Below are 56,617 nucleotides of genomic sequence, written 5' to 3' on the forward strand. Positions count from 1 at the left end.
CTTCATCGAACGTAAACCCATACTGGAAACCCGAGCACCCTCCGCCCTGCACGAAAACCCGCAATTTGAGCTCGGGGTTACCTTCTTCAGCCAACAGATCTTTTACCTTGGCCGCAGCGGCGTCGGTAAACACCAAAGGAGGAGGTGGGGTTTGCAAATCGACGGATTCAGTCACATTGCTCATTTGATACTCCAGTGCGGCGCATGCCGCGTTAATCATTCATGAACACATCATGAAGTTTCATCGGTTTCGGTTGAGGCGTCGGGGCCGGGAAAGTTAACAGACCGGGAAACCCGAACCGCCCCTTCTTCAATAATATTCAGCGTAACAGAGGTAAGACTTAAACCTTCCGGCATACTTAGCAAGCCTTCCAAACGCTGGAACTGGTCGAAGCTTACGGGAAGAGGCTGCGCAGTACTTGCCGCGACCGACGCTTCACCAGCCTGACCGGTTGCTGGGTTTAACGCTATTTTAACGCTTTCACCATTTTTTTCTCCATTAGCCACAAACTCAACATGGCCATTAAACTCACTGCCAGGCTGCGCGTTGCGCGTTAACAGTACACGATACGCCAGAAATGCACCGTTCGGTTGAATACTAAGCGCTCGAATACTCACCGAACCAGACGGCCCAGGCGGCAAGAGCTGATCATAAAAAGCCAACCGTTCGTTCGCTTTGGCCAAGTCGCCCTGAGCACGCTGAATCGATTCTTCCAGGCTACGACGTGTACTCTGCTCTACCGACAACCGGCTTTGCAATGCCTCTTTCTCGGCGGCCAACTTGGACATGTCGTAACGCAGTTGGGCAACTGTGATATCGAAATCGGTTTGAAGGTTAGCGTACTGCTTGGCAGCCTGGCCCAACTGAGTATGCTGACCCGCAGCAAAACCCAACCCCATGGCAACCACCCAAACCAGCACCCATGTGACACGCTGCCAGAACGTCGAACGTTTGGCGGACCGACGTTTCCCCGCAGCGTTTGATTGTTTGCTACCCATGCAGATTTTGACCGCCAAAAGAATAAAGAGTTCCGGCCCAACCCTGCTTAAACACGCTCTGTGCCGGCCACATTACTAAGGCAAAACAGCTACCAGGTCCAAACCGGTAGTTTCAGGCAAACCAAACATCAGGTTCATATTCTGAACCGCCTGCCCGGATGCCCCTTTCACAAGGTTATCCTGCACGACCAAAATAATAAGCTGACCCGGGTTAGGACGCTGCAGCGCAATTCGAAGCTGGTTTGAAGCGCGCACCGAACGCGTTTCCGGCGCGCTACCGGCCGGCATGACATCAACAAAGGGCTCACCGGCATAATGTTGCTCGTACAAAGCCTGGAAGTCTGTGCTCTGGGCGTCGGGCTGCACACGCACGTAAATTGTTGAAAACATGCCCCGAATCATGGGCACCAGATGCGGCTGAAAAGTAAGCTGCACTGCGCCCCCGGCAATCCCTTCAAGCTGCTCGGTGATTTCAGGGTGATGACGATGCCCGCCTACGCCGTATGCCTTGAAATTATCACTGGCTTCGGAAAACAGGGTAGGCACAGACGCCTTGCGCCCCGCACCAGACACCCCCGATTTGCAATCGGCAATAATGTAGGAAGGGTCGATTAAACCCTGCCGGCGCAACAATGGCAACAGCCCGAGCACTACGGTGGTAGGATAGCAACCAGGGTTACCAACGACCCGCGCATTGGCAATTTTTTCGCGGTTTAACTCTACCAAACCATACACCGATTCGGCCAGAATATCAGGGCATGTGTGGGGCATGTTGTACCACTGCTCGAATGCAACCGTGTCTTGCAAACGAAAATCGGCGGCAAGGTCGATGATGCGGACACCATGATCCAACAAGCTTTTGGCCTGCTCCATGGCGACACCGTGCGGCGTGGCAAAAAACACAACATCACACTGCTCAAGCGGTGATGTTTCAGGCGTGGTAAAGCACAGGTCAACATGGCCACGCAAGTTAGGATACATCTGCGCGACCGGCATTCCTTCCTCTTTGCGCGACGTAATTGCAGTGAGCTCAACATTGGGGTGGCAAGATAACAAACGCAGCAACTCAACGCCGGTGTAACCCGTACCACCAACAATACCCACTTTGATTTTTTTGCCGTTAACTGCTGCCATGCTGAACCCCAAAAAAAGAAACTAACGCCATTATGCAACGACGCGAACGCAATCTAAAAACCACCGCGACATTCTCAGCCTACCCCTGCCAACCCGCGCGAGCCAAAATGCCAAAAGCCCCGGCGGCGCCAGGGCTTTTGTGTGGGGAGGCCGGAAGGCCGCCCTGAAGGCACCACGAAAATTAACGCTTGCTGAACTGCTTACGACGGCGGGCTTTGTGGAAGCCCACTTTCTTACGTTCAACTTCACGCGCATCGCGTGTTACCAACCCGGCCTGCTTAAGCACCGACTTCAGCGTTTCATCGTAATCGATGAGCGCACGTGTAATACCATGACGCACCGCGCCCGCCTGACCGCTCTCACCGCCACCATGCACATTGATGTGAAAATCGAACGATTCGAGATGGTTGGTAAGCTCGAGCGGCTGACGCACGACCATGCGGCCGGTTTCACGAGCGAAGTATTCATCAACAGGCTTACCGTTGACAACGATGTTGCCTGAACCTTTTTTCAAGAACACACGAGCGACTGACGTTTTGCGGCGCCCGGTTCCATAATTCCAATTACCGATCATGACCTGTCCTTAGATTTCGAGCGGTTTAGGCTGCTGAGCAGAATGGGGGTGCTCGGCGCCGGCGTAAATCTTGAGTTTCTTGGCCATGGCGTAACCCAGAGGGCCTTTAGGCAACATGCCTTTCACGGCTTTCTGGAGAGCACGACCGGGGAAACGTTGCTGCATTTTCTCGAAATTGGTTTCGGTAATACCGCCGGGATAACCCGAGTGACGATAGTAGCGCTTGTCGAGCGCCTTATTACCGGTAACGACAATATCGGCTGCGTTAATAATGACGATGTAATCGCCGGTGTCAACGTGTGGTGTGAATTCTGGTTTGTGCTTGCCGCGCAGGCGACGTGCAACTTCGCTGGCTACACGCCCAAGGACTTTACCCTTGGCATCAATCACGTACCAGTCACGTTTGACTTCATGCGGCTTGGCCACGAAGGTCTTCATGATGGTTCCTAAAAAAATAAAAAAACTGGGTCAAAGCGTTGTTCCTCGCCCGTACCCTTACCTAGAAAAGCCCACAATCATAGCATAAATTATTGTTTTTGCGTAGCTATTGCTGCTTTGCCCGGTTCAGCGCGCGGTTCAGGTAACTGTCGTAACTGCCCTCAGCCAGCCTGAACCAGGGAATGGTTTGATCTCGGAAGCCCATGTAGTTGTCGTACACCTTTTTGAACTGCGGATACTTGGCATTAAATTCGGCATACACTTCCTGTGCTGCGTCGTAACACGCATCGAGCACCTCAACAGGGAAAGCCCGCAATTCGGCCCCACTCGCCACCAGGCGCCGCAAAGCATTCGCGTTGTGTGCATCGTAATCGGTTAATAATTGCTGACCGGCATAACGCGAAGCCAGTGCAATCAACGATTGGTATTGCTTAGGTAATTCAGCATACGCTTTCTCGTTCACATATAACGACACCTGGGCGGAGCCTTCCCACCAGCCGGGGTAATAGTAGTACTTGGCCACGCGTTGCAAACTCAACTTTTCATCATCCAGTGGACCCACAAACTCGACGGCATCAAGCGCCCCTTTTTCAAGCGAGGGGTAAATGTCGCCCGGCGAGATTTGCTGCGGAATAACGCCCACACGTGACAACACTTCGCCGGCAAAACCTGCCGTACGCATTTTCAAACCTTTCAGGTCGGCCACCGACTTGATTTCCTTTCGGTACCATCCGCCCATTTGGGTGCCGGTATTTCCCATGGGGAAATTCACGATATGCCGTGGCGCAAAAACCTCACGCATAAGCTTCAGGCCATCACCCTGATCCATCCAGGCGTTCATTTGGCGAGCATTCAAGCCAAATGGAACAGCCGTATCAAAACAAAGCGTAGGGTCTTTCCCGTAATAGTAATAAGAGGCGGATTGACCACAATCGACGGTACGGTTGCCAACGGCATCGAGCACGCCAAAACCCGGCACGACCTCGCCGCCGGGATACAAGCGAATAGTGAACTGCCCCCCGGAGGCCTCTTCAATCATTTTGCAAAAAACTTCAGCCGACCCGAACAAAGGCGGCAAATTCGGCCCATAGGTTGACGCCATTTTCCAACTGATTTTAGGGTTCTGTTGCGCCATCGCCGGCGCTGCAATGGCGGCTGTGCCTGCCACTGCACCCAACCCTGCCTTACCCAGAAAAGCACGACGTTTCATTTTGATTATTCTCCGAAAAATAAACGACGATGAATGGCAACCGTTTTACTGACCCGCCACGGACATACGCTCAATAAGGATAGACCCCGTTGTTTTGGATCCACGTGTGATTGTGTCGGCGCCGACCGCTGCAATTTGACGCAACATATCAGCCAGATTCCCGGCGATGGTGAACTCTTGCACCGCATGGGAAATTTCCCCATTTTCCACCCAGTAACCAAACGCGCCGCGCGAATAATCACCCGTCACATAATTTACGCCTTGGCCGATCAGTTCGGTGACCAGCAGGCCGGTTCCCAATTTGCGCAACATGGCACGAAAGTCGTCATTCGGGTCGGTAAGACGCGAAGACAAAACCAGATTGTGCGACCCGCCTGCATTACCGGTTGTTTCCATCCCCAATTTACGTGCTGTGTAGGTGGACAAGAAATAGCCATTCAACACGCCGCCGGTAACCACATCGCGCGCTGTGGTGCGCACACCCTCATCGTCGAACGGTGAGCTGCCCATACCACCGGGAACATGTGGGTTTTCTTTTACGTCGAGATGGTCGGCCATAACCGGCTTGCCTAATGCATCAAGCAGGAAACTGGCGCGGCGATATAGCGCCCCGCCACTGGCGGCCTGCACCAAAGACCCTAACAAACCAACGGCCAGGGGCGCTTCAAACAGAACCGGATATTTTCCGGTTTTGATACGACGCGCCGACAAACGCGCCAAACTGCGGTGAGCAGCATAACGCCCCACCTTCGACGCTTTGGCCAATTGTTTTGGATCACGCGACGCTGAATACCAATAATCGCGCTGCATATTTTCGCCTTGCCCGGCTATGGGCGCCACCGAGATGCCATGACGGGTGTAAGGAAAACCGCCCATGAAACCCCGCGTATTACCCAAGACAAAATGACCTTCGAAAGTGCTTACCGACGCGCCGTCGGTATTGGTAATCAGCGGACTGACTTCGCGTGACGCTTTCTCGGCCTTCAAAGCTTTTCGAACCGCTTTTTCGGTTGATAAATCCCAGGGTTTGTAAAGACCCAGATCAGGATACTCAAACGCCAGGAAATCCGCCTCGGGCAACCCGGCCGCCGGGTCGGTCGCCGTGTACTTGGCAATATGCCATGCCGCATCAACGGTTTCCCTTAGTGCTTTTCTGGAAAAATCGGATGTTGAAGCCGAACCCCGCTGTGTGCCGGCAAATACCGTTACATCAAGCGAGCGATCTCGGGTTTGCTCAACCGTTTCAATATCCTGATTACGAACAGAAACAGACAAGCCCCGCGTTTCGGAGACCTCGGCGGCGGCATCGCTGGCACCCAGGGAACGGGCATAGTCGAGCGTTTCGGCCACCAGCTCCTGAAAGCGAGCCTGATTCTTTTTAACCGGTAAATGAAAATTGGATTTTTTGCTCATTACATCCCTTCTTGTTTAACGCAGTTATCATATCGCTAATTCCACGATCTTATCTTTTACCAGGCATGACAAACGACCCCGAAACATCTGAAAGCGAATACGACGGCCCCAGCAAATCACAGGTCAAGCGCGAAATGCATGCATTGTTAGACCTGGGCAAACAATTGGTCGACCTTTCCGCGGACCGCCTGAAGCAGTTACCGTTATCGGAAAAGCTGCTTGATTCGATTCGGCTGGCGCAGCGTATCAATAGTCGCGAAGGCCGACGACGACAAATTCACTATGTCGGCAAGCTCATGCGCGAGGCCGACGCCGACGCCATTCGACATCAACTTGATGTTTGGGAAAATGGCTCGCGCGAAGAAGCGGCGGCCATGCATCAATTGGAAGCCCAACGTGATCTGCTTCTACAAGATGATCACGCACTTACGGAACTGCTTGCTGAATATCCTCAAGCAGATGTACAACACCTGCGAGCACTGATTCGGGCAGGACGAAAAGAACAGGAAGCCAACAAAAACCTGCAACCAGGCCAAGCCCCTAAACGCAAGCATTATCGGGCTTTGTACCAAGAGTTAAAAACACTGCAGCAAACCAACCCTTAACGCGCTATAAAGCTACCAAAATATATTTGAACTACAAAAACCTGTACTCATGAACGAATTCACAACACAATTAGATTCAATTGAGCTTGAAACCGGCAAGAGTCCGACACACGCGGTAATTTGGCTACACGGCCTGGGCGCCGACGGTAACGATTTCGCCCCCATCGTGCCAGAACTGGGTTTGGCGCCCAGCCCACAAATCCGATTTGTCTTCCCGCATGCACCCGTTATACCCGTTACCATTAACCAAGGCATGCAAATGCGCGCCTGGTACGACATTAAAGACAGCAGTATCGGCCGTCGGGAAGACGAAACCGGCATTCGGCAATCAGAGCAAATCATCCGCGCGTTGATTGCGCGCGAAAATGCGCGCGGCATCCCAACCCGAAATATTATGCTGGCCGGGTTCTCGCAGGGCTGTGCCATGACACTGCAAACGGGCTTGCGGCTGGAAGAACAACTGGCGGGCTTACTATGTCTCTCCGGTTACCTGCCTTTGGCCGAAACGGTCGAGACGGAACGCCATCAGGCCAACCAAACCACGCCCATTTTTATGGCGCACGGCACACAAGACGCAGTGATTGATCTTGAGCGCGCGAAAGCATCATGCACGCAATTACAACAACTGGGCTACAACGTTGAATGGAAAACCTATGGCATGCCTCATTCAGTATGCCTGGAAGAAATTCGCGATATCGCCCAATTCTTCGCGCGCCATTTTGCCCAAACCTAAGCGCTTCAAACCCGACCGTGCACTATAACGACAGCCAAACACGACGCAAGGTGGGGTCGTCCTCATCAACATCGTTCTGAAAGCCCATGCGTGTCATTAACCCAAGCATGGGCCGGTTCGCCGCCAGTACAAACCCTTCAATGTAGTCAAGACGCTGATCGCGAGCCACTTGCAACAAACCTTGCAGCAGCTCTTTACCCAACCCATGTCGCTGCCAATTGTCGGCAACCACCAAAGCATATTCCGCACCTCGGCCGTCGGCGTTCCGCAAATAATGCGCAAAGCCGATAATCTCCTCCTGCGGATGCCCCCGATGCTCAGGATTGGGCAACTGTACCGTCGCCACTAACGCCAACTCCCGATCGTAATCAATCCGGGAATAGCGCGCCAGCATGCTGGGCGTCAGTTCGCGCAACATGGAAACAAAGCGCATGTAACGTGACTCATCGGAAAGTGCACGCACAAAACGTTGCAATGGCTCTGCATCTTCCGGCCGAATGGGGCGCATCAACCAGGGCCGGCCATCGACAAATTGCTTTTCCTGCACCAACTGACGCGGGTAAGGATGAATAGCCATATGGCCATACCCCGACTGCTCCGGCAAAGCCGTCAAACACGAAGGCGCTACGTCAATGTGCACTGACTGCGCAAACAGGCGCGTATTTCCGGCCCACAGGGGATCAATAAGAATATGTTGAATCTCGGGCAGCATGCACACCATGTCGGACAAGCGCTCAAGCGCGTCCTCCAGGCTTGCCTGGGCTGCCGGACTGATCTGATGTCGTAATGCGCGCCGCCAAACCACACTGCGCTCGATAATTTGCCGGGCCAAAAAACTATTAAGCGGAGGTAAATCAACCGCTCTGTCGCGCGACGATATAACCGTGCGACCACCGGAGCCAAAGTTAATGAACGGGCCGTACTGGGCGTCATGCCCAACACGAATCGCCATGGGCACATCGTCAACATGACTTAACCCGGGGAAATCGTCGTGAGTCGAAAGCAATTCAACCGGCACGTCGAAACAGCCCAACAGCTGAACACATTCCTCAAACTCAAGCGTGGTTCTTTGCGCTTGCAACACGGCCTTGATCAATCGGCGAGCCTGATCGACCTGGGGCGGTTGATTCAAAGGCTCAGGAGGGAGCGTTTGTTGCGACAACACCTGGTTGTAATGATAGGTGGCCAGCACACCAAAGGCATTTATCGCAGCCTCCGGCGTACGAAACGAAGGAATACCGGCTTCATCGAGACGGTGCCGCAAAGGGCGCATGGTGGCCTCGCCCATTAAGCATGCCATAACGGGTTTCGCCGCACTGGCGGCAGTATGGGCCAGTTGTGCAACAACGGCTGCCATATCCACCCGTTGGTCGGGTGCCAGCAAAACCAGAATACCGTCGACACCCACATCGGTTGTTAAGGACGTTAAAACCTTTCTCATGGTTTCCGGTGTAAGTGCCACACGCGTTACCACTGGATTGGCAACCTGTGCTGCATCTTCCAGCGATTCTGCCAACGCCTTTTGAGTTTGCAACGACAACTCAGCCCGTTGTACCGCCGCGGCAACGCCCATAATATCGAGTGCAAGCTGCGGTGGCCCACTGCCATTGGATACAACCGCAATGCGCCGGCCTTTGGGGCGTACAGGGCTTCTTAATACCTTAATGGCTGAAAACAACTGTACAAAATAAGGGATGCGCACCGCGCCGGCGCGCCGCAACAACGCATTGAATACGGCATCGCTTTCCGAGTTGGGGTTGCGTGATCCGCCGCCGGCTTTCAACACCACCACCGGCTTAACCGCTGCCGCCGCACGCAACGCACTGAACAACGCCCGCGGCGAAGGCACCTGTTCAAGATAAACTGCAATACTGTCGGTTCGGGAGTCAGTGGCCAGATAATCGAGCAGGCGGGCCAGTGTCAGATCGGTTTCATCTCCCATGGATGCCACTGTGGAAAACCCCAGATTTGCATCGCGCGCCCAATCGAGCACAGCACTGACAATGGCCTCCGATTGCGACACCAAAGCCACTTTCCCCGGCAACGCCAAGTCGGAAGAGAGGCTGGCATTCAACCCAAGATGGGGCCGCTGGATGCCCAGTGTGCGGGGCCCCAACATGACACAATCATGTTCACGTGCCCACTGAACACAAACCGCACAATCTTGCCCCGGCGTGGCGGAAGGCGATGGTGGAGAAAGCACGATAAGTGCACGAGGGCGATATCGCTCCAAAGCATTCAATGTTTTCGGTAACGCATGATATGGCAGGGCCAGAACGGCCAGGTCAAGACGCCGCCCCGACGGCACGCCGGCCAGATCTTGCGGCCACTGCGCAGGAGCCGAGTCTGACCAAACAACATGCGTTTGATGCCGCGCCAAACGCCCCAGCGAGGCAATTGTTTTCATGGGAAGCGCGGCAGGCCCCACAACCAGCACTGAAGCGGGATCAAACAAGGCGGCAAGGCGATGACGAAGCATGACGACGGAAGCTTACTTTAAAATAGACCCATTATTCCTGAATACACGTGCGCACAGTGTGCACCAAGCAAAGCCTAAACATAATCTATGAGCTCGTCTACCTCCCAAACCATCCGTACCCGTTTCGCCCCCTCTCCCACCGGCTATCTGCATCTGGGCGGGGCTCGCACAGCGCTTTTTTCATGGGCTTTCGCACGTCATCACAATGGTGTGTTCGTCTTACGTATTGAAGACACCGACATTGAACGCTCAACACCCGAAGCGGTTCAAGCCATTCTGAATGGGATGGACTGGCTCGGAATGCAACCCGATGAAGGCCCCTTCTACCAAATGGAGCGGGTGGAGCTGTATCGAGACGTGATTGAACGCATGCTGAACGAAGGCCATGCGTATTATTGTTACAGCAGCCCCGAAGAAGTGAACGCCATGCGTGAAAAGGCACGTCTGGCCGGCTTAAAACCCCGTTACGACGGAACCTGGCGACCTGAACCCGGTAAAACATTGCCCCCTGTGCCGCAAGACCGCAAACCGGTCGTGCGTTTCAAAACCCCCCAGGACGGAGCAACAAGCTGGAACGACCTCGTTAAAGGCCCCATCAGTATTGACAATAGCGAACTGGACGACTTGGTTATTGCACGCGCCGATGGCACGCCCACATACAATTTTTGTGTCGTTGTCGACGACTGGGATATGCAAATCACCCACGTTATTCGCGGCGATGACCACATTAACAACACCCCGCGTCAGATTAATATTTTGCGGGCGCTGGGCGGCACACTGCCTCAGTACGGCCACGTGCCCATGATTCTCGGTCCCGACGGGGAAAAACTCTCCAAACGCCATGGGGCGGTTAGCGTCATGCAATACGATGACGACGGCTATTTACCCGAAGCGATGGTGAATTATCTGGCGCGCCTGGGCTGGAGCCACGGTAACGATGAGGTTTTCTCGCGCGAGCAATTCATTGAGTGGTTTGATACGCGCAACCTCAGTAAATCAGCAGCGCAATGGGATCCAAAGAAACTCAATTGGGTCAATGCACACTATATTCGTGAAAGCAGCAACCAAAGGCTGGCAGAGAAAGTGGCGCCCCGCATCGTAAAGCTCGACGGCAACCCCGAAGCAGTTGATCTGGAAGCTGTCATGGGATTACTTAAAGAGCGCGCGGAAACTTTGAACCAATTAGCCGAAGAGGCCATGTTGTTTTGTGGCCCCTATATTCCCGCCGACGCAGAATTAAAGCAGGAACACCTGACTCCGGAAGCGTTAACCGTGTTAGCCGATTTCGCCGGCCAGGCGGCAACACTGCCGGAATGGACAACACCGGCGTTATCAGACCTGATTAAAACGGTGTTGAAACAACACAACCTGAAAATGCCGAAACTGGGTATTCCGCTGCGGGTAGCCGTAACGGGTCGCAAACAAACCCCGGCAGTTGACGCTGTATTAAGCCTGCTGGGGCGAGAAACCGTTTTAAAACGGCTGGCCGCGACGCTGGAAAACCGTTAAAAGGGTAAACGGTAATCATTGGGCATGCGCTTTAACAAGAAAGCGCTTTGCCCTTCCCTCAGCTTAAGTTGGCCCGACCCTTGCAAGGCGTAAGGATAACGATTCACATAGATAGGGTCATTGGCTTCGACCCACGCGCCATTCGACTTCAAGGTTCGCAGAACCAATTCGCCGGTAGAGGCGTCGCGTTGCCAACAGCCGGTTTCCCGCAACGACTGCGCCGGCTTACCCTTGCGTTGCAGGCGCTCGGCGTACGACATGGTCCCATCGGGGTGTAAATTCATCCAAACCTGAAATGAGCCGGCTACCCCTGCCTGATTGCGCTGACCCAACCAATTGCCTGCCAGATCGATATTACCGGACGGCTCACACTTTATTTCAGACGTATGCACCGGCTGCTTGGGCATCGGGGCACAACCCACTACCAACAGCGCCGCAATCGGGCTTAAGAGCAGCGAACGAATTTTCATTCCAGACATGGCCGAATTAATCCAATACAAATAAGTAATAAAGCACTGTCAGACTATTATGACGCCCGGCAACCCAAGCGCATAAAAAACACCGTCATGACAATACATTGAGGCATTTGCAACGGAATTGCAACAGCCCCCACGCGCTTGCCCTAAGACTTTTTTGAAATAAACCTTATATAGTTGTTTACCCTGCTTGCTTCGCCCTTCCCATAACACTACAATTAGTGCTTGAAACATCTCAAACCACTACATATAGTGGTTGATGACAAAAACCTGAAAGCAAAAAAACTCTATCTTTTCAACGCGTTTTTTCCGCGTTTTCACGATCCACCGTTATCTGACACACGTTTTCGCCGGCCACCTTCGTCGGCGGTTACAGGAGCCATCCATGCAAACAACCCTATCAGAACACCACCCTGAGACTCCGCCCAGCGCGCCCGCCGCCGAACGGAAAACCAGTGGCCAGCAAAACAGCCCATGGCAGAATTTCAGTGTTATTCGACGCAATGGTGCAGTCGTTTCCTTCGAGCCCAATAAAATCAGCGTAGCCGTCACCAAGGCTTTTCTGGCTGTTAATGGCGGGCAAAGCGCAGCTTCGGCGCGCGTTCGTGAATTGGTGGAACAACTCACTTCACAGGTTGTTAATGCGCTTATACGCAACCGGCCCGGTGGCGGTACTTTCCACATTGAAGACATCCAGGACCAGGTTGAACTGGCACTGATGCGCTCTGGGGAACACGATGTCGCCCGCGCCTACGTACTGTACCGTGAAAAGCGGGCCCAGGAACGCGCCCGAAATGCACCCGAGCAGGCCGCTCCCAACACACCGGCCCTGAACGTTACCGACAACGGCGTCGTACGCCCTCTTGATATCGAACGCCTGAAAGAGACCATTGAAGCGGCCGGTGTCAACCTGCCCATTCAAATCGACAACGACGCCATCCTGAACGAAACCATTAAAAACCTTTACGACGGCATCCCCGCCGAAGAGGTTTATAAGTCGGCTATTTTGTCGGCTCGCTCCATGGTTGAAAACGACCCGGCGTACAGCCAGGTTACCGCACGCCTGCTCTTGCATACGATCCGTATTGAAGTCCTGGGCGAAGAGGTTTCTCAAGCAGAAATGGAAACCCGCTATGCCGAGTATCTGCCCAAATTCATTAAAACCGGTATTGAAAATGGTTTGCTCGACGACAAACTGGGCCAGTTCGACCTGCCCAAGCTTGCCGCCGCCCTGAAAGCCGAACGCGACAACCAGTTCACCTATCTGGGCCTTCAAACACTTTACGACCGTTACTTCCTGCACGTTCGCGGCCGTCGCATCGAACTGCCCCAGATCTTCTTCATGCGTGTGGCAATGGGCCTGGCACTGAACGAAATCGACCGCGAAGCACGCGCCATCGAGTTCTACAACGTGTTGTCTTCTTTCGACTTCATGAGCTCCACACCCACCCTGTTCAATTCAGGCACACTGCACTCACAACTGTCTTCGTGCTACCTCACCACCGTGTCCGACGATCTGGTGGGCATCTACGACGCCATCAAGGAAAACGCACTGTTGGCCAAATATGCCGGCGGCCTGGGCAACGACTGGACACCGGTACGTGCTTTGCGCAGCCATATTAAAGGCACCAACGGCGAAAGCCAGGGGGTTGTACCGTTCCTGAAAGTAGTGAACGACACCGCCGTTGCCGTGAATCAAGGCGGCAAACGAAAAGGCGCGGTGTGTGCCTACCTGGAAACGTGGCACCTGGACATCGAAGAGTTTCTGGAATTGCGCAAGAACACCGGCGACGAGCGCCGCCGTACACACGACATGAACACGGCGAACTGGATTCCCGACCTGTTCATGAAACGCGTTATGGAAAACGGCGACTGGACACTCTTCTCGCCCTCCGACGTTCCCGACCTGCACGACAAATACGGCCAGGAGTTCGAGGCTGCTTATATTGGCTACGAAGAAAAAGCTGCCCGTGGCGAGCTGCCGCTACACAAAACCATTCCGGCGACAACCCTGTGGCGCAAAATGTTGTCGATGCTGTTTGAAACCGGCCACCCATGGCTCACTTTCAAAGACCCTTGCAACATCCGTTCGCCTCAGCAACACGTGGGTGTCGTTCACAGCTCCAACCTGTGCACTGAAATCACATTGAACACCAACGAATCGGAAATTGCAGTCTGCAACCTGGGGTCGGTTAACCTGGCCGCCCACTTGAAGCCAGGTGCTGACGGCGCTTACGAGCTCGACCACGACAAACTCCAGCGCACCATTAACGTGGCCATGCGCATGCTCGACAACGTCATCGACATCAACTACTACGCAGTACCCAAAGCCCGTAACTCCAACGTACGCCATCGCCCGGTCGGCATGGGCATTATGGGCTTCCAGGACTGCCTGCACGTTATGCGCGTGCCCTTTGCATCGAACGACGCCATCGAGTTTTCCGATCGCTCAATGGAAGCCGTGTGCTATTACGCTTACCAGGCATCCAGCAAGCTCGCTGCCGAGCGTGGTCCATACGCCAGCTTCCGCGGCTCGTTGTGGGATCGCGGCATCCTGCCCCAAGACACACTGAAAATGTTGCGTGAACAGCGTGGCGGCTATGTGGAAGTCGATGAAAGCAGCACGCTCGATTGGGATTCCTTGCGCGCTCATATCCAACAGCACGGCATGCGCAACTCCAACTGCGTTGCCGTTGCCCCCACCGCTACCATCTCCAACATTATTGGTGTGTCGCCCTGCATCGAACCCAACTATCGCAACCTGTATGTGAAGTCGAACCTGTCAGGCGAATTTATCGTCGTGAACGACGCTTTGGTACGCGACTTGAAAACACGCGGCCTGTGGGACGAAGTCATGGTGTCCGATCTGAAATATTTCGACGGCAGCCTGGCCCGCATCGACCGTATCCCTGAAGACCTGCGCGAACTTTATGCAACGGCTTTTGAAATTGACCCAAGCTGGGTGGTTGAGTGCGCTGCACGACGTCAGAAATGGATCGACCAGGCACAGTCTTTAAATATTTTCATGGCCGGTGTATCGGGTAAAAAACTCGACGCCACCTACAAGCTGGCCTGGATTCGTGGTCTTAAAACCACTTACTACCTGCGCTCCAGCGGTGCCACCAATGCCGAAAAATCAACCGGTCGTGGTGGTGAACTGAACGCGGTTTCCAGCCATTCGTCAGGGGCATCCTCTTCCGCTTCTGCGGCGGCATCGGCGGCAACTGAACCGGCCGCCCTTGCACCCACGGCAAACTTGCCGGAAGCCGAGGTCGTTGGTACGGTATGCACATTACGACCGGGTGACGATGGTTTCGAAGAGTGCGAGGCATGCCAATAAGGCTTTAGCCTTGAATCCAACAAACCAACCGGTTAATACACGAACAGATAAAAGGTAAAAGACAATGCTTTCATGGGATGACGACACACCTCAAGCAACGCCCACGCCGGCAAGCCCGGCGGCGCGTCAACCTGCGGCACCCGCACAAGGCACAACCGCTGCGCCTGCACCGCATTACGACAACGCGGCCATGGCACCCGCGGCAGCCAGTGAGCCAACAGCGCATGCCAAACCCGCAGCAACGGTTGCCGCACCGGTATCAACCAGTCGCGTCAGTGCCGCCGACAAACGCATTATCAACGGCCAAACCGACGTTAACCAATTGGTGCCTTTCAAATACAAATGGGCTTGGGAAAAATATCTGGCCACCTGCGCCAACCACTGGATGCCGCAGGAAGTAAACATGTCGCGCGACATTGCCTTGTGGAAGAACCCAAACGGGCTAACCGAAGACGAGCGCCGCATCGTTAAGCGCAACCTGGGCTTTTTCGTTACGGCCGACTCGCTTGCCGCCAACAATATCGTACTGGGCACTTACCGCCATATCACGGCACCTGAATGTCGTCAGTTCCTATTGCGCCAGGCATTTGAAGAAGCCATTCACACCCACGCTTATCAATATATTGTTGAAAGCCTTGATCTCGATGAATCGGAAATCTTCAACGCCTATAACGAAGTACCCTCCATTCGCGCCAAAGATGAATTCCTGATTCCTTTCATCGACGCCATAGCCGACCCCAACTTCGAAACCGGCACACCGGAAGCCGATCAAACGCTTCTGAAATCACTTATTGTTTTTGCGTGCCTTATGGAAGGCTTGTTCTTCTATGTTGGCTTTACGCAAATACTGGCCTTGGGGCGCCAAAACAAAATGACAGGTGCTGCCGAACAATACATGTACATTCTTCGCGATGAATCGATGCATTGCAATTTCGGCATCGATCTCATCAACACCATCAAGCTCGAGAACCCGCATCTTTGGACATCCGAGTTCCGCGAAGAAATTCGAGGTCTGTTTCGTCAAGCCGTCGAACTTGAATACGCTTACGCAGAAGACACCATGCCGCGCGGCGTACTGGGCTTGAACGCCGGCATGTTCAAATCGTATTTGCGTTTTATTGCCAATCGTCGTTGCCAACAAATTGGCATCGAACCTTTATTCGCACAAGAAGAAAACCCCTTCCCCTGGATGGCCGAAATGATCGATCTCAAGAAAGAACGCAACTTTTTTGAGACACGTGTGATCGAATATCAAACAGGTGGAGCACTAAACTGGGAATAATGCTTGGATACTGCTGTTCCTTAAGTTAGACTCATAGCGTGCCGGGTGCTGTGCACTTTGCACGCTTGTACCATTTGAAATGGGTCGCACCCTTTTAGTGGGGGCCATATCAAATGGGTGGACGTTTCTACGATTCATTCTCAAGGAGCACACTATGGCTACAGCCAAGAAGGCAGCAACCAAGAAAGCAAAAACCGCCAAGAAAGCAACAGCGGCAAAGAAAGTAGCAGCATCGAAAAAAGCGGCACCCGCAAAAAAAGTAGTCGCGGCAAAGAAAGTGTCGCCGGCTAAAAAAGCGGTAAAGAAAACTGCAGCAAAGAAAGCCGTTGCTAAAAAAGCAACCGTAAAAAAAGCAACCGCCAAAAAAGTGGCAGCGAAGAAAGTCGCAGCAAAAAAAGCGCCCGCGAAAAAAGCAGTAGCGAAAAAAGCACCTGCAAAGAAAACAGCGGCTAAGAAAGCGCCTGCAAAGAAAGCAACCGCGGCTAAAAAAGCAGTAAAGAAAACTGCAGCTAAAAAAGCCCCGGCGAAGAAAGCAGTAGCGAAAAAAACACCCGCAAAAAAAACAGCGGCTAAGAAAGCGCCTGCAAAAAAAGCAACCGCAGTTAAAAAAGCGCCCGCGAAGAAAGTCGCCGGTAAAGCTGCTCCTGCCAAGAAGGCGGTAGCAAAAAAAGCCCCGGCAAAAAAAAACGCTAAAAAAGTAAAAACCAGCAAAACAGCAGCAAACGCTTCACAAACGGCAGAGACTCAGGAAGCCACCAAAACCGTGAACCCCGCTGCAAGCTGGCCGTTTCCCACCGGAGATCGGCCGTAACGTTTTTTACTAAACATCATTCACTTTCAAGCAGCCGTAACCAAAACGGCTGCTTTTTTTATTTCTTGAAATCGTCTTTTTAGTTTCTACTTCAGTCTGCCAGACTCTCATGCGACAATGTGACATCTTTAACTTCGATGGTGACTGATACCCATGTTTGGCAACATACTGCATTTCATCATCAACATCCTGTTCACCCTTTTCGGTATTGCACTGTTAATCAGGGCCTGGATGTTTGCAATCCGTCTGCATCCGTTCAACCCCTACTCGCAAGCTTTGCTGCGAATGACCGACTGGCTGGTGGCACCGCTAAAACGGGTCATCCCTTCTTCCAGTCGCATCGACGGGCCAAGTATTGTGGCGGCATGGCTGATTGCGCTTGTTTATCTGTTACTCACATTCTTTGTGTTAACCGGTGCGCTCCCCCTAATGAACGGCTTGGCCGGTGCACTCATCGCCAGCGTTCTAACCGTGCTGAAATGGGCTTTTAACCTTGTACTATGGCTCACACTCATTCAGGTTATTTTGTCGTGGGTGAACCCCATGGCGCCTATCATGCCGGTTCTGCAAACACTTACTGCGCCGCTGCTCGACCCCATACGACGCGTTTTACCGAACCTGGGCGGCATCGATTTTTCCCCCCTGGTCCTGTTGATTTTGGCGCAAGTCATTATGATGGTTCTTGAGAGCATGGCCTTTTCCTTGTTCGGCGTTTAGAAACTTACGCAACAGGAAAAAAATTGGCCCGGCATATCAATGCCGGGCCAATTTATATTGTATTTACCGTATTCACCAAAGGGCCAAACCAGGCCCCGAACGCGGAATTACATCGGTACAACGCGCGTTGGGCCATTACCACTTAAAACACGTACACGTTGCCCGGCACTAATAGGTACGTCGGCAGCCTGGGCAATAACGCGTGTTTCACCGTTATCGAGGCGCACTTCAATTTCCAGGCCTTGTGTTTTATTTACCTGATTTTCTACGGTATTGCCCAGCAAGCCACCCAGAATAGCGCCCCCTACTGTCGCAATAGCGCGGCCCGAGCCGCCACCAATGGCATTACCTGCCACGCCGCCCAATGCACCGCCGGCAATCATGCCCGCACCACTGGATTTGTCGTTTTGGATAACGACATTGCGTACGGCCACAACGGTACCATAGCGCACGATCTGTTCACGCTGCGCCTGATCGTAGTTGTATACCGAGCTGGAAGCCGAGGGATTCGCACACCCTGCAATAACCCCCATTGCCCCGACTAACGCCACCACGGCGATAAACCGTCCTGGTCGATAATTATTACGCTGAATCCTTGCTGTCATGACAACACTCCTTTGAGATCCCGATAGATACACAGTTTAACCGGGCAATTTAATACCATGGTGACGCTCCAGCATGGCACCGATCTGGTGGCGGTCCGGCTGATGATTTTGCGGACCACGAGATGAAATTTTAATCGCCCCCATCACATTCGCCAAACAACACGCTTCACGCAAATCCCACCCTTCGCTTAGCCCATATAAAAGACCCGCGCGATGTGCATCGCCACACCCTGTAGGATCAACGACCTCATCAACCTGGAAAGGTTCAATATGTGTATGTTCACCATGCACGTACAACGACGCACCCTCGGCACCACGAGTAACCACCACCGCCTGCAAGCGTGACGACAAGTCGACCAGACTGCGTCCTGTGCGTTGCTCGATGACGCCGGCCTCATACTCGTTAGCCGTGAGAATTTGTGCAAGGCCCAACATTTCATTCAGGTCTTCACCGGAGAACAGCGGCATGGCCTGACCCAAATCGAAAATAAAAGGAATCCCGCCTGCATTCAAACGACGGGCGTGAGCGAACATCCCTTCTTTTGAGTCGGGGGCCACAATTGCCCATGCCGCCTCCACACCCGATACGTCGTTGTCGGCCGAGAATGACATCGCACCGGGGTGAAAGGAAGCAATCTGGTTGTTGTCGAGATCAGTCGTAATAAAACACTGGGGCGTAAACATGTCGGGCATAACCCGCACGTAACGCGTATCAATACCCAGCTTCTGCATATATTGCAAATAATCATCGGCATCAACACCGACCGTTCCAACGGGTAAAGGATGCCCCCCCAGCAAACGCAAGTTGTACGCTATATTTCCCGCACACCCACCATACTCTTTGCGCATCGACGGCACAAAAAACGAAACGCTTAAAGAATGAATACTATCGGGAAGGATATGATCTTTGAAATGCCCTTCGAACACCGCAATGGTGTCAAATGCAACGGAGCCGCATACAACAATAGGTTTAGTCATTTTGTTCCTTGATCTGGGAATACTTTTCGCAACTGATAACCATTGACTTTAAGGTCATCCACTTCAACGGGTATATTCAAACGTACCTCCTGGCCCGCTTGAAATGGCAGATCCCGTGTCTCGTCAGGCAGATAGTCACTCGGCCGGTAGGTTTTTGTTGCCACCACCGCTCCGGAAAAATCAACCAGATCGAGCATCAGTACCGGCCACTGCTGCGCCTTGCCAAAGGTGTTACGCATCACAACATTCAATTGCATAACGGCTTCCGACTCCCCCGCCTGCAAAGAAGAATCCATAATTGAAATACGATCGACGCGCTGAGGATACGGCACAGTGCAGCCAATTGAAACGCAGGCACGCTCCAGCCATGGACGCACGGCGGGGGCAGACGACGCGATTTGTACCCGATACGCATACACCAATAATGCAGCCCCAACCAATAAGGCCAACACAACAAGCAATGCGATCAGCCCCCCCCAACCGGAGCTTGTCGCTTCCCGACGATGTGTTAGGAACTCTGCGCCCGCCGGCCGCCGAACACGATCTTCACGCGGTTCGATATAAACGGACACCGGCTCATTCTCCGGATTGCCGTCACCCGCAGTGTCACTGTCGGGCGCGTCGTCGGGCAAATTTAGGGTATGCAAATCCACCCGCGGGGGGGAGCGCCGTGATGCGGGCAGCCCAGGCTCCGCACGCAATGGGACGCTATCCGACGCCTGAATCGGTTCACGCGACGTTGGCCGGGGTGATGTGTCCGGCGTGTCTGTCGACACCACAAATTCGAAACCATCGAAAATGTTGGCGCAGTTAACGCAACGAATATAGCCCTTGCGCAACTTCATCTGTTCCAGACTCGCTGGAAACACAGTGCCGCACTCAGGGCAACGGGTATTCAACTCCATAAACCGGGCCTAACCACCTATAACTGCCTTTACATTAACGTTGGCCGTGTAAACACACCCAACCTTCTCTTGACTGCCAAACCGACAAGCTCAACCAGGGCGCATAAGCAGCCGCAACATCATCGGCCTGCCGCTCAAGCACACCCGACAACACCAACCGACCACCGGGCGCAACCCGATTTGCCAGCATGGGTGCCAGAACCTTCAGCGGATTCGACAAGATGTTTGCCACAACAAGGTCAAACCGGCCTTCGGGAAGATCGTCGGGCAACCCTGCCTTAAGCACAACCTGATTCACCTGCGCGTTGTACTCAGTCGAGCTGACTGCCTGCTCGTCGATATCAATAGCATAAACCGAACCCGCCCCCAGTTTGCTCGCGGCAATGGCCAGAATACCGGAACCACAACCATAATCGAGCACGGTAGGTTCCCCTTGCAAATGCACCGCCAGCCATTCAAGACACAAATGTGTTGTTGGATGACTTCCCGTACCAAATGCCAGACCGGGATCGAGTTCGATGGCAACCACGTTATCGGACAAGTTCAACGATGGATCGTTCACATGCCAACTGGGCACAATAACAATCCGTTCGCCAACGTGAATGGGGCCAAACTGCGACTGGGTTACCCGAACCCAATCGGCATCCGGTACTTCCCGGGTGATCCAGTCGGTGTCGGGAATGGACTCGCCGGTTGCCGCAGCCAATGCCGCCACTGCCTCGCCCGGCTCGAGATCATCGGGCAATAACGCAACCACCCGATTATTCCGCCAAGCTTGCACCTCGGGCTCCGTGCCAGGCTCACCAAAAAGTGCCTGCTCGGCGTCGGTGTCGCGCTCGGCATCTTCCACCGAAACAGACAGCACGCCTGCATCAAGCAACGCATCAGACCAGGCCTCGGCCTGCTCCTCCCGGCAATACAACACAAGTTCGCGCATGGGCCGGCCCGTTAAGGTCGCTGCGAGAGCTTATGCTCAAGATAGTGAATGCTTGTACCACCCTCGACAAAGCGCGCATCTTGCATCAGTTCGCGGTGCAGCGGAATATTGGTTTGAATCCCTTCAACCACCATTTCCGACAACGCAATATCCATGCGCGCAATGGCCTGTTCACGGGTATCCCCATAAGTAATGAGCTTGGCGATCATGGAATCGTAATGCGGCGGAATCGTGTAGCCGCTGAATACGTGTGAATCCATGCGTACACCCATCCCACCCGGTGGATGCCAGTTGATGATTTTGCCTGGGCTGGGTGTGAACTTGAATGGATCTTCCGCATTGATGCGGCACTCAATGGCGTGACCACGGAACTGAACATCTTTCTGACGCAAGGTGAACTTCTCACCGGCTGCAATACGAATTTGTTGCGCCACCAGGTCAATTCCCGTCACCATTTCGGTTACCGTGTGCTCAACCTGAATACGGGTATTCATTTCAATAAAGAAAAATTCACCGTCTTCGTAAAGAAATTCAAATGTTCCGGCTCCGCGATAATTGATTTTGCGGCACGCTTCCGCACACCGCTCACCAATACGTTCGATCAGCTTGCGCGGGATATGGGGCGCGGGGGCTTCTTCGATGACTTTCTGGTGTCGGCGCTGCATGGAACAATCGCGCTCGCCAAGCCACACCGCATTGCGCCCGCCGTCAGCCAACACCTGAATCTCGACGTGACGCGGATTTTCGAGAAACTTTTCCATGTAGACTTCGGGGTTGTTAAACGCCGACCCCGCCTCGGTGCGCGTCATGGCAACAGCATTCAGCAAAGCAGCTTCCGTGTACACCACACGCATGCCCCGACCACCGCCACCGCCGGCGGCCTTAATAATGACCGGATAACCGACATCGCGGGCCATTTGCATAATGGTTTGCGGATCTTCCGGCAATGCGCCCTCAGAACCTGGCACCACGGGAACGCCGGCGGCAATCATGGCACGCTTCGCACTAACCTTATCGCCCATCAGGCGAATGCTTTCAGGGCGAGGACCAATAAACACAAAACCGCTCTTTTCAACACGCTCGGCAAAATCTGCGTTTTCAGCCAAAAAGCCGTAGCCGGGATGAATTGCCTCGGCGTCGGTCACTTCGGCAGCGGAAATCAAGGCCGGCATATTCAGGTAACTGTCGCGCGCGGGTGCGGGCCCAATACACACGGACTCGTCGGCCAGTTTCACATACTTGGCATCACGATCGGCTTCGGAATGCACCACAACGGTTTTAACGCCAAGCTCGCGGCAGGCACGCTGAATCCGCAGTGCAATTTCGCCCCGGTTGGCAATCAGAATCTTTTCAAACATGAATTAGCCAATAATAAATAAAGGTTGACCATACTCAACCGGTTCACCGTTCTCAACCAGGATCTCTTTGATCACCCCGGCCTTATCGGCTTCGATTTCATTCAGCAGCTTCATTGCTTCAATAATACAAAGCGGCTCACCCTCTTTTACCGATTGACCCACTTCAACAAAAGGCGATGCACCCGGATTCGGTGCCCGATAGAATGTGCCGACCATGGGTGCTTTAACAGCATGCCCTTGTGGCTGCACGGGCGCAGCCGGCTGTTGTTGCGCAGATGCCGGCGCTGCATCGGCCGCAGGAGCCGCCGGTGCAACCTGCGCCACCGGTTGAACCGATTGCGAGAACTTTACTATTCTGACCTTGCCGTCACCTTCGGTAATTTCCAGTTCGGCAATACCCGAGTCGGCAACAAGATCAATAAGGGTTTTAAGTTTTCTGAGGTCCATATGTCCTTCCCGAAAGACGGCACCAGCGGCAACTGCGGGTGCACGAAAAAATAATAAACAAAAACAATTGATGAATTTACTGAATACCTATTGCAGCTAATGAGCCAACGCGTAACGGAGCGCAGCCTCGTATCCCGCAGGCCCAAGGCCGGCAATCACGCCCACAGCCTGATCTGACAAATATGAATGATGGCGAAAACTTTCACGCTTATAGACATTAGACAAGTGCACCTCAATGAAAGGAATGCCTACTGCAGCAAGCGCATCGCGGATCGCAATACTGGTGTGGGTATATGCCCCGGCGTTAATAATAATAAATTCGGTTTCATCGTGGCGGGCGGCCTGAATGCGATCGACCAGCTCACCTTCATGATTACTTTGGAAAACTGCGCACCCTGCGTCTTGTTCAACACAAAGCTGACTTAAACGCGCGTCGATATCGGCCAGCGTTTGATGACCATATATACCCGGCTCACGAACGCCGAGCATGTTCAGATTGGGGCCGTGCAAAACCAGTATGTGTTTCGCCATTGAATACTTTTATCGTTTTGGAACGTCTTTTTTACGCTAAAGAACGCTATTTGTCTATAAAAAGCATGAATTCCGGGCTAATTTTCGTCTCGTAACAACACGGCGCTTATAACCGGGCCAAAACCTCATCGAGCGTCTCGGGTTTAACCTGACCCAAAATGCGCTTGACCATCCGCCCCTTTTCGTTGAAAACCAGCGTAAATGGTAAACCGCCCGCCGTGTTGCCTAACTGTTTCATTAACTCAATACCGCCATAGCCAACTACCAATAAATCGTATGTAACCTGCACTTTGGGCAGGAAGTTACGCATATTAGCAGCCGTATCCACCCCTAACCCCACAAAAGCGATATCCGGATATTTTTGGTTCAAAGCCTCCAGATCGGGCATCTCTTTCACGCACGGCGGACACCATGTCGCCCAGAAATTCATGACCACCGGGCGACCACGCCAATTTTGCAACGGCTGATCGGTGCCGTTCAGGTCGGGATACGATTGGGCAAATAGAATTTGCGCCTCAGTTGTTTGAGCCGATGCCAAACAAGGAAACAGGCCCGTCGCCACACCCGCAAACGCTAACGATTGCGATAAAAAATGACGGCGGTTCATGATACGCCGACGCTAAGTAGAGGTTTATGCAACATCATCATAAAATTCATTTTAGCACTGCCGCCTGCCACTGCCGGCCTCACCGTCTGACTACAATAGGGGCTGGAGGAAGACCATGCACATACACATTTTGGGGATTTGCGGCACGTTCATGGGCGGCCTGGCCCTTATCGCCCGCGCAGCCGGCCACAAGGTAACCGGTTGCGATACCGGCGTTTATCCCCCCATGAGTACACAACTTGAAGAACAGGGTATTGACCTGACTGAAGGGTTTGGTGCAGGGCAACTGGCGTTGCAGCCCGACCTTTTCGTCGTCGGCAATGTTGTCAGCCGGGGCAACCCCCTTATGGAAGCAATTCTCGATCAGGGCTTGCCTTATACCTCCGGCCCGCAATGGTTAGGCGAAAACATTCTGCAAGGCCAACACGTGCTTGCTGTTGCCGGCACACACGGTAAAACCACGACCAGTTCAATGCTGGCCTGGATTCTTGAGCAAGCCGGCCTGGAACCCAATTTCCTGATTGGCGGCATCGCACCGGGTTTGAAAGTTTCCGCCCGCTATAATCCTGCCAAACCGCTATTTGTCATCGAGGCCGACGAATACGACACCGCCTTTTTCGATAAGCGCTCAAAATTTGTACATTACCGGCCCCGCACCGCCATTTTGAACAATCTGGAGTACGATCACGCCGACATTTTCGCCAATCTGGAAGCCATTGAAACCCAATTCCACCATTTGGTTCGAATGATTCCTTCAAACGGCCTGATCATCCGGCCCTCTGATGCGCCGGCGCTTGATCACGTACTGGCCCGGGGTTGCTGGTCGCCCGTGCAAACCTTCGGTCCAGACGGCATGTGGCGCTATACCCCCGGCAATCAGCCCACTCACTTCATCCCCAGCTTTCACGGCGCCTCTTACCCGCCGGTATGTTGGAACATCACCGGCGAGCACAATCGTATGAACGCGTTGGCTGCAATAGCAGCTGCGCATCATGCAGGGGTTTCAATTGAGCATGCGATCAAAGCGCTAAGCAGTTTCAGTGGCGTCAAGCGCCGAATGGAGGTGCGGGGCGTCGTCAATGACATTACGGTTTACGACGACTTCGCCCATCACCCCACCGCCATCGCAACCACCTTGCAAGGCCTTCGACACGTTGTAGGCCCGGCGCGCATTCTGGCTGTCATCGAGCCGCGCTCAAATACCATGAAGCTTGGTACTATGGCGGCCCAATTGCCGCAAGCACTCGAACTGGCCGACCTCACCTTTTGCTTCGGCGAAACAACCGGCAAGCACGCACTGGGCTGGAATCCCAACGAAGTACTGGCGCCTTTAGGCAAACGGGCAACGTCATTTTCCAACCATGCAGCCCTGGTAAAGGCGTTGAAAGACGCAGCTCAACCCGGCGACCACATTCTGATTATGAGCAATGGCAGTTTTGGCGGCATTCATGTCGCATTACTGGAGGCACTGGGCTCACCATGATTTTGTATCTACATGGCTTTCGCTCATCGCCCCATTCCACAAAAGCCCAAATGCTGGCAAAGGAAATGGCCAAACAAGGCTTTGCCGATGTCTGGCATTGCCCCCAACTTCCGGCCGGTCCGCAAGAAGCCATCGATTTATGTAACAATCTCATTTCGTCTAACGCAAACACACCATCCGGTCGCGATCGCGCCCCGGTCATCATTGGCTCGTCACTTGGCGGCTTTTATGCTCAGTACCTGGCGCAAAAATGGTCTTGCCGTGCTGTTCTATTGAATCCAGTTATTGATGCGGCCCGTGATCTGGCGATTCATACCGGCAAGCAAACGCAATATCACAGTAACGAGCCATTCGAATTCCACGGTCATTATCTGCAAGAGCTGGCTGCAATGAAAATCGGTCCGCCCGCCCAGCCGGAACGCTTTTTCCTGATGGCAGCAACGGGCGATGAAGTACTCGACTGGAAAGAAATGGTGGCATGGTACGCAGGCTGCCCCAGTCGGGTTATCAGCGGCAGCGACCACGGCATACACGATTTTGCGCGTTGGATGCCTGAAGTCACCTCTTTTATTCTCGACTCTGGTTTGAGTCACCAAAAAACAGATTAAAACAACGTTTATGTACGTTCTTTACGAAGATAGCGGAAGCTTCAAAGCCGAAAAAATTTTTTCCGAAAGCGACTCAACCATGCAGGTTGAGTCGGAAAGCGGAAAACGAAGCAAGATAAAGAACGCCACGGTGCTGTTCCGATTCGATTCGCCTGCGCCGGCCGAATTGCTGCAAAGTGCGCAAGATTTGGCCCAAACCTTCGAGATCGACTTCCTATGGGAGTGCGCACCGCAAGAAGAGTTTAGCGCGGCGGATTTCGCCCAGGATTATTTTGGTCACCCGCCCACATCGGTGGAAAAGGCGGCTTTGATATTCGCACTGAACAGCGCACCTGCTTATTTTCACCGGCGCGGAAAAGGCAGTTATCGACCGGCGCCCCCCGATATTCTTGAAGCCGCCCTGGCCGCAATTGAAAAGAAAAAGCGCCAGGCCGAACAACAACAGGAATGGACGGAGCAACTGGTGGCCGGGCAACTACCGGAACGCATTGGCGAAGTCGCGTCCACGTTCCTGGTTAAGCCCGACAAGAACACCCTTGAATGGAAAGCTTTTGAGGCTGCCGTTAAAGAACGCGGCACCACACCTGAACAACTATTGCTCGATGTAGGCGCCTGGCCTCATCCGTTAAAACTGCACCGCGACCGATTTTTTGCGACCCACTTTCCCAAAGGCACTCAATTTCAATCTGCAGACATCCCGGAACTCAACCTTGAACTGCCGGAAGCGAACGTCGAGGCCTACTCCATCGACGACATCACCACCACTGAAGTGGATGATGCGCTATCGGTTACCCCACTGGGAAATGACCAGGTTCAGATTGGCATTCACATTGCCGCCCCCGGCTTGCTGGTGAAACGAGACAATGAGCTGGACCAAATGGCCCGCAAACGCATGTCCACCGTTTACATGCCGGGTCAGAAAATTCCAATGCTCCCAGACGAGATCATTGAAACCTTCTCACTGGATGCCGGGCAAAGCCGTCCCGCACTTTCACTGTACGTCACAACCGATTTACGCAGCGGTGAGATTCTGGAAACACAAACCCGGCTGGACCGCATCACGGTTAAGGAAAATCTGCGCCACAACTGGCTGGATGCCGACGTAACGGAAGCCGCGCTGGAAGACCCTTCGGCTCCCCTACCTTATGCTCATTGGTTACGCCCATTGTGGCAATTTTCCCGCCACTTGAACGCCCAACGCGAGGCGTTGCGAGGCAAGCCCGAAAACAATAATCGGGTTGAGTATATGTTCTACCTTGAAGGCGAACCCGATGACCCCGGCAGCATCGTAAAACTGACTCCGCGCCAGCGTAACGCGCCGCTTGATCGCCTGGTTGCCGAATACATGATTCTCACCAACAATCTGTGGGGCGCCTTCATGGCGCAACACGGCGTACCGGGCATCTATCGCTCTCAACAAGCAGGTCGTGTGCGTATGTCGACCCAAGCCCTGCCGCATGAAGCCATCGGGGTGCCCCAGTATGCATGGAGCACTTCACCGCTGCGGCGTTACGTCGACCTCGTCAATCAGGGCCAAATCATTGCCGCGGCGGAACATGGCGTATCAGCCCGCCTGGTCGCGCCTTTCAAACCCAAGGAGGCCGACCTTTTTGCCATTATTGGGGCCTTTGATGCGCAGTACGCGGCCTGGAACGAGTTTCAGTCGACAATTGAACGCTATTGGTGCATTCGTTGGCTTAAACAGGAAAAACTCACCGAGGTTACTGCCAGTGTTTTGCGCGAAGATCTGGTTCGTTTCGATTGCGCTCCTTTTATTACGCGTATTCCCGGTCTGCCGGCGCTTGAAAGAGGCCGCCGGGTTCGCCTTGCACTCACGGGTTTCAATGAGCTGGCACTCGATGTAGAGTGCCGGTATATTGAAACGCTCGACACGGAGCAATAACGGTGCAACAAACCCCCGACAACAATTTCTATCTGGTTATCGGGCTAATCGCTTCCCTATGTTTACATGGGGCGGCCTTGTTGCTGACATTTTCAAACCTTGCTCCAAATACCCGCATGCCGGTCAGCTCACTTGAAGTCACGTTGGTTAACACGCGCACCGAGGCCGAGCCGGCCAATGCACAAATACTGGCCCAACAAAACCTGAATGCCGGCGGCAACGACACAGGCGAAACTTATGCCTCTTCGCCATTGCCTCGCACCCAGGAAAATGAAGTTAATGAAATTATTCTGGAGGCACTGCGCAAACGACAGGCGGAGCTGGAGTCTGAGCAAGAGCAGCTACTGACGCAATTAATTTCAGAAACCACCACAGCCGAGCCACGCCTGCGGCCGGAACTTTTCCAGGAATCTCCCGACCCGGGCAGCGACGACTTGAATCGCGATGCCCAGGTACTTAACGCCAGAATTGCTGCGTTAAAAGCCCGTATCGAGGCTTATAACAGCCGGCCACGGCAACAGTTTGTTGGGCCGGCGGCACAACGCGCAGCTTATGCACAATATGTCGAAGCCTGGCGCCTGAAAATCGAGCAAATCGGCACAGAGCATTATCCGCAGGAAGCACGTGGGCGTATCTATGGCTCGTTACAGCTCACCGTGTATATTGACCGCGACGGCACACTGCGAAATGTTGAAATCAACCAGCCCTCTTCGGAACCCGTTCTGAACTCAGCCGCACGGCGCATCGTACAACTGGCGGCACCATTCCCCCCTCTGCCCCCCGAGGTGGCAGCGGAAACCGATATTCTGGCCATTACCCGAACCTGGCATTTCACCAACAACGAGTTAACCACCCAATGACGCCCAACCAGCAAAACCATTCGAAAGTAAAGCGCTTTGCGGTCATAGGCAACCCTGTTGCACACAGCAAATCACCGCAAATTCATGCGGCCTTCGCCAAGCAAACCGGTATTCAATTGCAATACGATCTCTTGCCGACACCTATCGAGGCATTCGAGTCTGTTGTTGAACGGTTTTTTGCCGAAGGAGGCAGCGGATTGAACGTAACGGTACCATTCAAGGAAAGGGCATGGACCATGGCGCAAGGCGGTTTAACCGAACGGGCAAGAGTTGCCGGCGCCGTTAACACACTTTGGTGGGGAGACGCCCGCTTGCATGGTTGCAATACCGATGGGGTTGGCTTGCTGGCCGACCTCCATCGCCTGGGCGTTGACGTTAAAGGACACGACGTATTGCTGTTGGGCGCCGGGGGAGCCGCCAGGGGTGCGTGCGCACCCTTATTAGAAGCCGGTTGTACACGACTGCACATCGTTAACCGCACAGAACAACGGGCCACTGAACTGCATCAACATATCGCGCGGGAACTGCCCCACTATGCGGCGCGGCTATCTTCAGGGGGCCTCAACCAGGCGCAGGGGCGTTGGCCGATTGTCATCAACGCCACATCCAGCAGCATCAGCCAGGCGGCACCCAACCTGCCCGGCATGCAATACATGCCGGGCGCACTGGCTTACGACATGTTCTACGCCGCACATGACACGGCATTTCTGCAAGCGGCAAAGGCAGCGGGAGCCGACCGGACAGCCGATGGTTTGGGCATGTTGGTGGGCCAGGCGGCGGCGGGATTCGCTATTTGGCACGGCGTCACGCCGGAGATTGAACCTGTCTTAACCATGCTGCGGGCTCAACTGAGCCACAGCTGACAACACGCGCCGGAGCCCCTGATGAGCAGATCAAAAAGCAAGCTGATCGGCATCGTGCTACTGGCAGGCCTTTTCGCGTTCCTGCTTTACCAATTTGGCTTGTTCGTCATGGTGATCTGGTTAAAATTCCACAACCCAAGCACCAGTGCTTTCATGCGCAACACCCTGACGCAATTACAAGCAGAACAGGCGAATGCACAAATTATTCACACCTGGGTTCCGTACGACAAAATAAGCACAAACCTGAAACGTGCAGTCGTGGCCGCTGAAGACTCGAACTTCATTAACCACAGCGGGGTGGAATGGGAAGCCATACAACGCGCCTGGGAATACAATATGCGCATGTCGGAGTCCGGTTCGGAACGCGTACGAGGCGGCTCAACCATTACCCAGCAACTGGCTAAAAACCTGTTCCTGTCCAGTGATCGCTCATACTGGCGCAAGGCACAGGAGTTGCTCCTGACTTTCATGCTGGAAGCCGTTCTAAGCAAACAACGCATTCTTGAGCTGTATCTGAATATTGCCCAGTGGGGCAAAAACGTTTTTGGCGCCCAGGCAGCAGCTGAACATTACTTTAAGCGTCATGCTTCACAGCTGAACGCCGCACAATCGGCACGGCTGGCCGCCATGCTGCCTAATCCGGCTTACTATGACAAACGTGGCAATACCCGTTATTTGCAGTCGCGCACCCGCACCCTGCTGCAACGCATGCGAATGGTTGAGGTGCCTTGAGCCACCATTTTTCCCGCTAACCCTTAAAGCCGACGCAATAGAACGCACAGAAGTCACCGCCGTTTGTTAAGCTTACGCCTGTTCCAGCCTTACTTTTTTTTCATGCGCACTGCACGCCGTTACCTTGCCAAAGAAATCTATCGGTCCAGCATCGTTGTTTTGCTGGCTCTGCTAGGCCTGTTTACATTCTTCGCGCTTATTGAAGAACTGGACAACGTCGGCACCAAGCTCACATTGCTCGACCTGTTCTATCTTCAGGCCTTGCAAATGCCAACCCGGTTATACGAGCTTTTACCGATTGGATTGTTAATCGGCGCCATTCTCGCGCTGGCCAGTCTGGCTCAACGCAATGAACTTGTCATCTTGCGGGTATCAGGGGTCAGCGGTATGAAGTTGCTGCGTATGCTCTGGATTATCACCATCCCGTGGGTCGTAGCCGCATTTTTCCTTTCCGAGATCGTCACCCCCGCCGCGGAAATCAAAGCCAGCGAAGCCACCTTACAGCTCATGGGGCGCGCTGGTGGCGGACGGTTAAACAGTGGCTACTGGTTCAAGGAAGAAGCGCCAAACCAGGGCACCCGGATTATCAATATTTCCGAACTCAAACCCAATGGTGGTGTGGCCGGCATTACCCTGTACGAATTCTACGAAGGTCAGGAACTGGTCCGCTTCTCACAAGCCAAGCAAGGCTATTTTCAGAATGGCTCGCTTGTAATGGAAGAGGTCGCCGAAACGCAAATTAGCGAAAACGCCATGAGTGCGCTGGATGACGCAACCGCACCCGAACAACCCTTAACCACGCTGGAAACAGTTCCTGAACGCACGATCACGACCAGCTTGACGCCGGAACGCCTGATCGCCCGTATCCTGACCCCGGAACGCATGTCAATTGCCGTACTGAATGATTATATTGCCTACCTTGAAGCCAACAATCTTCAAACCGACCGCCAAATCGTTGCACTGTGGCGCAAGCTTGCCTACCCTTTCACGCTTTTGGTCATGATCACCATTGCCGCTCCAATCGGATTTATGCAAACACGGCGAGGCGGGGTCGGCGGCAAAGTGTTTATTGGCATTTTGCTCGGCGTCGGCTTTTTCATGGTGAACCAGCTTGCCCTGAATGTGGGCATGCTAAGCCGCTGGTCTCCGTGGGTAACGGCGTTGGTTCCCAATATTGCCGCCCTGCTGCTGGCATTGGCGACGCTTATCTACATGGAAAACAAACATCAGGTCCAGCGCTTTGTGCGCACACGTGGACCATGGAATAAATCGGCAACATGAGTCTCACCCCCGCTTCCCCCCTTGCGCCCCCAACCTGGGTCATCGGCGATATTCAAGGATGCTGTTCGGCCCTGGACCAATTACTTGAACACCCGGCAGTCGTTGCCGACAACGGCGCACGCTTCTGGTTCGCCGGCGACATTGTAAATCGCGGCCCGCGCTCACTTGATACCGTACGTCGTATTATGGGCATGGGCAACAAGGCCGTCACCGTTTTGGGCAATCACGACCTGAACTTGCTTGCAGTCGCCGCGGGCGTGCGCAAACCTGGAAAATCCGACACCATCGCCGACATTCTCGGGGCGCCCGACGCCGACGAGATTATTGAATGGCTGCGTCATCGACCGATGGCCCACTATGAACAAAACCATTTGCTTGTTCATGCGGGCGTACTGGCACCATGGACGCTAAAACAAACCATGGCATTGGCTGCCGAAGTGGAACATGCGTTGCAGTCCAGACATTGGCGGCAACACCTTGAAAAAATGTATGGCAACGAGCCCGATCGCTGGCGCGACGGCCTTGGGCCAAACAAACGTCTGCGTATTGTGATTAACGCACTCACGCGCATACGCATGTGTGACGTTAAAGGGCGCATGGATTTATCATATAAAAACGCGCCGGGCAGCGAAGCACCCGACTACCTGATGCCTTGGTTCGATGTTCCCGACCGGGCCACACAAAACACAACCATTGTCTTTGGCCATTGGTCTACGCTCGGGCTCATGATTCGCCCGGACGCAATTTGCCTGGATACAGGATGCGTTTGGGGCGGCAAACTGACAGCACTGCGTTTAAGTGATCGCAAACTGGTTCAGATTGACTGCATCAGCCACCAAACACCAGGCTCCGCTTAAAGCCACAGCCGGCCGTGCTCAGCTTGATCTCATTAAGCGGCCAAAGGTTCCTCTTGGGCCGCAGGCTCCAAGTCTCGCATCACAGCCGAGCGAATTTGCTCCCGCACATAATCGGCAACCTTTGCACGCCCGCCTTCATATTGTTCAACCGGGACAGGCGGCATGAACTCGACCTCGACCATCGCACCGGTTGTACCTAATAAAACCCATAAATTGTGAAGCAGGCTTTCATTGCCCACGAAAGCCAGATAATCGCTACGACGGCCTTTGTGAAAGAATCGCAAGGCAACAGGTTGGATCGTAATACCGGCCCGAACCGGTGGCTCAAACAAACTGCTATGAAAGGGCAAAACGTCAAAACCTCGGCTGGTTGTCCCCTCCGCGAATAGCCCGATCACCATGTTATGGTCAAACAACTTTTGCATATCGGTGCCTACCTGACGCACCGAGTTTCGTTGACTGCGATTCACAAAAATTGTGCCAACCTTGGCAACCAGCCAGCCAATAACCGGCCAATCACGGATTTCACTTTTGGCGATAAATGCGACACACCGCACACTGGCCAACACATAAATATCGATCCAGGAAACATGGTTGGCCACCCAAAGCGCCGAACCTTGAAGTGTTGGCTTGCCCAGGACGTTTATTTTTACGCCGCACAAAAACATCAGGGCTCTGGACCAATGATGATTCATCGCATTGCGCACTTCCACCGAAACGAATGGATAAATCAGTGCAACGCAAACCAGACATGAAATAAGCCAGATTAAAACCAGCGGAAACCGGATCGAAAACAGAATCAAACGCAAAACGACCTCTTATTCAAGCGAACCCAGCGCATCAAGATAGCGCTGCAAGATAACTGCGGCAGCCATGGCGTCGTCGGGGGCATGACTACCCAGCAAATCTTGCGCCTCAAGGCTGGAACCCCTCTCATCAACCAACTGCACATCAATACCAAAGCGCCCATTCAACTGATTGGCAAACCGCCTGCAAGCTCGCGACGCCTCTTGTTCCAAACCGTCAATTGTAAGCGGCAAACCAACAACCAGTTGATCCGGCTGCCACTCTTTAAGCAAAGCGGCAACCTGATTGAAACGCTCAACCCGTGTTTTTGGAAACAATATCGTGAGCGGACGGGCCTGGCGGGTGAGGCTGTTGCCGACCGCCACGCCAATCTTCTTCTGCCCAAAATCAAATGCCAGCAAAACCTTGTCAGGCATGCCCCGCTACACCCGTAAGCATCGACGAGTGAATTCCCAAGGCGCCCAGCGCGGCTTCGTAACGCCCCTCGTAAGGCATATCGAAAATAATCGATGGGGCGGCCTCGACATTCAACCAGGCATTCTGGGCAAGTTCGCTTTCAAGCTGGCCGGTGCCCCAACCTGCATAACCCAAGGTCACCAAAAACTGTTCAGGCCCTTCACCTTTGGCGATGTCTTCAAGTACATCGCGCGAAGTCGTGAGCTGGAAATCGCCCAAATCGATGGTTGACGCATAGGTTTTATTGCCTGCCGTGTGCAAGACAAAACCACGGTCGGTATGCACCGGCCCACCGTGATAAACAGCCTGTGCTGCAACCGCTTCGACGCCGGGTTCCACTTGCAGATCAAGCCGCTCCAGCATGTCGGCCACCGTAATATCGCTGGGTCGGTTCACAATCAAGCCCAACGCGCCTTCCGTGTTGTGTTCACATAAAAACACCACACTGTGCGCCCACTCACCCATATCCATGCCTGGCATTGCCAGCAGGAATTGTTTGGACAAGTCGACGCTCAGTTCATTATTAAGTTGTATCGATGCCATGACTCGCCCTCCTGGACAGTTTAAAGTTCCATCATTACGTTTAGACTTCCATCATTTCAAAATCTTCCTTACGCGCCCCACATTCGGGACAGACCCAGTTGGGCGGAACATCTTCCCAACGCGTGCCCGGCGCAATCCCCTCTTCAGGCAACCCAGCCTCCTCATCATATATCCAACCGCAGATTAGGCACATCCATGTACGCATAACTTTTGTTACTCACTGAAAATTTCGTTTGGTCCACCAACAAGCGGAACCGTTCCTATAGAATGGGGTCAATTTTACTTATCGCAATAGTAAAGCGTTTTTTGATTCGTGTTTGAAACCTCGCCCCCTCTCGTCCTTCTGTACGGCCCCTTCGACCCAAGCGGGTCGGGTTGCCTGCCCGCCGATGCTATTACCTGTAGCACGCTCGGTGCGCACGCGCTTAGTACGGTAACTGCACTGCACGTACAAGACACCGCCAACATCGAGGAGATTCACGCCATTACGGCGGAACTCATTGATGACCAGGCGCGTTGCCTTCTGGAAGACATGCATGTGCAAGCCATCAAAGCAGGTCCACTGTACACCACTGACTCAGTGCGCGTATTGGCCCAGATAGCCGCCGACTATCCCAATGTGCCTCTGTTACTGCAGTTACATACCGCTCCGCAGGCATTGCAAAGTGACGATTTCGACCCCGACGAAGCCATTAACGCCACATTTGAGCTTTTATTACCCCAAGCCGACTTGATACTGGTCGACAACAGTGTATTGACACAATGGGTTGCCGATGGCCTGCTACCCCGTCGTAGCACGACACCCGCCAAAACACTTATGCAATTTGGAGCAAAATGGGTACTCACCACCGGCACTGAGTTACGCCCGGGACAACGAGCTTATGTTTTGCACGGCCCGGAGCAAACTTTAATTAACTGGCCCTGGACACCCCCCACTTCCCGGGTCAGCCATCAGAATGGTCCGCTCGCCTGCGCACTGACCGTTGAACTTGCCCGCGGTCGCGCAGTACCCGACGCAACGGAATCGGCACTAAAATTGGCACTGCCATTAACCGGCCGCGCATTCCGGCCTGGTATGGGTGCACAAATTTTTAATCGCTCGACACCATGACATCTCGCTTGAAATTCCCCCGCGGCTTGTACGGCATAACGCCCGAATGGACGGATTTTGAAAAACTTGTGGACGCGGTTGAACAGGCCGCAGAAGGCGGCATGACCGCTTTACAATGGCGACAAAAGTCCTTAACAGGGCATGAGGCAGTCGACAAAGCCGGCCGCCTACGCGAAATATGCAAACGCCAAGGCGTCGTTTTTATCGCGAACGACAGCATTGAACTGGCCTTGGCTGTAGATGCAGACGGCGTTCATTTAGGCCGCGAAGACGGCGACCCCGGAACTGCCCGAGAACGCGTCGGCCCGGGAAAGCTTATCGGCGCATCGTGCTACAACGAGCTTGCGCGCGCGCAACAAGCTCTGAACATGGGAGTCGATTACGTTGCCTTCGGCGCTGTATACCCTTCAAGCGTAAAGCCCCATGCCGTCAAGGCCGACCTTGATCTCTTTCAACAAACCCGTGCCGCAATGGCAGCAATGCCGGGACCACACCCCGGCATTGTCGCCATCGGCGGAATCACCCCCGAAAATGCGCTGCCACTGGTTCGGGCAGGCGCCACCAGCGTTGCCGTGATCAACGGCCTTTTCGAAGCAAACGACATCCGCGCACAGGCGCAACGTTTCAACCACGCTTTCGAAGCCTAATAGCCGGGCTTATACTTTACCTTCTATCTCTTTTGTCGTAACTATCCACCTTTTATTCACTATGTCCCGTAATACCGAACTATTCGATCGTGCCTGCAAAACCATTCCAGGTGGCGTCAACTCACCTGTTCGCGCTTTTCGTTCCGTAGGAGGCGTGCCACGCTTCATCAAACGCGCGCAAGGCCCCTATATTTGGGATGCAGAGAACACACAATATATCGACTATGTGGGTTCATGGGGCCCAGCCATTCTGGGTCATGCTCACCCTGAGGTTATTGAGGCAGTTCAACGGGCCGCCGTAGACGGACTTTCTTTCGGGGCGCCTTCCGAAGGGGAAATCGACATCGCCGAAGCAATTGCCGCGCGTCTGCCATCAATTGAAAAGGTCCGTTTGGTCAGTTCAGGCACTGAAGCCACCATGAGCGCCATCCGGCTTGCCCGAGGCTACACCGGGCGTTCAAAAATCATCAAATTTGAAGGTTGTTACCACGGCCACGCCGACAGCCTGTTAGTGAAAGCCGGGTCGGGCATGCTCACTTTCGGCAATCCCACTTCAGCCGGCGTTCCCAAAGAGTTCGTTCAACACACCATCGTCCTTGATTTCAACCAGCCTGAAGCTGTGCGGGCCGCGTTCGAGCAACAAGGCAACGACATTGCCTGCATTATTGTGGAACCCATTGCCGGCAACATGAATCTCGTGAAGCCCGATGCCGGATTCCTGGAAACGTTACGCGAGCTTTGCACACAACACGGTGCATTATTGATTTTTGATGAAGTCATGACCGGTTTTCGCGTGGGCCCACAAGGTGTGCAAGGCTTAACCGGAGTTACTCCCGATATCACCACCCTGGCAAAAGTCATCGGCGGCGGGATGCCGGTGGGTGCTTTCGGAGGCCGGGCCGATATCATGGACTGCGTGGCACCACTGGGGCCGGTGTATCAGGCAGGAACGCTGTCGGGCAACCCGGTTGCCGTCGCCGCGGGGCTGGTTACGCTCAAGCTCTTGTCAGAGCCGGGGTTCTACGACAAGCTCGAACAACAAACACGCAAGCTCACACAAGGGTTAAGCGAACACGCCCAGGCAGCGGGGATTCCATTCAGTGCCGACTTCGTCGGCGGCATGTTCGGCTTGTATTTCCGCGACGGCATCCCACGCAGTTTCGACGAAGTGTCAAGCTGCAATATCGACCAGTTCAAGCAATTCTTTCACGGCATGCTCGAACAAGGCGTTTACTTTGCGCCTTCGGCGTTCGAGGCCGGGTTTGTTTCATCGACCCATACTGACGAGGTCATTGAACAAACCCTGGCAGCCGCGAAAAAGGTTTTTGCAACGCTTTAACAAACCGGAGGTCAGGCCGACGGCGCAGGAGCAACCGCCGTTACCTCGATCTCCACGCGTGCACGGTCTTCAATAAGCGCCGCCACCTCGAAAGCGGTCATGGCAGGGAAATGACGCCCAATAACCGCACGATACTGTTTGCCAATTTCGCGTAGCTGCGATGTATATTCTTTTTTGTCGACCACATACCAGGTCATGCGGGTAATGTGCTCTGGGCCGGCGCCCCCTTCCTTCAGCACATCAACAATATTGCGCAAGGTTTGCCCGACCTGCTCCGCCAGGTTGTCCGTTTCGAACTCCTGCTGCGCATTCCAGCCGATTTGGCCGCCCACAAAAATAATACGGCTACCCACCTGCACTTCAGCCATTGTGCCGTTTGCATAACCTTTGGGTTCCGCCCAATTGGGAGGTTGAAGAATTTTCATATTTGCCTCGTAAAAATCAATGAATAAACCGATTCAGCCCTTCTGACCCTGCTCTTTCTGGCGCAATACAAAGCGCTGAAGCTTGCCGGTTTCAGTACGGGGCAATGTTTTAACGAACTCGATTGCACGCGGATATTTATAGGGTGCAATTTGGTTCTTAACGTGATCCTGCAATGTTTTAACCATGGCATCGTTCGCTTCGAAGCCCGGTTTCAGCACAATAAAAGCTTTAACGATATTGCCGCGATCGGGATCAGGCTGGCCGATAACGCCGCATTCGGCCACCGCTTCATGAGCCAGCAAGGCGTCTTCCACTTCCGGCCCGGCAATGTTGTACCCGGCGGAAATAATCATGTCGTCGTTGCGCGCCTGGTAAAAGAAGTAGCCGTCGTCATCCATCTTGAAGGTATCGCCGGGCAAATTCCAGCCATTCTGAACAAACTTCATTTGGCGTTCATCATTCAGATAACGGCAACCCGTTGGGCCTTTGACGGCCAAACGCCCCACCTCACCCGGAGGCAAAGGTTTGAAATCGTCGTCGACCACCTGCGCGACGTAACCCGGTACGACCCGACCAATGGCACCACGACGCACCTCTTCAGGCGGGCTGGACACAAACACGTGAATCATTTCCGTGCCGCCAATGCCATCGATCATTTCAATGCCGCTTGCCTCTTTCCAAAGCTGGCGCGTTGCGTCGGGCAAAGCCTCGCCGGCCGATACCGTTTTCTTCAAAGTGGCCAGAGAAAAACGGCCAACCAGCGGCGCCATTTGGCGGTAGAACGTGGGCGCCGTAAATGTCATGGTGACACCAAAATCGTCGACCGTTTTAAGCAATTCTTCCGGCGTAAGCTTTTCAATGAGTACCGTTGACCCACCGACCCGTAGCGGAAAGCACAGCATGCCGCCCAATCCAAAGGTGAAGGCCAGAGGTGGTGTACCGGTAATAATGTCGTCGGCGTGTGTTCTTAAAGTATGCTTGGAGAACGTGTCACACATGGCCAGCACGTCGCGATGGAAATGCATGCAACCTTTAGGTTTGCCGGTTGTGCCGCTGGTGAATGCAATCAGGCAGACGTCATCAACGGCCGTATCACATGCCACATACGTTTCAGATTTGGTTTTCACCAACGATTCCAGTGAATCGGCACTGTCGTCGCAGAAGTACCGAACCTCTTTCAACTGCGGGCAGTATGCAGGGTGGTTGCTGTCGAGGCAATGTTCCACCTCGTCACCTAAGCGCTTATCGCATAACACGGCTGTGATTTCAGCTTTTTCAACAATAGGCTTCAGTTCACTGGCGCGCAACAGCGGCATGGTAGGCACTACCACCAGCCCGGCTTTAACCACGGCAAGCCAAGAGGCCGCCATCATGGGGTTGTTCGGGCCGCGTAATAACACGCGGTTGCCCGGCACCAGTTTCATATCGTCGATAAGAACCTGCGCTATTTGATTGGTTAAGACCATGAGTTCTTTGTATGTCATGGTTTTTTTGTTGTCGCCCTCGCGCCAGCGCAGGGCAACACGGTCTCCACGCCCTTCATTCACATGGACATCAACCAACTCGACGGCACAATTCAAACGCGCCGGATAAGCAACATCAGGATTGCCGTCGAGCAACAATTCCGGCCACTGCTCAAGCGGTGGCAAATTGTCTCGGGCAAAGGTGTCCTTATGAGCAGACCGTTCCATTTATCTCTCCTTCGGCTTAACTGTTTTTGAGTAATTCGCGAGCAATAATCAATTTCTGTACTTCGGTTGCCCCTTCGTAAATACGTAGTGCACGAATTTCCCGATAAAGTTTTTCAACCGGCTCGCCGGATTTAACACCCAAGCCACCGAACATTTGTAAGGCGCGATCAATAACACGCTGAGCCGATTCGGTTGCCGCCATTTTGGCCATGGCCGCTTCACGCGTCGTGCGCTGTTTTTGTACATCGCGCATCCAGGCGGCACGGTATGTGAGCAAAGCCGCTGCGTCGATTTCCATGGCCATATCACCGAGCGCCGCTTGAGTTAACTGCAGATCACCCAATGTTTGACCGAACATTTTGCGTGATTTGGCACGAGCCAAACCTTCCTGCAATGCTCTGCGTGCAAAGCCCAGTGCCGCGGCCGCCACCGACGCCCGGAAAATGTCCAGCGTCATCATGGCGATTTTGAACCCTTGGCCACCTTCACCCAAACGCTGACTGACCGGCACCCGACAGTTATCGAAATGCAAACGCGCCAACGGATGCGGTGCGATCACATCGATTCGTTCTGCAATATTCAACCCCGGTGTGTCGGCATCCACTACAAAGCCCGTAATGCCTCGCGCGCCCGGGGCCTCGCCTGTGCGTACAAACACGCAGTAGAAATCGGCAATGCCCCCATTCGATATCCAGGTTTTTTCACCATTCAACACATAATGGTCGCCATCCAGCACAGCCTCGCAACTCATTGCCGCGACATCCGACCCGGCATCGGGCTCAGAAAGGGCAAAAGCCGCAATCGCATCGCCACTGGCCACGCGGGGCAAATATTTTTCGCGCAACGCGTCGCTGCCGGCAATGGAAATAGCGCCGCTACCCAGGCCTTGCATGGCAAACGCAAAGTCAGCCAACCCTTCGTGGCGGGCCAAGGTTTCACGCACGATACATAACGCACGGGAATCTATTTCCGGCCAACGTCCGCCCCAGCGACCATCAGGCCCTTGAGGAACCGCTACGTTGAGCCACCCACCGTGTCCCAGCGCTTTCACCAACTGCCGACAGGCCTCATCGGTATCGTGGTGATCGATGTGGGCCAGGTGTTCGGCACACCATTGGTCAAGCTCACGCGCAAACGGCGGGTGACGCTCATCAAAAAACGGCCAGTCGAGCCAGCTGAAGTCTGTCATTTAATCACCTTCGAACACGGGTTTTTGCTTGGCAACAAACGCATGATAGGCACGATGGAAGTCTTGTGTCTGCATGCAGATTGCCTGTGCCTGGGCTTCGGCTTCAATCGCCTCATCAACACCCATCGACCACTCTTGATGCAGCGCTTTTTTCGTCATGGAATGCGCAAAGGTGGGGCCATCGGCCAGGCGACGCGCCAGATCTTGGGCCGCACCCAAAACCTCTTCAGACGCATGCAGGCTATTAAAGAAACCCCAGTTAAGGCCTTCCTGCCCAGACATGGAACGACCGGTATACAGCAGCTCTGAAGCGCGGCCCTGACCAATAACGCGGGGCAACAACGCGCAAGCCCCCATATCGGCGCCGGCCAAGCCTACGCGGGTAAACAAAAAGGCCGTTTTGGTTTGCTCGGTGGCCAAACGCATGTCGGAAGCCAGGGCCACAACCGCGCCTGCTCCGGCACATACACCATCGACCGCCGCAATAATCGGTTGCGGGCAATTGCGCATGGCTTTGACCAAATCACCCGTCATGCGGGTGAAATCCAGCAGTTGGGGCATGGTCATTTTGGTCAGCGGGCCAATAATTTCGTGTACATCGCCCCCCGAGCAAAAATTCCCGCCCGAGCCGGTGACCACAACAATTTTAATGTCGCTTGCATAAACCAACTTGCGGAACAAATCACGCAACTCTGCATACGACTCAAACGTAAGTGGATTCTTGCGTTCGGGACGATTCAAGGAAATAGTGGCAACTTTGCCATCGTCGGACACGGACCACAAAAAGTTCTTGGGCTGGTATCCCGCCATGGGGCCCTTGTGATGTTCCATTGTGTGTTCAGTACTCATAGATTTCTCCAGGTTCCGGTGCGCGCTTAGCCCACCATCACTTCCCCCCCGTCTACGGGGATCGATTGTCCGTTAACAGCGCCGGCACCCGACTGACATAACCAGGCCACGGCATCGGCTACTTCCTCGGGCTGCACCAGGCGCCCCTGGGGATTTGACTCCGCCAGTTTGGCACGCGCCTGGTCGAGCGTCATGCCGGTTTTTTCCATAATGTTATCGAGCGCGTCGCGCACCAAATCGGTTTCCGTGTAACCCGGGCACACGGCGTTCACCGTAATGCCTTTCCGGGCAACTTCAAGCGCCAAGGAACGGGTTAAACCCACAACCCCATGTTTGGCTGCGCAGTAAGCCGATACATAAGCATAGCCTTGCAACCCGGCAGTACTGGCAACATTCACAATACGGCCCCACCTCTTGGCGAGCATATCGGGCAAAGCCGCCTGGATACAATGAAACGTGCCGGTTAAGTTCACCGACAACATACTGTGCCAGGCCTCTTGCGTCATGCGATCAAACCGCTCACTGACGGCCTGACCTGCATTGTTCACCAGGATGTCGATCGGGCCGAATTGGTCGCGGGCTTTGGCAAAAGCGGCCTCAACGTTCTGCGCACTGCCCACGTCGCCGGCAACGAAGCCTACCTCACCCAGCGGCTTAAGCTGTTGTGCGGCTTGCTCCAACGCCTGCACGTTGCGCCCCATTAAGGTCACGCGGCAGCCTTGTTGCAAGAGGCGCTGGGCCACGATTAAACCGATACCGCGTGCGGCGCCGGTTACTAAGGCATGGCGTGCTTGTGTCATCACAATTAACCTCCGATGGATTTTGCGTAAGCAGCGGCCCGCTCAAAGTTGGTTTCCAACTGACGCTTGGCAGGGAAGTACTGTTTGGGCCACGTTACGTCTTGATAGCCAATTTTTGCCGACTCACGCAATGTCCAGGCGGCATCCGCCAGATGCGGGCGCGCCAAAGCACACAGATCGGCACGACCGGACGCAATAATACTGTTCACGTGGTCGGCCTCGAAAATGGCCCCCACTGCAATGGTGGCCACCTCGGCTTCATTGCGTACCCGATCGGAAAATGGCGTTTGATACATGCGGCCATAGACCGGCTGCTCTTCTTTGGATACTTGCCCGGAAGAACAGTCGACCAAGTCAACACCGGCCGCCTTGAAGCGACGCGCAATTTCAATGGCATCGTCGGGCGTAATCCCGCCTTCCACCCAATCGTGAGCAGAGATACGTACCGACATTGGCAAGCTTTCGGGCCAAACCTTGCGTACCGCTTCAAAAACTTCAAGCGGGTAGCGCAAACGGTTATCCAACGAGCCGCCGTATTCATCAGTACGCACGTTTGTAATAGGCGAGATAAAGCTTGAAAGTAGATAGCCGTGAGCGCAGTGCAGTTCCAGCCAGTCGAAACCAGCTTCAACTGCACGACGGGTCGCCGCTACAAACTGCTCCTTCACTTCATCCATTTGAGCGCGCGTCATTTCCTGCGGAACTTGCGACACACCTTCGATGTACGGAATGGGAGAAGCCGAAACAATAGGCCAATTGCCGGAATCGAGCGGTAAATCGGTGCCTTCCCAACTTACCTTGGTAGACGCTTTACGGCCGGCGTGACCAATTTGCAATCCAATTTTGGCGTCGGTGTTCTGATGGACGAAGTCAACAATACGTTTAAACGCCGCACCTTGCTCATCCGTCCATAGCCCCGGGCATCCCGGAGTGATGCGTGCTTCCGGCGAAACGCAGGTCATTTCCACCATCACCATGCCTGCGCCGCCCATGGCGCGAGAGCCCAGGTGAACCAAATGGAAGTCACCCGGTACACCGTCAACGCAAGAATACATCGCCATCGGCGACATAACGATACGATTCTTCAAGGTCACGCTGCGCGCCGTAAACGGTGTATGCATAGGGGGAACCGGGCGCTCGCCCTGCTCTTTCACACCTGAATGTGTTGCCAACCAGCGCTCAAAACCTTCAAGCCACTTCGGATCGCGCAAACGCAAATTCTCATGCGAAATACGCTGCGAGCGAGTCAGCATGGAGTAGACAAACTGCTCGGGCTCGAAGTTGGCATAGCGCGCCACATTCTCGAACCATTCCGTAGAATTGCGTGCTGCGTTCTGGATCTTCAGAACCTCAACGCTACGCACTTCCTGATAGTGTTGCAAACCCTCTTCAACGTTGTAGTTCTTGGCCATCAGGCACCGGTTCAATTCAATCGCGTCTTCCAGAGCCAGCTTGGTACCCGAGCCAATTGAGAAGTGCGCCGTATGGGCCGCATCGCCCATCAGTACGACCGGTACTTTACGACCGCTGGGTAAGGGTTGGTAATGCACCCAGGTATCACAAATAACGCGGGGGAATTGAATCCAGATAGCCGAACCGCGCAAGTGTGACGCATTGCTGATCAGCTTATTGCCATCGAGCCAGGGGGCGAAGATTTTTTCGCAAAAAGCGATGCCGTCTTCCTGACTCATTTTGTCGATACCGTGCGCTTTCCAGGTTTCGTCCAGTGTTTCCACAATAAAGGTCGACATCCCTGGCTCGAACCGATACGCATGCGCCTGAAACCAGCCGTGTTCGGTTTTTACAAACGCAAAGGTAAAGGCATCAAATGTTTTTTCGGTACCCAACCATACGAAACGACACTTGCGCACATCGATGTCGGGCTTGAATGTATCCTCGTAACGAGTCCGAATTTTGCTGTTTAAGCCATCGGACGCAATGACGAGATCGGCGTTGTATTTTTCGGCGATCTCCTGGTCGTCGGATACATCGGTTTCAAACACCAGTTTGACGCCCACTTCTTCACAGCGTTCTTGAAGAATATTCAGCAGCTTTTTACGACCAATGCCAATAAAACCGTGGCCGCTATTGCGAATACTTTTGCCTTTGTAATGCGTTTCAATATCGTCCCAGTGGTTGAATGCCAGGGCAATTTTCTCGGCCGAGACCGGATCCGCTTCGCGCAGGTTCTCCAGCGTTGCGTCTGAAAACACAACGCCCCAGCCAAACGTGTCATACGGTCGATTGCGCTCGATAATGGTAATTTCGTGGCTTGGGTCACTGAGCTTCATCAGCAAACCAAAATACAAGCCGGCGGGACCTCCGCCAATACAAACGATATTCATGAGCGTTCTCCGAAAAGGCTGAATATTTACTTTAGGCTTAAACTATATACATAAAAAAAAGCAGATGCAAGATTTTTTTAAATGCGTCAACGACTTAAGCGGGGCAAAGAAAATGCCCCAAAATGAAACTTTAAGATTAAACTATGTTCTTGTTGCAAGCCCAAGGGTTGACCTAACTTATTTAAATTTACGGCCTGGAAACTGCGTTAACGACATGACCATCCTAACCCACTCATCCGACGACGCCACACCCGACCTGGAAAGTCGCGCGGGCCCGAACGATCACGATGATCTGCGTCTCTGGCTTCGTTTGCTAACCTGTTGCAATCTTATTGAGGGCGACATTCGCAGCAGGTTACGCACCGATTTTGAAACGACGCTACCCCGCTTCGACCTGATGGCGCAACTGTTGCGTGTCCCGGAAGGCATGAAAATGAGCGAGTTGTCGCGCCACATGATGGTCACCAACGGCAACATCACAGGCATTACCGATCAACTCGAAAAAGAAGGATTGGTTGAACGCATTAAGGTCGCCTCCGACCGTCGCAGCTCCATTATCCGGCTTACCCCAAAAGGCAAGCGCAGCTTCAAACGCATGGCCGATGCCCACGAGCAATGGATCCGGGGCCTGTTCGGGAGCCTTTCAGAACACAGTCGACAGGCGCTGTTCGAAGCACTTGGCGAACTCAAACTGCTGGCCCAGACCCGCCTGCAAAGCAACGAAAAATAAGCTCCAACGTCTCCGGCAACATGCCCAAGCTACGATAAAATGGCGTTTTGCATCTTGGTCACCTACTTTTTGCGAGACCCCATATGGCTGTAAACCTGCATATTCCTGCGCCCGAAACCATTCTTCCTGTTGCGGGAGTTGAAATCGGCATTACCGAAGCCGGCATTCGCAAACAGGGTCGCAAAGACCTCACCGTTTTTCAGCTTGCGCCCGGTAGTTCGGTTGCCGGCGTCTTCACGCAAAACCGCTTTCGTGCCGCGCCGGTACAAGTGTGTGAACAACATTTGGCGGAAAACAGCGACATTCGCGCTTTGGTTATCAACACGGGTAACGCCAACGCAGGAACCGGACCAAGCGGGTTAAAAGCCACCCACGAAACCTGTGAAGCAGTCGCAAAATTGCTCCATATTTCTCCAAACCAAATTCTGCCCTTTTCCACCGGCGTGATTCTGGAGCCTTTACCGGTAGACCGGCTTATCAAGGCGCTGCCCGCCGCTGTGCAGAACCTGACAGCCGACAACTGGTTCAACGCCGCCCACAGCATTATGACCACCGATACGCAGCCTAAAATCGTGTCGAAGAAAATTGAATTGGGCGGTCAACCCGTTACCCTGACCGGCATTAGCAAAGGCGCCGGCATGATACGCCCGAACATGGCAACCATGCTGGGCTACCTGGCTACTGACGCGGGTATTCCGCCCGGCCTGCTGGCCGATATGACGCGGGAGATTGCCAATCGCTCATTCAATCGCATCACGGTTGACGGCGACACTTCCACAAACGACTCCTTCATTATTATGGCAACCGGCCAAAGCGGCCTGCATATCGACTCCACGCACCACCCTTTGTACAGCGAACTTTATCGGGCTTTGGCCGACGCCGCCCTGGATCTGGCCCAGAAAATCGTGCGTGACGCCGAGGGCGCAACCAAATTCATCACTATCCGGGTTGAGCAGGCTGCGAGCCAGGAAGAAGCACTGAAAGTGGCTTATGCCGTTGCCCACTCCCCGTTGGTTAAAACGGCGTTCTACGCCAGCGACCCCAATCTTGGTCGTATTTTGGCAGCCGTGGGTTACGCAGGCGTCAACGATCTGGACGTCGGCAAGGTTAATTTATGGTTGGGCGACGTTCTGGTGGCCAGCCAAGGCGGGCGTAACCCGGATTATGCAGAAGAAGCGGGCCAACGCGTCATGAAAGAGGCTGAGATCCTTGTACGCATTGCACTCGGCCGGGGCAATACCACCGAAACCGTTTACACAAGCGATTTCTCGCATGAATACGTGAGCATCAACGCCGACTACCGGTCGTGATTAAGTGGTTGACTTATAGAACGTTTTCAGTATATTATCTTGAGCTTGGCATTTTGCCAGCAATGTAATTTAAAAGGGTTACCCACATGTACGCGGTCATAAAAACCGGCGGCAAACAGTATCGTGTTGCAGCCGGCCAAAAACTTAAGGTAGAACAGATACCGGCAGACATAGGGCAAGAAATTACGCTAGACCAGGTTTTGTCGGTTGGCGAAGGTGATCAATTGAAAATTGGTACGCCTTTGGTTGACGGCGCCGTGGTTAAGGCAACAGTTCTTGCACAAGGCCGGCACGACAAGGTCAAGATCTTCAAAATGCGTCGTCGCAAGCACTATCAGAAGCGTCAGGGCCATCGTCAAAACTACACCGAGATTCGCATCGAAGCCGTTACGGCTTAATGCTTGAACCAGGTTAACAGGAGCTAAACATGGCACAAAAGAAAGGCGGCGGCTCAACGCGGAACGGTCGCGATTCAGAATCGAAACGACTGGGTGTGAAGGTATATGGTGGCCAAGCCATCAATGCCGGATCCATCATCATTCGTCAGCGCGGCACAAAATTCCACCCCGGCACCAATGTCGGTATGGGCAAAGACCACACGCTGTTCTCGCTGGTCGACGGCAAAGTTAAATTCGCCATCAAAGGCGCATTGAACAAGCGTACCGTCTCGGTTGTTGCTGCAGACTAATCTGCATTGAACCGAACGCAAAGCCCTACCAGACGGTAGGGCTTTTTGTTTTAGAATACCTCTTGAAACCTTTTATGGTCTGTACTTATGAAATTCGTTGACGAAGCCACCATTGAAGTCATTGCCGGCAAAGGCGGCAATGGGTCGGCGAGCTTTCGCCGCGAAAAATTCATTCCGAAAGGCGGGCCTGACGGCGGCGACGGCGGCAGGGGCGGCAGCATTATTGCTATTGCCGACCGCAACATCAACACGCTGGTCGATTATCGCTATGCCCGCCTGCATCGGGCCAGGAACGGCGAAAATGGGCGTGGCTCCGATCAATACGGGGCGGGTGCTGCCGACATCACGCTGCGCGTACCCGTTGGCACCGTCGTTTACGATGCCGACACAGACGAACAATTGTTCGACCTGAACCACCATGGTGAGAAAGCCATGCTGGCTGCCGGCGGTGAAGGGGGCCGAGGCAACATTCATTTCAAATCCAGTACAAACCGCGCGCCCCGCCAGTTCACCTATGGCAAAGAAGGTGAGCAGCGGCGCTTACGTTTTGAACTGAAAGTTTTGGCCGACGTTGGCTTGTTAGGCCTGCCCAATGCGGGTAAATCAACGCTTATCAGTAAGGTTTCAAACGCCAAGCCCAAGATCGCCGACTACCCCTTCACCACACTGCACCCCAACCTGGGGGTTGTGCGCACCTCAGAATCGCGCAGTTTCGTCATCGCCGATATTCCCGGCCTGATCGAAGGTGCCTCCGAAGGTGCCGGTCTGGGGCATTTGTTTTTACGTCATTTGTCCCGCACTCGAGTGCTGTTGCATTTGGTCGACCTATCCTCACCCGACCCCTCAATTGATCCGGTAGAGGCCGCGGTTGAAGGGGCTCGCGCCATTACCGAAGAACTGCGCAAGTACGATGAGGCCCTCTACGAAAAGCCGCGCTGGCTCGTATTGAACAAACTCGACATGGTCGAGGACCCGACCGAAACTCAGAAACGCTTCTGCGAGGCACTCGGGTGGAAAGGTCCGGTTTTCGCTATTTCAGCACTTACCGGCAACGGCACGCAGGAATTAATCTGGGCGCTGCAAGACTGGCTGGATGTCGAAAAGGAAAAGGAAAACGTAGAATCCGATAAGGCGGAAGGTGTTTATCAGGCAGAAGACCCCCGCTTCGATGATTCGCGCGGACCCCTGAACAATGCCGATTAAATCTTACTCATAGTTTATTCACTGCGTCCATGTCGACCCTTACATCCGTTGTCGCCCAAGCCAAGCGCGTTGTTGCAAAAGTCGGTTCCTCTCTGGTTACCAATGAAGGTCAAGGCATCGATCTGCAAGCCGTTGGCGAATGGGCCTCCCAAATCGCCGCACTTCACGCCCAAGGCCGGGAAGTCGTTCTGGTTTCCAGTGGGGCGGTGGCCGAAGGCATGGCACGACTAGGATGGAAAACCCGACCACACACAATGCATGAGCTCCAGGCCGCTGCGGCAGTAGGGCAAATGGGGCTTGTTCAAGCCTATGAAGTTGCGTTCGGACGCCACGCCATTCGCACAGCCCAAATCTTGTTAACGCATGAAGATCTGGCCGATCGGGAACGTTACCTGAACGCACGCACAACCATCTACACCTTGTTGTCGCTGGGCGTCGTTCCGATTGTTAACGAAAACGACACAGTCGTCACAGATGAAATCCGTTTGGGGGATAACGACACACTAGGGGCATTGGTTACCAACCTTATTGAAGCAAATGCCCTGGTCATTCTCACGGATCAACCGGGGCTCTACGATGCCGACCCGCGCAGGAATCCCGAAGCAAAACTGATTACTCAAGCGCAAGCCGGAGACCCGGAACTAGAGGCAATGGCAGGAGGCGCGGGCAGTGGCATTGGCACCGGCGGAATGCTAACCAAAGTATTGGCCGCCCGCCGGGCCGCCAATAGTGGCGCCCACACTGTGATTGCTTCCGGGCGGGAACCCGATGTTTTGATCCGCTTATCGAATGGAGAACGCATTGGCACAGAGCTGCGCGCACAGCTTCCCATTCGATCGGCGCGTCAACGCTGGATAGCCAACCATTTGCGCTTGCGTGGCCGGGTTACACTCGATGAAGGCGCCGTCAAAGCCTTAACAACCGGCCGCAAAAGCCTGCTGCCTATCGGCGTCGTTGCCGTTGAAGGCGAATTTGAACGCGGCGATGTAGTTGCCTGCGTCGACCCAAAAGGGGTGGAATGCGGGCGCGGGTTAATTAATTATTCTGCAGCCGACACCCGCCGCATTATGCGGCAGCCCAGTAACCGAATAGCGGAAATCCTGGGTGTCATGTCGGACGAAGAGCTGATGCACCGGGACAACATGGTTTTTCTGCGCCGCCCTGCGCAGCCCTAACAGCCGCCTAGCTATAGCGTTGCTCCAGAAATGGCCCGTAAAACATATAACCATTGCCGTGAAGTGCGCGAATGGGCAACTCAAGCCCTTTGCGCTTGAATTTCTGACGCAAACGACTCATCATCACGTTCATCCGCTCGCGCCCGCCTTCCTTTGCGTTTTGGGTATCAGGCCATAAATGGTCAATAAGAACGTCGTGCGAGGCACACATGTCGGGCTGTTGAACGATCGTCAGTATAAACCCCCGTTCGCTGGACGTTAACCGAACCCGCTTGCCGTCGGGGCTCACTATTGCCCATGCCTGCTCCGCGAAACACCAACCATAATCGGGCATTGGTCTGGCTTCAGCCTGGGTTGACGACGGCAGTGCCAAACCCGCTGCGCGCATTCGGCTAAATAGCAAAGTGGAGAGAAAATAGGGTGACACCGTGCCACTGAAATACGCATCGACCCCCGATTGCAGCGCATGCATAAGTGTTTGCTCTTTGTAATCGGGTGTACGCGCAACAAGGCACACCCCCGGGGCGACCGCCCTTAAATAATGCGCCACCGCGCAATTTTGAGCGAAGTCTGCGTTCAGTAAAACCAAGGCACGCACATCTTGCATTTTCGACGCGGCAATCGACACCATAGCTTCTTGATACACCGAATCCATATCGGCGCAATGAGCGAACGCCAGACCATAATTTTCCAAATGGTAGCGCACTGCCTGCACCAGAGACTGTGACCTATCACTCTCATTATCACTCAACAATGGATCAAACCAGATCAACTTCAACTGCTTAGCCCGCACCACTTCCCCTGCTTCTAGATTATTGAACGTCCAAGTTAATAATTTTTATAACGCTGAACAATATGATTATCACATATGTGATGTTATTTATTACCAACGTGTTTGAATAACACTATTCAATCACGTTTGTGAATACGCTAGCAGAACGCCTCCGGTATGCGCGAAACCTAAGAAAGCTAACTCAAAAAGAGCTGGCAAAACGCGCGAACGTGTCACAAGGGGCAATCTCAAATTTCGAGAACCAACTGCGATACCATCCAAGAGACATTCTTCAATTGGCCTTAGCCTTGAATGTGAACCCCATTTGGCTGCTAAACGGCACACTGCCAATGGAAATTGAGATCAAAATACCGGTGGATTCAGGGACGAAGAAAATTGGTGAACCCACGTTGCACTACACATGGCCGTTCCAACAAATTCTTCCTGTGGATTATTTTTCGCTACCCGCCGAAAAGCGAGACTTGGTCGAAGCCATTGCGTTAACAATGCTAAATCAAAAGGCATCCGGGAAATAAAAACCGGATGCCTTTTATAACACCGGGCCGACAGGGCAGCCTGGGTGAAAACGTAAATGAATTGCTTAGCTTGAATGTGCTCGCGTACGCGACACAACCTGATTGATATCACGCACTGCACCCCGGTCGGCCGACGTGGCTAATGCAGCATAAGCTTGCAAAGCCTGTGAAACCACTCTTTGCCGATTGACCGGCTTCCAGGCCTTGTCACCACGGGATTCCATTTCAGCCCTGCGGGCCGCAAGCTCTTCCACCGAAATGGCCAGGTGAATACGGCGCTTGGGAATATCAATTTCAATTGTGTCGCCGTCTTGCACCAAGGCAATATTGCCGCCCTCTGCCGCTTCAGGCGACGCGTGCCCAATAACCAACCCCGAGGAACCACCTGAGAAACGCCCGTCGGTAAGCAGCGCAGACGAAGCACCCAGGCCTTTGGATTTCAGGTAAGACGTGGGGTACAACATTTCCTGCATACCGGGTCCGCCGCGCGGCCCTTCGTAACGAATAATCACGACTTCACCGGCTTTCACCTGCCCACCCAAAATGCCGTCAACTGCGTCATCCTGACTTTCATAAACACGGGCTGTGCCGGTAAATACCAGAATGCTTTCATCTACGCCGGCGGTCTTCACAATACAACCATTGGGTGCCAAATTCCCATACAAAACAGCCAAACCGCCGTCTTGCGAATACGCATGCGCCTTGTCGCGAATACAGCCGCCTTCGCGATCAAGATCCAGCTCGTCGTAGTATCGATCTTGGCTGAATGCGGTTTGCGTGGGAATGCCGCCCGGTGAAGCACGAAAGAAGTCACCCACCTCGTTACGCGCAGAAGCAGACGTCACATCGAACTGCGCAATGGCGTGGCGTAACGTGCCACTATGCACGTTGTTTACATCCAGGTTCAGCAGGTCGGCACGTGCCAGCTCGGCCAAAATACCCAAAATCCCGCCGGCACGATGTACGTCTTCAATATGATATTTCTCGGTTGCCGGTGCCACTTTGCACAAACACGGCACATGGCGTGAAATGCGATCAATATCAGACATGGTGAAATCAACGCCGGCTTCCTGGGCGGCTGCCAGCAGGTGCAATACGGTATTGGTTGAGCCGCCCATTGCCACATCAAGGGTCATGGCGTTCTCAAAAGCCTCGAACGTCGCAATATTGCGCGGCAACACAGAGTCGTCATCCTGCTCGTAATAGCGTTTGCACAACTCAACAACGAGTTTTCCCGCATTTTCAAACAACGATCGACGGCGAGCATGGGTGGCCACAATAGTGCCGTTACCCGGTAGAGACAAGCCTAGCGCTTCGGTAAGACAATTCATGGAGTTGGCGGTAAACATACCGGAGCATGAGCCACATGTCGGGCAAGCGCTGCGCTCGATCTCACCCAGGTCTTCGTCGGACACGCTGTCGTCGGCCGCTTTCACCATCGCATCGACCAAATCGAGCTTCATGAGAATTTTCTTGCTGCTTGTGTCAATAACCTTGCCGGCCTCCATGGGGCCGCCCGACACAAAAACCACGGGGATGTTCAAACGCATGGCAGCCATGAGCATGCCTGGGGTGATTTTGTCGCAATTTGAAATGCACACCATGGCATCGGCACAATGCGCGTTCACCATGTACTCAACCGAATCGGCAATCAGTTCGCGCGATGGCAGCGAATAGAGCATGCCACCGTGGCCCATCGCAATACCGTCGTCGACGGCGATGGTGTTGAACTCTTTGGCCACCCCGCCCGCAGCCTCAATTTGACGCGCAACAAGCTGGCCCATGTCTTTCAAATGCACATGACCAGGTACAAACTGGGTGAAAGAGTTCACTACCGCAATAATGGGCTTTTCGAAGTCACCATCTTTCATGCCGGTGGCACGCCAAAGCGCACGGGCACCGGCCATGTTACGACCATGAGTAGAAGTTTTGGAACGATATTGCGGCATGATTAGTCTCTGGAAATATATGATGAATCAACGCCTTAATGATACCAAGTCTTCTGTTGCCCCGTTGACAAACCCCATGTCCTGGAAACCAAATACAGGTCTGGCAAAAAAAAGCCCTTGAGGGTTATCATGAATGACGAAAAAATTAAGGTAACCTCAACATGTCCAACGAATCAGTCACCGTTCAACTCAAGCAAAAGAAAGATTTCCAATTCGAAATCAATTTCGGCAACAGCCTGCCCACTATTTTGGGCGACGAGCCGCCCCCAATCGGCGAAGGGAAAGGCCCCTCACCGGCGCAGTTTCTTGCCGCAGCTGTCGGCAATTGCCTGAGCGACTCCCTGTTTTTTGCCATTAAAAAATACAACGGGAACCCCGAGCCCATTGAGTGCGACGTAACGGCCACCATTGGGCGCAACGAACAAGGGCGCTTGCGTATCACCCATATGCATGCCGCCATTCAACTTGGTGCGGCGGCCGAAGACTTAAGCCATCTTGAACGTGTACTCACCCAGTTTGAAGCGTTCTGCACCGTCACGCAAAGCGTTGGGCAAGGCATCCCGATTGATATCAGCATTACAGACGCCAACGGCAAGAAGCTTAAATAACTGGAACTTACGCCACCGCTTTTGAGAACACATTAATGACAATGACGCCGGCCACAATCAACCCCATGCCCAGAATGGCCGGCCAATCCAGCGTCTGGCGAAAGTACCACCACCCCACCAAAGAAATCAGCACAATGCCAATGCCCGACCAGATCGCATAAGCAATGCCCGTAGGAATCGTTTTCAGCGTCAGGGATAAAAAATAAAAAGCAATGCCGTAGCCCAGCACAGTTAACACGCTGGGCCATAACCGCGTAAATTGGTCTGATGCTTTCAGCGCACTTGTCCCAACCACTTCCGCCACAATAGCGACCCCCAGATACACATAGCCCCAGCCACCCATGCCTTACCCCTGTTACAAAAATGGTCAATTGAACCATTGATTATGATAAAAGTCTTATCAGTGTAGCGACTACCGACAGTCTGTCGACGCGCCGACAGACTATTTGTTCTTCCAGTACAGGCCTTGTTTATGCCCCCAACCGCCTCTTTCAATGAGGAACGTCGACTTGAGGTCTTGCGAGACTACGACATTCTCGATACACACGTCGAACAGGCCTATACCGACTTAATCAATTGCGCCGCCTATATTTGCAACGCACCAATCGCTGTCATTAACTTCATCGACGCCGATCGGCAGTGGTTCAAAGCGGAGCGTGGCCTGGGCATTCGGGAAACGCCATTGGATATTTCAATCTGCCGGCATGCCTTATTTGAAGAAGACATCATGATTATTGAAGACACGCGCACCGATGCCCGCACGCGCGTGAATCCGCTGGTCAGCGGCAACAATAAAGCATTGCGTTTTTACGCCGGTGCGCTCATCAAATCAAATAACGGCTTCCCTTTGGGCACCCTATGCGTACTCGACTATCAACCGCGCACTTTAACGGAGGAACAGATTGAGTTATTGAAAGCTTTGCGACGGCAAACAATGTTATTGCTGGAGTACCGACGCATACACCAGGCACAAAACAAGCTTCTAAACGAATTGAATCACGCGCGCGGCGAAATGCAACGCCTGGCCCATGAAGACCCTTTAACGGGGCTGCTGAACCGGCGGGCTTTTGAGGCGAAGCTCGCGCTAGTATCGCCGTTAAAACGCAATCAGGCGCGTGGCATGCTTTTAATGCTGATTGATCTCGATAACTTCAAGCAAATCAACGATACCTATGGCCATCAGGTTGGCGATATCGTTCTTAACCACGCTGCAGGCATCATGAAGCAAGTGTTAAGAACTGAAGACGCCCTGTGCCGCTGGGGAGGAGACGAATTCATTGCGTTGCTGGAAGCCGGCTCGGGCGAACAGGCCATCAAAATTGGGCATCGTTTGCGTAACGCTTTAAGCAAAAGCCCATTACCCCATGCCGACCAAACCTTACGAGTCAGCGCCAGCGTCGGCCTTGCCTGGTTTCACCCTCAACGCTCCCTGGACGACAACATCGCCCAAGCCGACAAAGCGCTGTACCATGCAAAACGCGACGGGATCGGCGTGACGCTTTTTAGCGCTTAATGACAACAAACGGGCGACCATTTTCCGCACGGAAAGCCGCCGGCGTCACCCCAAAGACCCGTTTAAATGTACTGGTAAGGTGGCTTTGGCTGGAAAATCCGGACATAGCCGCAATCTGGCCAACCACTTGATCAGACGCCAACAATAAATGTTTCGCACGTTCAATTCGACGCTGCAAGACATACTGATGCAACGTCTGTCCAACCTGCTTTTTAAAAGACCGGGCAAAAAAATGAGGGCTATAGTCGGCAACGCGCGCCAAAGTAACAATGCTTAAATCGTCGTCGAGCGCGGTTTCAATGTAATCCAGCACACGACGCACGCCGGCTGACGAAATGCCGCCCTTCGCGGCACGATCCATACGCTGTGGGACCACCCCGCTTCCCAGTGCATATAACGCTTGGACTGCAATCGTATGGGCCAATGTGTCGATATACAGACGGTTATCGAAATTGAATGGCATTCGCAAACTTGCCAATACCGCCAAAGAAAGCTGTTCCAGCAAAGGCTCGCCTTCCCCCAGAATCGGACGAATTTCCACCCGACGAGCATCGCCTTCAAATACGTCATTTACAACCTGATCTATCAGGGCACGTCGTAAGTAAAGCAACATCACCTGCGGTGTGCCGTTAACCTGCCACCCCGATTCGACCCCTGAGGGAATCGAGCCAAAACTGCGTGGCCGCAAGTCGGCCGCATGCGTTTGGCCCGTACCTAAAATTCGTCGCTTAATATGAGCGGAACCCGAGACACAATACGCCAGACACAAATGATCGACCGGCCGCACGGTGGCGGACCACGACTGTTCCGTTGCCAACGACGCATAGAGGTTGCGCCATCCGCGACCCTCGCTTGAAACAAGCAAATGGTTACCTGGCATGAAAGCAATCCTGTGTGTTTGCGAGACCGGGAACTCCCCCTTGCCCGCCCACATATCTCTTGCCTCTGCTTGCACTTGCATTCCCCTTGCACAGTAAATTAGGGTTAATTCCGAGCCGGAATCTGATAAAGACTAACAGGAACTTGATAGCAAACCGAACACTGACAATCTACATTCATTGAATCACTAACTCGATTCACTCCGCTATCATGATTCATACCGATGTCCTTATCGTGGGTGGCAGCCTGGTTGGCCTATCCGCCGCTGCCATGCTCGCGCATCACGGCGTAAAGTGTCTTGCTGTCGAGCGCCATCAAGGCACCGCTATTCATCCGCGCGCCGGTCATTTCCATTTGCGTACGCTGGAAGCCTTTC

Annotated in this window: 59 protein-coding genes and 1 pseudogene (2 of these 60 only partly in view); 29 read left to right on the top strand and 31 right to left on the bottom strand. The window is 53.6% G+C overall.

What is annotated here, in order from left to right; all coding sequences use genetic code 11:
- The 7 genes from erpA to pmbA form a co-directional block, all read right to left on the bottom strand.
- Positions 1-184 carry the 5' end (the start) of an iron-sulfur cluster insertion protein ErpA gene (erpA, locus tag CJO09_RS04295; protein WP_114421370.1) on the bottom strand. The gene continues 185 nt to the left of window position 1, outside the view, so 184 of the gene's 369 nt are visible here — the first part of the coding sequence; it begins with the start codon at positions 182-184; its stop codon lies beyond the left edge, outside the window.
- A gap of 47 nt (positions 185-231) precedes the next feature.
- On the bottom strand, positions 232-999 hold the full coding sequence (locus CJO09_RS04300) for a DUF6776 family protein (protein ID WP_119441203.1): 768 nt from the start codon (positions 997-999) through the stop codon (positions 232-234).
- Between the two features lie 75 nt (positions 1,000-1,074).
- Positions 1,075-2,133 carry an N-acetyl-gamma-glutamyl-phosphate reductase gene (gene argC / locus CJO09_RS04305; protein WP_119441204.1) on the bottom strand — a complete coding sequence of 353 codons (1,059 nt, stop codon included), beginning with the start codon at positions 2,131-2,133 and terminating at the stop codon, positions 1,075-1,077.
- 181 nt (positions 2,134-2,314) lie between these two features.
- Positions 2,315-2,707 (bottom strand): 30S ribosomal protein S9, encoded by a 393-nt coding sequence (rpsI, locus tag CJO09_RS04310; RefSeq protein ID WP_119441205.1) that lies wholly within the window; start codon positions 2,705-2,707, stop codon positions 2,315-2,317.
- 9 nt (positions 2,708-2,716) lie between these two features.
- On the bottom strand, positions 2,717-3,145 hold the full coding sequence (rplM, locus tag CJO09_RS04315) for a 50S ribosomal protein L13 (protein WP_114421239.1): 429 nt from the start codon (positions 3,143-3,145) through the stop codon (positions 2,717-2,719).
- A 106-nt stretch (positions 3,146-3,251) separates the two neighbouring features.
- Positions 3,252-4,355, bottom strand: coding sequence for a TRAP transporter substrate-binding protein (locus CJO09_RS04320; RefSeq protein ID WP_119441206.1), 1,104 nt, complete (start codon positions 4,353-4,355; stop codon positions 3,252-3,254).
- A 45-nt stretch (positions 4,356-4,400) separates the two neighbouring features.
- The gene (pmbA, locus tag CJO09_RS04325; RefSeq protein WP_119441207.1) at positions 4,401-5,768 is read right to left on the bottom strand and encodes a metalloprotease PmbA; all 1,368 of its coding nucleotides are present in this window, start codon (positions 5,766-5,768) and stop codon (positions 4,401-4,403) included.
- A 65-nt stretch (positions 5,769-5,833) separates the two neighbouring features.
- Between pmbA and yjgA the strand changes: the two genes are divergently transcribed.
- Together yjgA and CJO09_RS04335 are read left to right on the top strand one after the other, a co-directional pair.
- Positions 5,834-6,373: a ribosome biogenesis factor YjgA gene (gene yjgA / locus CJO09_RS04330; protein WP_119441208.1), complete on the top strand. Its 540-nt coding sequence runs from the start codon at positions 5,834-5,836 to the stop codon at positions 6,371-6,373.
- Positions 6,374-6,422: 49 nt separating this feature from the next.
- On the top strand, positions 6,423-7,106 hold the full coding sequence (locus CJO09_RS04335) for an alpha/beta hydrolase (protein WP_119441209.1): 684 nt from the start codon (positions 6,423-6,425) through the stop codon (positions 7,104-7,106).
- Between the two features lie 22 nt (positions 7,107-7,128).
- Here the strand turns inward: CJO09_RS04335 and CJO09_RS04340 are convergent, their stop codons facing one another.
- Positions 7,129-9,585: a bifunctional acetate--CoA ligase family protein/GNAT family N-acetyltransferase gene (locus tag CJO09_RS04340; protein ID WP_119441210.1), complete on the bottom strand. Its 2,457-nt coding sequence runs from the start codon at positions 9,583-9,585 to the stop codon at positions 7,129-7,131.
- A gap of 87 nt (positions 9,586-9,672) precedes the next feature.
- Between CJO09_RS04340 and gltX the strand changes: the two genes are divergently transcribed.
- A complete protein-coding gene (gene gltX / locus CJO09_RS04345) occupies positions 9,673-11,094 on the top strand; it encodes a glutamate--tRNA ligase (protein ID WP_119441211.1) in 1,422 nt (473 codons plus the stop codon).
- Here gltX and CJO09_RS04350 read toward each other — a convergent pair.
- Positions 11,091-11,573: a hypothetical protein gene (locus CJO09_RS04350; RefSeq protein ID WP_147404898.1), complete on the bottom strand. Its 483-nt coding sequence runs from the start codon at positions 11,571-11,573 to the stop codon at positions 11,091-11,093. The two genes, gltX and CJO09_RS04350, sit on opposite strands and share 4 nt — an antisense overlap.
- A gap of 382 nt (positions 11,574-11,955) precedes the next feature.
- Between CJO09_RS04350 and CJO09_RS04355 the strand changes: the two genes are divergently transcribed.
- The 4 genes from CJO09_RS04355 (at position 11,956) to CJO09_RS04370 (ending at position 17,720) form a co-directional block, all read left to right on the top strand.
- Positions 11,956-14,910, top strand: coding sequence for a ribonucleoside-diphosphate reductase subunit alpha (locus CJO09_RS04355; protein WP_119441213.1), 2,955 nt, complete (start codon positions 11,956-11,958; stop codon positions 14,908-14,910).
- A gap of 64 nt (positions 14,911-14,974) precedes the next feature.
- Entirely contained in the window at positions 14,975-16,192 is a 1,218-nt protein-coding gene (locus CJO09_RS04360) for a ribonucleotide-diphosphate reductase subunit beta (RefSeq protein ID WP_119441214.1), read from the top strand.
- Between the two features lie 154 nt (positions 16,193-16,346).
- The gene (locus tag CJO09_RS04365; RefSeq protein ID WP_119441215.1) at positions 16,347-17,003 is read left to right on the top strand and encodes a histone H1-like repetitive region-containing protein; all 657 of its coding nucleotides are present in this window, start codon (positions 16,347-16,349) and stop codon (positions 17,001-17,003) included.
- A 153-nt stretch (positions 17,004-17,156) separates the two neighbouring features.
- Positions 17,157-17,720 (top strand): YggT family protein, encoded by a 564-nt coding sequence (locus CJO09_RS04370; protein ID WP_119441216.1) that lies wholly within the window; start codon positions 17,157-17,159, stop codon positions 17,718-17,720.
- Positions 17,721-17,827: 107 nt separating this feature from the next.
- On the opposite strand, the gene CJO09_RS04375 is transcribed toward CJO09_RS04370, so the two are convergent.
- The 8 genes from CJO09_RS04375 to CJO09_RS04410 all read right to left on the bottom strand — a co-directional run bounded on the left by CJO09_RS04375 (position 17,828) and on the right by CJO09_RS04410 (position 24,088).
- Positions 17,828-18,325 carry an outer membrane lipoprotein gene (locus CJO09_RS04375; protein WP_119441217.1) on the bottom strand — a complete coding sequence of 166 codons (498 nt, stop codon included), beginning with the start codon at positions 18,323-18,325 and terminating at the stop codon, positions 17,828-17,830.
- Between the two features lie 36 nt (positions 18,326-18,361).
- The gene (locus CJO09_RS04380) at positions 18,362-19,303 is read right to left on the bottom strand and encodes a carbohydrate kinase family protein (protein ID WP_119441218.1); all 942 of its coding nucleotides are present in this window, start codon (positions 19,301-19,303) and stop codon (positions 18,362-18,364) included.
- Positions 19,300-20,208, bottom strand: a complete 909-nt coding sequence (locus tag CJO09_RS04385; protein ID WP_119441219.1) for a zinc-ribbon and DUF3426 domain-containing protein — start codon at positions 20,206-20,208, stop codon at positions 19,300-19,302. The genes CJO09_RS04380 and CJO09_RS04385 overlap by 4 nt, the downstream gene beginning before the upstream one ends.
- Before the next feature lie 34 nt (positions 20,209-20,242).
- Positions 20,243-21,145 carry a 50S ribosomal protein L11 methyltransferase gene (gene prmA / locus CJO09_RS04390; protein WP_119441220.1) on the bottom strand — a complete coding sequence of 301 codons (903 nt, stop codon included), beginning with the start codon at positions 21,143-21,145 and terminating at the stop codon, positions 20,243-20,245.
- An 11-nt stretch (positions 21,146-21,156) separates the two neighbouring features.
- Positions 21,157-22,503: an acetyl-CoA carboxylase biotin carboxylase subunit gene (gene accC / locus CJO09_RS04395; protein ID WP_119441221.1), complete on the bottom strand. Its 1,347-nt coding sequence runs from the start codon at positions 22,501-22,503 to the stop codon at positions 21,157-21,159.
- A 3-nt stretch (positions 22,504-22,506) separates the two neighbouring features.
- Positions 22,507-22,950: an acetyl-CoA carboxylase biotin carboxyl carrier protein gene (gene accB / locus CJO09_RS04400; protein ID WP_119441222.1), complete on the bottom strand. Its 444-nt coding sequence runs from the start codon at positions 22,948-22,950 to the stop codon at positions 22,507-22,509.
- A 96-nt stretch (positions 22,951-23,046) separates the two neighbouring features.
- The gene (aroQ, locus tag CJO09_RS04405) at positions 23,047-23,481 is read right to left on the bottom strand and encodes a type II 3-dehydroquinate dehydratase (protein ID WP_119441223.1); all 435 of its coding nucleotides are present in this window, start codon (positions 23,479-23,481) and stop codon (positions 23,047-23,049) included.
- Positions 23,482-23,587: 106 nt separating this feature from the next.
- A complete protein-coding gene (locus CJO09_RS04410; protein ID WP_119441224.1) occupies positions 23,588-24,088 on the bottom strand; it encodes a TlpA family protein disulfide reductase in 501 nt (166 codons plus the stop codon).
- Positions 24,089-24,203: 115 nt separating this feature from the next.
- On the opposite strand from CJO09_RS04410, the gene mpl reads away from it, so the two are divergent.
- The 8 genes from mpl to CJO09_RS04450 all read left to right on the top strand — a co-directional run bounded on the left by mpl (position 24,204) and on the right by CJO09_RS04450 (position 32,675).
- Positions 24,204-25,571, top strand: coding sequence for a UDP-N-acetylmuramate:L-alanyl-gamma-D-glutamyl-meso-diaminopimelate ligase (gene mpl, locus CJO09_RS04415; RefSeq protein WP_119441225.1), 1,368 nt, complete (start codon positions 24,204-24,206; stop codon positions 25,569-25,571).
- A complete protein-coding gene (locus CJO09_RS04420; protein WP_119441226.1) occupies positions 25,568-26,179 on the top strand; it encodes a YqiA/YcfP family alpha/beta fold hydrolase in 612 nt (203 codons plus the stop codon). The genes mpl and CJO09_RS04420 overlap by 4 nt, the downstream gene beginning before the upstream one ends.
- Positions 26,180-26,189: 10 nt before the next feature.
- Positions 26,190-28,082: a ribonuclease catalytic domain-containing protein gene (locus CJO09_RS04425; RefSeq protein ID WP_119441227.1), complete on the top strand. Its 1,893-nt coding sequence runs from the start codon at positions 26,190-26,192 to the stop codon at positions 28,080-28,082.
- A 2-nt stretch (positions 28,083-28,084) separates the two neighbouring features.
- Positions 28,085-28,942: an energy transducer TonB gene (locus CJO09_RS04430; protein ID WP_245961215.1), complete on the top strand. Its 858-nt coding sequence runs from the start codon at positions 28,085-28,087 to the stop codon at positions 28,940-28,942.
- A complete protein-coding gene (gene aroE / locus CJO09_RS04435) occupies positions 28,939-29,805 on the top strand; it encodes a shikimate dehydrogenase (RefSeq protein WP_119441228.1) in 867 nt (288 codons plus the stop codon). The genes CJO09_RS04430 and aroE overlap by 4 nt, the downstream gene beginning before the upstream one ends.
- A gap of 21 nt (positions 29,806-29,826) precedes the next feature.
- On the top strand, positions 29,827-30,537 hold the full coding sequence (gene mtgA / locus CJO09_RS04440; RefSeq protein ID WP_119441229.1) for a monofunctional biosynthetic peptidoglycan transglycosylase: 711 nt from the start codon (positions 29,827-29,829) through the stop codon (positions 30,535-30,537).
- Between the two features lie 102 nt (positions 30,538-30,639).
- The gene (lptG, locus tag CJO09_RS04445) at positions 30,640-31,818 is read left to right on the top strand and encodes an LPS export ABC transporter permease LptG (protein ID WP_119441382.1); all 1,179 of its coding nucleotides are present in this window, start codon (positions 30,640-30,642) and stop codon (positions 31,816-31,818) included.
- On the top strand, positions 31,815-32,675 hold the full coding sequence (locus CJO09_RS04450) for a symmetrical bis(5'-nucleosyl)-tetraphosphatase (RefSeq protein WP_119441230.1): 861 nt from the start codon (positions 31,815-31,817) through the stop codon (positions 32,673-32,675). Before lptG ends, CJO09_RS04450 begins: the two co-directional genes overlap by 4 nt.
- A gap of 32 nt (positions 32,676-32,707) precedes the next feature.
- Here CJO09_RS04450 and CJO09_RS04455 read toward each other — a convergent pair whose 3' ends face one another.
- From CJO09_RS04455 to CJO09_RS04470, 4 genes are read right to left on the bottom strand one after another with little or no spacing between them, the layout of a single operon-like run.
- The gene (locus tag CJO09_RS04455; protein WP_119441231.1) at positions 32,708-33,484 is read right to left on the bottom strand and encodes a lysophospholipid acyltransferase family protein; all 777 of its coding nucleotides are present in this window, start codon (positions 33,482-33,484) and stop codon (positions 32,708-32,710) included.
- A gap of 9 nt (positions 33,485-33,493) precedes the next feature.
- The gene (gene ruvX / locus CJO09_RS04460; RefSeq protein ID WP_119441232.1) at positions 33,494-33,898 is read right to left on the bottom strand and encodes a Holliday junction resolvase RuvX; all 405 of its coding nucleotides are present in this window, start codon (positions 33,896-33,898) and stop codon (positions 33,494-33,496) included.
- On the bottom strand, positions 33,891-34,481 hold the full coding sequence (locus CJO09_RS04465; RefSeq protein ID WP_119441233.1) for a YqgE/AlgH family protein: 591 nt from the start codon (positions 34,479-34,481) through the stop codon (positions 33,891-33,893). The genes ruvX and CJO09_RS04465 overlap by 8 nt, the downstream gene beginning before the upstream one ends.
- A gap of 40 nt (positions 34,482-34,521) precedes the next feature.
- The gene (locus tag CJO09_RS04470) at positions 34,522-34,686 is read right to left on the bottom strand and encodes a rubredoxin (protein ID WP_114421268.1); all 165 of its coding nucleotides are present in this window, start codon (positions 34,684-34,686) and stop codon (positions 34,522-34,524) included.
- A gap of 108 nt (positions 34,687-34,794) precedes the next feature.
- Here CJO09_RS04470 and thiD point away from each other — a divergent pair, with 108 nt between their 5' ends.
- From thiD to hemL, 3 genes are all read left to right on the top strand, one after another.
- Positions 34,795-35,592: a bifunctional hydroxymethylpyrimidine kinase/phosphomethylpyrimidine kinase gene (thiD, locus tag CJO09_RS04475; protein WP_119441234.1), complete on the top strand. Its 798-nt coding sequence runs from the start codon at positions 34,795-34,797 to the stop codon at positions 35,590-35,592.
- On the top strand, positions 35,589-36,239 hold the full coding sequence (gene thiE / locus CJO09_RS04480; protein WP_119441235.1) for a thiamine phosphate synthase: 651 nt from the start codon (positions 35,589-35,591) through the stop codon (positions 36,237-36,239). Before thiD ends, thiE begins: the two co-directional genes overlap by 4 nt.
- Positions 36,240-36,300: 61 nt before the next feature.
- Complete coding sequence (gene hemL / locus CJO09_RS04485) at positions 36,301-37,578, top strand: glutamate-1-semialdehyde 2,1-aminomutase (RefSeq protein ID WP_119441236.1); 1,278 nt, start codon at positions 36,301-36,303, stop codon at positions 37,576-37,578.
- An 11-nt stretch (positions 37,579-37,589) separates the two neighbouring features.
- Here the strand turns inward: hemL and CJO09_RS04490 are convergent, their stop codons facing one another.
- From CJO09_RS04490 to CJO09_RS04515, 6 genes are read right to left on the bottom strand one after another with little or no spacing between them, the layout of a single operon-like run.
- Positions 37,590-38,003: a RidA family protein gene (locus tag CJO09_RS04490; protein WP_119441237.1), complete on the bottom strand. Its 414-nt coding sequence runs from the start codon at positions 38,001-38,003 to the stop codon at positions 37,590-37,592.
- A 33-nt stretch (positions 38,004-38,036) separates the two neighbouring features.
- Positions 38,037-39,695, bottom strand: a complete 1,659-nt coding sequence (locus CJO09_RS04495) for an AMP-binding protein (RefSeq protein ID WP_119441238.1) — start codon at positions 39,693-39,695, stop codon at positions 38,037-38,039.
- 16 nt (positions 39,696-39,711) lie between these two features.
- Entirely contained in the window at positions 39,712-40,884 is a 1,173-nt protein-coding gene (locus CJO09_RS04500) for an acyl-CoA dehydrogenase family protein (RefSeq protein WP_119441239.1), read from the bottom strand.
- Positions 40,885-41,733 (bottom strand): enoyl-CoA hydratase family protein, encoded by an 849-nt coding sequence (locus CJO09_RS04505; protein WP_114421274.1) that lies wholly within the window; start codon positions 41,731-41,733, stop codon positions 40,885-40,887.
- A gap of 26 nt (positions 41,734-41,759) precedes the next feature.
- Positions 41,760-42,533 carry an SDR family NAD(P)-dependent oxidoreductase gene (locus CJO09_RS04510; protein ID WP_119441240.1) on the bottom strand — a complete coding sequence of 258 codons (774 nt, stop codon included), beginning with the start codon at positions 42,531-42,533 and terminating at the stop codon, positions 41,760-41,762.
- Between the two features lie 5 nt (positions 42,534-42,538).
- Positions 42,539-44,878 carry a bifunctional salicylyl-CoA 5-hydroxylase/oxidoreductase gene (locus CJO09_RS04515; RefSeq protein ID WP_119441241.1) on the bottom strand — a complete coding sequence of 780 codons (2,340 nt, stop codon included), beginning with the start codon at positions 44,876-44,878 and terminating at the stop codon, positions 42,539-42,541.
- 214 nt (positions 44,879-45,092) lie between these two features.
- On the opposite strand from CJO09_RS04515, the gene CJO09_RS04520 reads away from it, so the two are divergent.
- From CJO09_RS04520 to proB, 6 genes are all read left to right on the top strand, one after another.
- A complete protein-coding gene (locus CJO09_RS04520) occupies positions 45,093-45,608 on the top strand; it encodes a MarR family winged helix-turn-helix transcriptional regulator (RefSeq protein WP_114421374.1) in 516 nt (171 codons plus the stop codon).
- A gap of 83 nt (positions 45,609-45,691) precedes the next feature.
- Complete coding sequence (argJ, locus tag CJO09_RS04525) at positions 45,692-46,918, top strand: bifunctional glutamate N-acetyltransferase/amino-acid acetyltransferase ArgJ (protein ID WP_119441242.1); 1,227 nt, start codon at positions 45,692-45,694, stop codon at positions 46,916-46,918.
- A gap of 86 nt (positions 46,919-47,004) precedes the next feature.
- Positions 47,005-47,316, top strand: a complete 312-nt coding sequence (rplU, locus tag CJO09_RS04530; RefSeq protein ID WP_114421278.1) for a 50S ribosomal protein L21 — start codon at positions 47,005-47,007, stop codon at positions 47,314-47,316.
- Positions 47,317-47,345: 29 nt separating this feature from the next.
- Positions 47,346-47,606 (top strand): 50S ribosomal protein L27, encoded by a 261-nt coding sequence (rpmA, locus tag CJO09_RS04535; protein WP_114421279.1) that lies wholly within the window; start codon positions 47,346-47,348, stop codon positions 47,604-47,606.
- Between the two features lie 87 nt (positions 47,607-47,693).
- On the top strand, positions 47,694-48,809 hold the full coding sequence (gene obgE, locus CJO09_RS04540; RefSeq protein WP_119441243.1) for a GTPase ObgE: 1,116 nt from the start codon (positions 47,694-47,696) through the stop codon (positions 48,807-48,809).
- 29 nt (positions 48,810-48,838) lie between these two features.
- Positions 48,839-49,984 (top strand): glutamate 5-kinase, encoded by a 1,146-nt coding sequence (proB, locus tag CJO09_RS04545; protein ID WP_119441244.1) that lies wholly within the window; start codon positions 48,839-48,841, stop codon positions 49,982-49,984.
- Between the two features lie 7 nt (positions 49,985-49,991).
- Here proB and CJO09_RS04550 read toward each other — a convergent pair whose 3' ends face one another.
- On the bottom strand, positions 49,992-50,777 hold the full coding sequence (locus tag CJO09_RS04550) for a helix-turn-helix domain-containing protein (RefSeq protein WP_119441245.1): 786 nt from the start codon (positions 50,775-50,777) through the stop codon (positions 49,992-49,994).
- A gap of 128 nt (positions 50,778-50,905) precedes the next feature.
- On the opposite strand from CJO09_RS04550, the pseudogene CJO09_RS15920 reads away from it, so the two are divergent.
- Positions 50,906-51,088 (top strand): annotated as a pseudogene (locus CJO09_RS15920) (helix-turn-helix domain-containing protein); the annotation flags it as partial.
- Between the two features lie 18 nt (positions 51,089-51,106).
- Positions 51,107-51,292 (top strand): hypothetical protein, encoded by a 186-nt coding sequence (locus tag CJO09_RS15735; protein ID WP_245961216.1) that lies wholly within the window; start codon positions 51,107-51,109, stop codon positions 51,290-51,292.
- 65 nt (positions 51,293-51,357) lie between these two features.
- Here the strand turns inward: CJO09_RS15735 and ilvD are convergent, their stop codons facing one another.
- On the bottom strand, positions 51,358-53,241 hold the full coding sequence (gene ilvD, locus CJO09_RS04560; protein ID WP_114421284.1) for a dihydroxy-acid dehydratase: 1,884 nt from the start codon (positions 53,239-53,241) through the stop codon (positions 51,358-51,360).
- A gap of 161 nt (positions 53,242-53,402) precedes the next feature.
- Between ilvD and CJO09_RS04565 the strand changes: the two genes are divergently transcribed.
- Positions 53,403-53,849: an OsmC family protein gene (locus CJO09_RS04565; protein ID WP_119441247.1), complete on the top strand. Its 447-nt coding sequence runs from the start codon at positions 53,403-53,405 to the stop codon at positions 53,847-53,849.
- Between the two features lie 7 nt (positions 53,850-53,856).
- Here CJO09_RS04565 and CJO09_RS04570 read toward each other — a convergent pair whose 3' ends face one another.
- A complete protein-coding gene (locus CJO09_RS04570) occupies positions 53,857-54,192 on the bottom strand; it encodes an SMR family transporter (protein WP_114421286.1) in 336 nt (111 codons plus the stop codon).
- 129 nt (positions 54,193-54,321) lie between these two features.
- Here CJO09_RS04570 and CJO09_RS04575 point away from each other — a divergent pair, with 129 nt between their 5' ends.
- Positions 54,322-55,362 carry a sensor domain-containing diguanylate cyclase gene (locus tag CJO09_RS04575; protein ID WP_119441248.1) on the top strand — a complete coding sequence of 347 codons (1,041 nt, stop codon included), beginning with the start codon at positions 54,322-54,324 and terminating at the stop codon, positions 55,360-55,362.
- Here CJO09_RS04575 and CJO09_RS04580 read toward each other — a convergent pair.
- A complete protein-coding gene (locus CJO09_RS04580) occupies positions 55,352-56,242 on the bottom strand; it encodes a helix-turn-helix domain-containing protein (protein ID WP_158582709.1) in 891 nt (296 codons plus the stop codon). The genes CJO09_RS04575 and CJO09_RS04580 overlap by 11 nt on opposite strands.
- A gap of 209 nt (positions 56,243-56,451) precedes the next feature.
- Here CJO09_RS04580 and CJO09_RS04585 point away from each other — a divergent pair, with 209 nt between their 5' ends.
- A protein-coding gene (locus CJO09_RS04585; RefSeq protein ID WP_119441250.1) for an FAD-dependent monooxygenase crosses the window boundary here: on the top strand, positions 56,452-56,617 show its 5' end (the start). It continues 1,448 nt past the right edge of the window; 166 of the gene's 1,614 nt are visible here — the first part of the coding sequence; it begins with the start codon at positions 56,452-56,454; its stop codon lies beyond the right edge, outside the window.

The sequence above is a fragment of the Neopusillimonas maritima genome (assembly GCF_003576595.1).
GTDB lineage: Bacteria > Pseudomonadota > Gammaproteobacteria > Burkholderiales > Burkholderiaceae_B > Neopusillimonas > Neopusillimonas maritima.

Bases quoted from the DNA above. Each gene is read 5' to 3' on its own strand.
- thiE (WP_119441235.1), top strand. From the start codon at position 35,589: ATGACATCTCGCTTGAAATTCCCCCGCGGCTTGTACGGCATAACGCCC.
- CJO09_RS04360 (WP_119441214.1), top strand. From the start codon at position 14,975: ATGCTTTCATGGGATGACGACACACCTCAAGCAACGCCCACGCCGGCA.
- proB (WP_119441244.1), top strand. From the start codon at position 48,839: ATGTCGACCCTTACATCCGTTGTCGCCCAAGCCAAGCGCGTTGTTGCA.
- CJO09_RS04570 (WP_114421286.1), bottom strand. From the start codon at position 54,192: ATGGGTGGCTGGGGCTATGTGTATCTGGGGGTCGCTATTGTGGCGGAA.
- CJO09_RS04520 (WP_114421374.1), top strand. From the start codon at position 45,093: ATGACCATCCTAACCCACTCATCCGACGACGCCACACCCGACCTGGAA.
- yjgA (WP_119441208.1), top strand. From the start codon at position 5,834: ATGACAAACGACCCCGAAACATCTGAAAGCGAATACGACGGCCCCAGC.
- pmbA (WP_119441207.1), bottom strand. From the start codon at position 5,768: ATGAGCAAAAAATCCAATTTTCATTTACCGGTTAAAAAGAATCAGGCT.
- CJO09_RS04515 (WP_119441241.1), bottom strand. From the start codon at position 44,878: ATGAATATCGTTTGTATTGGCGGAGGTCCCGCCGGCTTGTATTTTGGT.
- rpmA (WP_114421279.1), top strand. From the start codon at position 47,346: ATGGCACAAAAGAAAGGCGGCGGCTCAACGCGGAACGGTCGCGATTCA.
- accB (WP_119441222.1), bottom strand. From the start codon at position 22,950: ATGGACCTCAGAAAACTTAAAACCCTTATTGATCTTGTTGCCGACTCG.
- gltX (WP_119441211.1), top strand. From the start codon at position 9,673: ATGAGCTCGTCTACCTCCCAAACCATCCGTACCCGTTTCGCCCCCTCT.
- hemL (WP_119441236.1), top strand. From the start codon at position 36,301: ATGTCCCGTAATACCGAACTATTCGATCGTGCCTGCAAAACCATTCCA.
- CJO09_RS04340 (WP_119441210.1), bottom strand. From the start codon at position 9,585: ATGCTTCGTCATCGCCTTGCCGCCTTGTTTGATCCCGCTTCAGTGCTG.
- rplU (WP_114421278.1), top strand. From the start codon at position 47,005: ATGTACGCGGTCATAAAAACCGGCGGCAAACAGTATCGTGTTGCAGCC.
- CJO09_RS04300 (WP_119441203.1), bottom strand. From the start codon at position 999: ATGGGTAGCAAACAATCAAACGCTGCGGGGAAACGTCGGTCCGCCAAA.
- CJO09_RS04510 (WP_119441240.1), bottom strand. From the start codon at position 42,533: ATGACACAAGCACGCCATGCCTTAGTAACCGGCGCCGCACGCGGTATC.
- CJO09_RS04420 (WP_119441226.1), top strand. From the start codon at position 25,568: ATGATTTTGTATCTACATGGCTTTCGCTCATCGCCCCATTCCACAAAA.
- ruvX (WP_119441232.1), bottom strand. From the start codon at position 33,898: ATGCCTGACAAGGTTTTGCTGGCATTTGATTTTGGGCAGAAGAAGATT.
- CJO09_RS04470 (WP_114421268.1), bottom strand. From the start codon at position 34,686: ATGCGTACATGGATGTGCCTAATCTGCGGTTGGATATATGATGAGGAG.
- CJO09_RS04335 (WP_119441209.1), top strand. From the start codon at position 6,423: ATGAACGAATTCACAACACAATTAGATTCAATTGAGCTTGAAACCGGC.
- mpl (WP_119441225.1), top strand. From the start codon at position 24,204: ATGCACATACACATTTTGGGGATTTGCGGCACGTTCATGGGCGGCCTG.
- aroE (WP_119441228.1), top strand. From the start codon at position 28,939: ATGACGCCCAACCAGCAAAACCATTCGAAAGTAAAGCGCTTTGCGGTC.
- rplM (WP_114421239.1), bottom strand. From the start codon at position 3,145: ATGAAGACCTTCGTGGCCAAGCCGCATGAAGTCAAACGTGACTGGTAC.
- CJO09_RS04380 (WP_119441218.1), bottom strand. From the start codon at position 19,303: ATGACTAAACCTATTGTTGTATGCGGCTCCGTTGCATTTGACACCATT.
- CJO09_RS04565 (WP_119441247.1), top strand. From the start codon at position 53,403: ATGTCCAACGAATCAGTCACCGTTCAACTCAAGCAAAAGAAAGATTTC.
- CJO09_RS04425 (WP_119441227.1), top strand. From the start codon at position 26,190: ATGTACGTTCTTTACGAAGATAGCGGAAGCTTCAAAGCCGAAAAAATT.
- argJ (WP_119441242.1), top strand. From the start codon at position 45,692: ATGGCTGTAAACCTGCATATTCCTGCGCCCGAAACCATTCTTCCTGTT.
- CJO09_RS04495 (WP_119441238.1), bottom strand. From the start codon at position 39,695: ATGGAACGGTCTGCTCATAAGGACACCTTTGCCCGAGACAATTTGCCA.
- CJO09_RS04580 (WP_158582709.1), bottom strand. From the start codon at position 56,242: ATGCCAGGTAACCATTTGCTTGTTTCAAGCGAGGGTCGCGGATGGCGC.
- CJO09_RS04350 (WP_147404898.1), bottom strand. From the start codon at position 11,573: ATGTCTGGAATGAAAATTCGTTCGCTGCTCTTAAGCCCGATTGCGGCG.
- CJO09_RS04465 (WP_119441233.1), bottom strand. From the start codon at position 34,481: ATGGCATCGATACAACTTAATAATGAACTGAGCGTCGACTTGTCCAAA.
- mtgA (WP_119441229.1), top strand. From the start codon at position 29,827: ATGAGCAGATCAAAAAGCAAGCTGATCGGCATCGTGCTACTGGCAGGC.
- CJO09_RS04385 (WP_119441219.1), bottom strand. From the start codon at position 20,208: ATGGAGTTGAATACCCGTTGCCCTGAGTGCGGCACTGTGTTTCCAGCG.
- aroQ (WP_119441223.1), bottom strand. From the start codon at position 23,481: ATGGCGAAACACATACTGGTTTTGCACGGCCCCAATCTGAACATGCTC.
- ilvD (WP_114421284.1), bottom strand. From the start codon at position 53,241: ATGCCGCAATATCGTTCCAAAACTTCTACTCATGGTCGTAACATGGCC.
- accC (WP_119441221.1), bottom strand. From the start codon at position 22,503: ATGTTTGAAAAGATTCTGATTGCCAACCGGGGCGAAATTGCACTGCGG.
- CJO09_RS04575 (WP_119441248.1), top strand. From the start codon at position 54,322: ATGCCCCCAACCGCCTCTTTCAATGAGGAACGTCGACTTGAGGTCTTG.
- CJO09_RS04355 (WP_119441213.1), top strand. From the start codon at position 11,956: ATGCAAACAACCCTATCAGAACACCACCCTGAGACTCCGCCCAGCGCG.
- CJO09_RS04490 (WP_119441237.1), bottom strand. From the start codon at position 38,003: ATGAAAATTCTTCAACCTCCCAATTGGGCGGAACCCAAAGGTTATGCA.
- CJO09_RS04505 (WP_114421274.1), bottom strand. From the start codon at position 41,733: ATGAGTACTGAACACACAATGGAACATCACAAGGGCCCCATGGCGGGA.
- CJO09_RS04500 (WP_119441239.1), bottom strand. From the start codon at position 40,884: ATGACAGACTTCAGCTGGCTCGACTGGCCGTTTTTTGATGAGCGTCAC.
- CJO09_RS15735 (WP_245961216.1), top strand. From the start codon at position 51,107: ATGGAAATTGAGATCAAAATACCGGTGGATTCAGGGACGAAGAAAATT.
- rpsI (WP_119441205.1), bottom strand. From the start codon at position 2,707: ATGATCGGTAATTGGAATTATGGAACCGGGCGCCGCAAAACGTCAGTC.
- lptG (WP_119441382.1), top strand. From the start codon at position 30,640: ATGCGCACTGCACGCCGTTACCTTGCCAAAGAAATCTATCGGTCCAGC.
- argC (WP_119441204.1), bottom strand. From the start codon at position 2,133: ATGGCAGCAGTTAACGGCAAAAAAATCAAAGTGGGTATTGTTGGTGGT.
- CJO09_RS04450 (WP_119441230.1), top strand. From the start codon at position 31,815: ATGAGTCTCACCCCCGCTTCCCCCCTTGCGCCCCCAACCTGGGTCATC.
- prmA (WP_119441220.1), bottom strand. From the start codon at position 21,145: ATGCGCGAACTTGTGTTGTATTGCCGGGAGGAGCAGGCCGAGGCCTGG.
- CJO09_RS04320 (WP_119441206.1), bottom strand. From the start codon at position 4,355: ATGAAACGTCGTGCTTTTCTGGGTAAGGCAGGGTTGGGTGCAGTGGCA.
- CJO09_RS04410 (WP_119441224.1), bottom strand. From the start codon at position 24,088: ATGAACCGCCGTCATTTTTTATCGCAATCGTTAGCGTTTGCGGGTGTG.
- CJO09_RS04370 (WP_119441216.1), top strand. From the start codon at position 17,157: ATGTTTGGCAACATACTGCATTTCATCATCAACATCCTGTTCACCCTT.
- obgE (WP_119441243.1), top strand. From the start codon at position 47,694: ATGAAATTCGTTGACGAAGCCACCATTGAAGTCATTGCCGGCAAAGGC.
- CJO09_RS04375 (WP_119441217.1), bottom strand. From the start codon at position 18,325: ATGACAGCAAGGATTCAGCGTAATAATTATCGACCAGGACGGTTTATC.
- CJO09_RS04365 (WP_119441215.1), top strand. From the start codon at position 16,347: ATGGCTACAGCCAAGAAGGCAGCAACCAAGAAAGCAAAAACCGCCAAG.